Source organism: Myxococcus qinghaiensis, from assembly GCF_024198215.1.
In the GTDB taxonomy this organism is placed as follows: Bacteria; Myxococcota; Myxococcia; order Myxococcales; family Myxococcaceae; genus Myxococcus; species Myxococcus qinghaiensis.
The window spans coordinates 1-57,244 of the sequence record NZ_JAKCFA010000030.1 but is presented as its reverse complement, the minus strand read 5'-3'; the positions used below and the strand labels follow the sequence as shown (position 1 = coordinate 57,244).

Here is a 57,244-nt window from a genome sequence, read left to right as displayed (position 1 = left end):
GACGACGCTCAGCCGCGCAGCAGGGAGGTGTGGTTGTCCTGCAGCCAGCGTTGGGCGGTGTCTCGCAGCGGAAAGGTGTCTTCACGCTCCAGGAACGCGGGCGAGTGGCCCGGGGCGCAGCGCCCCTCGCCATCGAGGCCGGAGCCGCCCTCTTCGTGGAGGTCGGCGTGCAGCATGGAGTGGAAGACGAGGTAGTCCACGACGAAGGCGGGGACGTGGGGGCGGTCCAGCGCGGGGTGGATGCGAATCTCCCGCAGTCGCGCGTCGTAGCCGCCCAGGTGGATGGAGCGCCGCCGTCCCTTGGTGGGCCGCCGCGCCCAGCCGATGTCCACGCCCACGCGGCCGTCGAACCATTCCGCGTTGAGGCGCGACTGCACGGCGCGCAGGTCGAAGCAGCGGCCCCGGGTGCGCAGGGCCTTGCCGGGCCGGCGCTCGCGGCGCACGAGGCCCTGGTGCTCGTGAGCGTAGGCTTCGAGCAGGGTGCCGGCGCTCGCGTCGGACCGGACGGCATAGCGGGCGATGGCGCGCACGATGTCGTCAGGGGCTTCGAGGAAGAGGTGGTGCACGCGCAGCCGCAGGCCCTGGGCGACGCGGCGGAAGCTGACCAGGGTGGCGCGGTTGTCCGTGAGCCGCAGGTGGACGGGGGCGCCGAGCTCCACGGCCAGACGGCGGGCGAGGCTCGCGGCCTGGAGCAGCGCTTCTTCACGCTCGGGCAGACGGCGCTCGGAGGCGGGCTCGTCGTGCGCGGAGAGGCGCGGCTCGGTGGTCGTCGCGTCATCCTCGGCGAAGCGAGGCGCGGGAGCGTACTCGGCGAAGTGGGGCTCGGAAGCGGGTTCCGGCGCGCGCTCGGACTGGGACGTCGACGCGGGCCGTTCGGTCCGCACCGTGTCGAACAGCCCGAGCTGTGAGGGAGGAACGCCCATTGCCCCCGGAAGGTATGTCTTCGGAGGGGGCGGTTTCCAGGGGAACGCTCGCGAGCCCGGTCACCATTCGACAGGCGGGCGCCGAAAGCACGGGTGGAGCCGCCCCTATTCGGGCAAACGGCTGTGGACGCCACGCGCGCCAAACGCCACCTCGGAGCCGTGGTGCTGCCCGGCGGGTGGTGGCCGCGACCAAGGCCATCGTTACCAGTGCGCGGCGTGACATAACCTGGTCGGCGCTCTAGCTGAGAACCCCCACGGCCTTGACCCCGCAGCACCTTGCTTGCTTGAAAGGACGTGGCCATGTGTTCCCGAACTTCCTGCGCACTCGTGCTCCTGCTTCTGCTCTCGGCCTGTGCAACGGCAGAGTCGAGCCGCGGAGTGTTGGAGGCTCCGAATCCGCGATTCGCCAATCTTCAGCGGGCGGCGCAGTACCCCTGGACGGATGACGGACATTGTGTGGTGCGGGAGGCGTCCAACGAATGGCCTGTCCTGGCGGAGCGGTGCTTTCACGCTCTCGAACACGACAGGGTCCGGTTTCGCGATGTCACCGGAAGATGCGCTGTTGCCTATGCGGGTGCGGCTACCTTGGGCGTGGGGCTCTGCATCTTTTTAGCACCGGAGCTCGTTGTCGGTGCCGTGGTTGTTGTTGGCACGGTGATGGTTGCCGCCGCGATCCAAGAGGGGATTGATGCCTATCAACGGAACGCCTCCCGCGAGCGCGCGAAGCCCAAGATTCAAACGCAGCCGGCGAAGGAGCCGTTAGCGAACCAGGCGCCCATGGCAAAGGGGTCGAGCACCGGAGACATCTTCCCCCCCACTGCCAGAAACCAGGCCGCGCCGTCCGTCGTGCGAGCCCATCCCGGTGCGTCACGCGGGCGAAGATGTCCCGCATAACGAGTGCGCCGATAGGTTTCCGCCCAACCGTTACCCCGGCATGGACGTCTTCGTGGGCGGTGAGCGCTTCGATGCTCTGCAAGTCGGCGCGCGCGTGCTCTGGGAGATCAAGACCCATCGATTTGACACATATCCTGACTTCATCCGGAGGCGGGAAGTTGAGAGGGAATTGGAGCAAATACAAGGGGAGCGAACTGCCGCGGCGGCATGTGGATATGACTTCGTCATTGGGGTGAGCACCCAAGCGCACAAAGACGCGCTGATCGAAGCGGATTTCACACTGAATGTCGTCGTCACGGGGTGCAAGCGATGACCAAACGTAAGGCCCTCACCCTCATTGTCTACGCGCCTGCGCTCGCAGCCAATGATGGCCGCACGCTCGCTGTCGTCCATGGGATGGAAAAGGCGCTCTCCGGCCTGCGTCTGGAGTGGGAAGTAGGCAAAGGAGGGCGCCCCATCGCATTGCCGCGGCGCGATGCGTGGCTCATGGAAAGGACACAGGACGGAAGATTCCCTCTTCTGTGCAACGGGGACGAGCGTTACCCCGTGACGGTCAACGGGAGAGGAAGACCTGGACTCCTCAGCCCAGGCGGCCAGTCCCTGTCTGAAGTGCATGCAGAACTGCCACTGGACGAGCCCGTGAGCGCGGCAGCGGCTGCCTTGCTTGAGGGCGTGGCGGAGGGGGCGCGCTCGTTCTGGGGGCATGCGTCGCCGTATGGTTACGGCTCGGAAGTCGCGCAGCAGTTTCGCCGATCGCCTCATGGGCCCGAGTGTTCACCCCGTGGACTCGCCATGCTCAACCTGCCAGAAAAAATCCCCGCGCCTGAGATTCCCTGGTTCCTCGGGTGGCTGAACTATTGGTCTGCCGCTGCCGCACGGGCCATCGGGTTCCCGGACCCGGCCCGGGATGCGGAGCTGCTTTCACGGGCGCGGCGCACGGCATCGGGCGGATGGGTCGTGCAGCTCACGGATGCGCCACTCGACCTGGACAACCCCGCCCACCTGGACGCGCTCCTGTGGGCCTATGAGCGGTTCCCGGAGATTGGCGGACGTGCAGCGCCTTGACGTGTTGATGGTTTCGACGAAGCGCTGATGCCTGGTTGCGAACCGTCCCTAGCCGCGCCGGGTGCGGAAGGGGCCCTTCACTTCGTACGTGACGCCTCGCCTGTCGGAGCCGCGCTGGGAGCTGAAGTAGAGCCGCTTGCCATCCGGGCTGAACGCCGCGCCCGCCAGCTCCGAGCCCGCGTGCCCCATCACCTGGAGGAACGGCGTCACCTTCTTGTCCTGCGTCAGCAGGCACAGCTGCAGGTCATCCCCGTCCTCGCAGATGAACAGCTCACGTGCCTGCGACACGGTGACGTTGTCCACGCCGCGCAGGGGCGCGTTCGGATACGTGGCCGCGTCGTAGAGCACCTCCAGCCGGCCCGTCAGCGGCGTGAGCGCCCACACGCGGTTGTCGTGCTTCGTGGTGAAGTACACCACGCCGCCGTCGTACCAGCAGCCCTCGCCCCCGGGGAACGCGGTGGTCTCCCGCCCCGCCGCCTGCATCGCGGCCGGAGCCTGCGGCGACACCGGCACCCACTGCACCTTCACGCCCGTGCGAGGGTCCCCCGTCACCCGAGCCGCCTCCAGCGTGCCCTCCTCGAGCGAGGGCCACTTCGCCGAAGTGAAGCGATAGAAGCGGCCCGTGGGCGTGTCCTCCGTGAGGTACAGCCGCCGGCCCGTCGGGTCCACGGCCACCGCCTCGTGCGTGAACGCTCCCAGCGCGGGCCGCGCGACGCCCTGTCCCGGCCGCGACGGCTCACACTCCCAGACGAGCCCCCGCGGATGCTCCTCGCAGGACAGCCACGTCCCCCACGGCGTGGGGCCTCCCGCGCAGTTGACGTGCGTGCCGGAGAGGATGCGCCACGCGCCGGTGATGTTCCCCTTCGCGTCGAAGCGCACCGAGGACACGCCACCGTCCGGTGTCGTCTCGCTGTTGCACGCGTAAATCCAACCGCCGTCCGGCTGCGCGAAACAGGCGCCACCATCCGGGGCCATGTGCCACGCGTAATCCGTCCCCGGCACCACGTCACCGCTACGAGCGATGACGCGGGACGTGAAGCCTCGCGGCAGCCGGAGCCCCTGCGCATCCGGACTGTCCGCCAGCGGTCCGTAGGGCCCGGCGACCGAGCCCGGCGTGGCCGGCGCGGCGTACACGTTGCGCCAGAAGCCGAGGCTCCCCAGGGCCAGCGTGCTGCCCCCCAGGGCGGAGAATCGCAGGAAGTGACGGCGGTGCATGACCCGCTTTGTCTCGCAGGTCCCGCTCCAGGGGAAGTGCTTCGGAGTCGCGAGTCGATGGACTCCGCCCCGGCCTCCCTCCACGCCGAGCAGCCGGGCTCAGCGGCCCGACCGCAGGTAGCTCACGCGGAAGGACTCCTCCACGGCGCCCCCGGTGACATGGGCCTCCACCAGCTCGTAGCCCATCAACGCGAAGACGCGCTCCCGGTAGAAGATGGGGCGAGCGTTGCCGTACCAGTCCGTGCACGACTTGCTGCACGCGTCGTCACCCGTCTCCACCGAAGCGCCCAGCGAGCCCAGCGTCGTCAGCTCCAGCTCCGGGCCCACCCGCACGAAGGACACCTCCGCGGAGCCGTAGCGCAACTGGCTCCACGTCCCACCCTGGTACCGCAGCGGGAGCCCCATCACCCCGCCCCCCGTGCCGTCCGGCTTGAAGAAGAACCCATGGCTGCGCGACTCGCCCTGCGTCGCGCCCTCGCGCAGCAGCGTGCCCTTCAGCTCCGGGCCTCCCTCTCCGAGCGCCACCGAGGTGAGCCGAAGACCCGCCCTGTTCTCGCCCACCACCAGCGCGCCGCCCGTGCCCAGTGGCTCCAGGCGCGTCACCGTGTGGCCCAGGGACAAGCGGTGGACATCCAGGGGCGCGCGCACGTCCGTCACCCAGACGGCGCGCTCGCCGCGAGTGGTGCTGTCGTCGAACGCCTCGCCCGAGCCCCACAGCACATGGTGGCCCACGAAGCGGTTCTGGAGCGTGCCCTCGAGGGGGCCAGGGAGCGTGGTGAAGTCCTCGGCGCGAAGGCCCGTCAGCTCGGGGGAGAAGGCGTCCAGTGGCGCGCGCAGCAGCGCGACGCGACCGTCGCTTCGGGCGAACTCGGGGCCCCACATCGAGTCGCCCTGGCCCGGCGCCACGAGCAGCGCATCCAGATGTCCATCCTCGTTCTGCCGGAAGGAGAACGGGTCCACCGGGCCACCGCGCGCGCGCAGGGCTCCGGGCTCGCCGCCGTCCAATGGCAGCCGGTACACCACGGAGTCACGCGGCGTCTTCGAGTCGGTCCGCTCGCCCTCCACCGTCCAAGACTCGTAGTCGGGGTTGACCCAGAGATACACCGCGTCGCGCGACACGTAGAAGGTCCGCGTGCGCGGCGCCATCAACGCGGTCGCGGCGCAGGTGAACTCCGGGGCATCCAAATCACAGCGCACCAACGTGTGGAGCACGGGCCACAGCGTCGTCTGCACGGGCTTGAAGACCTCGGTCCGTGAGAGGATGGGCCGCCAGGGCGTCGTCTCGTTGTAGCTCAGCCAGCGCTCCGTGGACGGCATCGTCGTCTTTCCGGCCCACACCTGCACCGAGCTCGGCAGGTAGAGGATGAGGTCGCCGCCCACCAGCCGGCTCGCGTAGTTGCGGCTGGAGTAGTAGTCGCCGGAGCCCATGAAGTACGTGCCCTCGTGGGTGATGACCCCCGCGTCATCCATGCGGAACAGCCCCAGCTCCGTGGCCCGCATGGTGTCGTTGTAGCCCACGACCACGATGCGACGGCCATACACGAGCATCTCGTCGTACCAGGAGGCGACGGTGAAGCCCGGTGCATAGGAGTCCACCTGCCCCACCGGCTCCATGGCGCCCTCCGTCTGTCGCACGGTGAAGAGCCGGCCCCGGCGCAGCACCACGAACCAGTCACCCACGGCCTTGATGATGTCGCCCTCGTCGACGCCGGCCTCCTGGTTGTGGGTGATGGAGGGCTCCTCCTCGGGCGCCGGCGCGGGGGCGTCCAAGCCGCTGTCACCACCACACCCGACGACGGGGCCGCCGCCCGTCGACAGGCTGTTTTGAATGTCCTCGACCAGCGCCATGTGGTTGTCGAAGGCCTGGTCCGATTCGAAGCGCTCCAGCCGCGTGAAGGTGATGGCGGCGACCTCCTCGCGAGTCATCGGTCGGCGCTTCGCGGGGCACGCCGAGACGACGAGGGCGAGCAAGAGACCCGTGAGGAGGTGGCGCGGCTGGAGGCGGGGGAGGCGCATGGGGTGCACCCTGAGAGCAAGGCCCATACCAGGGGTGTGGGCCCCGGCTCCCGAGGGAAGGCGGCCGCACGCGAGCCGGGACACCCGCGCGAGCGCGACGCGCGTGTCAGAGGTGGGGGAGGCTCACGACTCGCGGCACAGCCGGTCCACGCGGCCCAGCAGGGTGGGCAGGCGGGAGGGGCCGTGCATGCGCTGGACGTGCTCGGCGGCGGTGGTGGTGGCGAGGCCCACGGCGCTGACGAAGAGGGGACGCTGGCTCTGGCCACGCAGCACGGGGAGGGCGACGTCGCTGGAGTGGAAGGACGTCTTCGCCACGCCGATGACGGGCACCGCGCGCCCGAGCGCCTCGTACAGGTGCGCGCCCAGGCCGGGCTTGTCCTGGCCCAGCCACACGTAGCCGTCGACGACGATGGCCTCCAGCGGCTCGGGCACCAGGGCGAGCACGCGCAGCAGGTGCGGCAGCTCGCGGCGGTAGAACTGGCCGGGCTCATAGGCCGCCGCGGGAGGTCCCCGGTCCACGTGGTGCGCGGTCTCCGAGGCCTCGGCCCAATCGCGAAACAGGACGCACGCGGCCACGGTGACGTCATCGCGGTAGTCCACGTCCACGCAGGCGAGCATCGTCATCTCCTCGGGAGAACGGCCCCCGGCTGACGCGGAGGCGTTTGGTCGGCTGACGTCGCGCAAGGGCCTCAGTCGCCCGTGTACGCCGCCAGGTCCACCTGCGCGGCGCGCAGCTCGTTGAGCACCGCGTTCGAAGGCCACGCGATGGTGCGGTAGCGCGGCGGCCACTGCTCCGGCATGAGCACGAGGTATCTGGAGGCGATCCGCTTCACGTCGGGGAAGGTCACCATGAAGAAGTCCTCTTCGCCCGCCTGGATGGCCACGACTTCCGTCTCCGGCAGCATCGTGTCCACGTCCTTGCTCCAGCTAGACCAACTGATGGGCCGATCGTCCTGCTCGCGGACCAGGACGCCGAAGCTGGCGACGAACATGTCCACGTCTTCCGCGGCGTGCTGGGCCTCCAGCAACTGCTTCTGGGTGGCGTACTCGCCCATCGCGAGGCGCAGGTGGCCTCGGCGCACCAACTGCGCGAGCTTGTTGTTGCCGGCGATCCGGTAGGGCACCACGCGCCCGGCGTCGTCCACGGTGTAGAGCGCGGGAGAGATGTCGCGAGTGCTGGCTTCGTGCTCGCGCTCGGCGAGCGTGCACAGTCGCTTGAGCAGGGCCGGGTCCCCGTCACCTGCGATGACGAGCGTGGAGCGCGTGGGGATGATGGCGATGGGGCGGCCATTCACGCGGTGGGTGAAGGACGCGAGGAAGCCCGGGTGCAGCAGGCGAGAGGCCTCATAGGTGTCGTTGGAGTCCACGGACCACAGGGGGCTCGGCGTCTCTTCTTGGAGCTCCACGCCGGACGCGTGGATGCGGTCCAGGTTGGCGAAGGCCGACTTGAAGGCCTTCGCCTCGGAGACGCCCCACTCCTTCAGGTGGTCGTGCTGCACGTACATGGTGGCGTCGGGCAGGTCCAACACCAGCAGCTCGCGCAGGAAGGGGATGGTGCGGCGCCACACCATGGGGCGTGGGCGGGACTCTCCCGGTGGCGCCATCAGGCCGAACGTCGCCGAGCGCACCACGGGCAGGAGCCTCTTCCGCGCCTCCTTCCACGAGAGCTTGTCCCTGGTCTCCCCGGCGAAGGCCGCCAGGAAGCGGCCGATTTGCTGGGCGCGCTGGTCGGGAGACACCTCGCGCGTCTCCGCGAAGAGGTTGTCCAGGTACATCTGGACGACCTCCCCGTTTTTCAAGAACCGCAGTCCGTAGTCATCCGGTAGCCGCGTGATTTCCGTCACCGTGGGGACGGTCTTCAGAGCAGCCTCCATCTCTCGCTGCAGGTACTCGCGAGGGCTGTCTGACTCAAGCGGGCTCGCGGATGACTCCGAGCCCGCCTTCTCCAGACCGAGAAGCTTCTTCCAGAAACCCATATGCGGGCTTCCTTACTACAGCCCCAGGTACGTGAGCAGCGCTCCCATGTCCGCGTTTGAGAGGGATTCCAGGCTGTACGCGGGCATGTTGCCGCCGATGTGGAAGAACTGGCCGTGTCTCACCTTCTCGATGACGACGAGCGAGTGGGGAATCCCTGGAAACAACTCATCGTAGTCCTGAGTCACCTCCGGGAGGATGGAGGCCATCTCCGTCAGCCGTCCCTCACCGGTGTGAAGCGCGCCGTGGCACTCCTGACACGCGGCTTGATACACCACCTGTCCTCGCTCCATGCTTCCGCGAGGCACTTCCTGGATGTCCTTCACCACCGTGTACGGCAGCGCTGGGGCCGTGGCATCCGGGCTGATGCTCACCAGGTACTCATACAGCGCGCGACTCTGGGGCGAGTCCTCCGGCAGCTTCTGCACGCCGCGCATGAAGCTGACGTAGCAGAAGTTCACCGCGTCCAGCAGGTTCGTCTCGTAGCCTCCCCACCAGCTGGGACGCGAGGCCACGTTGTGGAGCGTGTAGCCGGAGTCCATCCGCCCGTTGAGCGGCGTGGGGGTCGTCGCGTGGCACGTCGCGCAGGAGAAGTCGTTGAACTGGCTCTCCGAGAAGCGCGCGTCACGAAACAGCAGCTCGCCATACTCCGCCGCGCTCACCGGCTTCGCGTCGTCACCACAGGCCGACGCGACGGTGACGAGCGCCACGAAGGGCAGCACCTTCCAGGCAGCGTGGCTCATGGCTGCCCCCGGAGGATGCTCACCGAGTCGGGGAAGATGCCGACCCGCACCGTGTTCACCACCGTGCCCTGGGCGACGTTCACCGAGTGCAGCGTTCCGGGTCGCACGTGGTCTCCCTCGCAGACCACGAGCACGTGGCTCTCGTCCGGAGTCAGCCTGGCCTGGTGCGCGTTGAGACAGCCTGAAGGCGCCAGGTCCACCTCGCGCCGGATGAAGCCCGTGGCCGCGTCGATGATGGCCAGCGCCTCCACGCCTTGATACGGCATGTACAACGTCGTCCCGTCCGCGCCGATATCACCGAACATCGGTGAGCCCGCGAGGCGAATCCTCCGCACCGCGTTCATGGTGTGCGTGCGCGCCTCCAGCACCTGCACCTCGCGGCTCGCCATCGAGCTGACGAAGACATCCCCCGTGGTGGGCGACATCGTCAGCGCGTAGGGCTGGTGCCGGGGCGCCGTGGCGGTGCCGGGGTTGGCGGCCACCTTCACCAGCGCCGCCTCCGTGCCAGGCGCCGAGAGGTCGACGATGGCCACCTCGTCGGACCAGCAGGCGATGTAGGCCGTGCGCTCGTCCGGAGACAGCCGGATGGCGTGCGGCGCGGGGCACACTTCCACCATGGCTTTGCGAGTCATCGTCTTCGCGTCGATGATGGCCAGCCGCGCGAACATCTCCCGTTCGGTGCCGCCGCGACGCGCCACCTCCGCGATTTTCAGCGTGTCGAAGTGCGTCTGGTACAGCGTGTTCCCGTCCTTGCTGACGATGACGTCGCCAGGGTTCGGGTCCACGCGCACCGAGCCCACCAGCCGGTTGTCGCGCGCATCCAGCTTCAGGCAGTAGCCATCATCGGCGCCGCTGCCGTGCGCGCCATGGGGCCCCGAGCCGCCGCCCGGCACGTAGTTGGAGATGCCGACGTAGTAGTGGCTCCCGTCCGGTGACACAGCGGTGTGGTGCGGCCCTTCCAGCTCCACCGGGTTGAGCCCCACCGGAACGCGCGCCAGCTCTCGCCAGTTCGCGCTCGTCGCGCCCTCCAGCTCCAGCAGGCTCAGCGTGTCGTCCAGGCTGTTGGTGATGAGGACGCGACCACCGGGCCCGGGAGGCGGCACGCTCGAGCCCACGCTCCACGGCTCCGGGTGCGCGTACTCCAGGTCCGCGGGTGGCTTCACACCGTCGAAGGGATTCGAGTCGTCACTGCAACCCGCGAAGACGAGCCCCAGCGCACAAACCCACGCGTGTCTCATGGTGCCCCCTGGATGCGGATGGTGACGGGCTGGGCCAGGGTGTAGGGCCCTTCGGTGATGCGGTTCTGGAGCAGGTACGCGCTCACCACCTGGACGGAGAGGTCCTGTCCGGCGCTCGCCTTGAGGGTGTCCCACGTCGCGGCGTCGAGCTGCCATTCCAGGTTCGAGGTGAGCATCTCCACCGGGCACTCGCGACCGGGCACCGTCACCTGCACCCAGTGGATGTCGCCGGTGAAGGGCGGCAGGTGCGCATGGGCCGTGGGCAGCACCCACTCACCCACGCGCGCGAGCATGGAGCGGGCCGTGTCGAAGGGGCTCACCGGCACGGGGCGCGGCAGCGCGCTCGCCAGGGTCGAGGCCCATGTCCACTTCGGCGGCGCGTCGTTGACGGAGTACGTGGTGCCCTGCGAGGGCAGCGCCAGCTGCGCGGCCTCCGTGCTGTCCGCGGGCCTGCCCTTCGCGTCGACGAGCGCGCGCCAGGCCTCGTCGGTGGCGTCACCGCCGTAGAGGGGCTCGCCGCACTTCGACTCCGGCTCCTTGTCGTCGCCACAGGCCGTGGTCGTCAGGGAGAGCAGGGCGACCAGTGAGGCGGTCCAGAGCGTCTTTCGCGAGAGGGGCTTCATGGGGCGACCTGTTCAGTTCTGGCGCCGCCGACCACGGCGCAGCAGGGTGAGGGTGGAGAGCAACAGCAGGACGGGCACCATGTTCCCACCCATGGCCCCACATCCGCCCGAGCCCTTGGGGGTAGGCAATGGTTGGGGAGTGGTGCCTGCGTCCTCGGCGGTACCGGCATCCTCGGGCGTCCCCGCGTCGGGAGTGCCCGCGTCCACGGGCGGCTCCTCGACGGGGCCGGCCGGGTAGAGCGGCGCGCCCAACTGCTCCGCGAGCTGCGGCCACTGGCCGGGGCAGAGCTCTCGCACGGGCGTGCCCCGGGGGCAGTGGTGCGCGCCCTGGATTTCGTAGAGGCCGAACAGGGGTTGCCAGGTGCTGCCCTCGTCGGTGCTGCGCGCCAGCGCCCAGTCATGCAGCCAGGTGGAGCCGCAGCCGTAGAGCGTCTGCCCGTCGCGCAGCACGCACGCGTTGCCCGTGGGCAGCGACAGCATCTCCAGCGGTCCGGTGGAGGGGCCCCGGAAGAAGTGGTTGAGCGTCCCCACCCACGCCTTCTTCCCGTCCGCGGACAGCTCCATGTTGATGAAGACGTCGTTGATGGTGGAGACGATGTTCAGCGTCTGGCCCGCGTCGTCGCTGCGCAGCAGGTACGTGGCGCCCTGGGAGGACACGCGCGCCCACACCACGTCCGCCGACACCGGGTCCGCCGTCTCCACGAGCAGGTCATACGGCAGCAGCAGCTCCGACAGCGGGTGCGCCACCTCGGTCCACGTCTCGCCCGCGTCGTCGCTGCGCAGCAGGAGCAGCCGGCTCTCTTCCCTGCCGCTCACGTAGAGGCGCTGGGGATTCGCCGGGGACACGCGCACCGCGTTGAGCACCAGGCCCTGGCGCAGGAGCGGCGAGGGGGCCCACGTCTCTCCGCCGTCCAGGGAGCGATAGACGCCATTGGGTTTGCCGTGCCGGGAGGTGACGACGTAGAGGATGCGGTCGTCGGTGGGGTGCGCGGCCAGCCCCGACACCCAGGTGTCCTTGAAGTAGGGGTGGGTGTTCCAGGAGCAGCCGCCGTCAGGCGAGCGCAGCAGCGCGCTGCCGGTGGCCGCGACAAGGTCTCCCGCCTCACGCCACAGGTAGGCGTTGGGGTTCCAGCCGCCGTAGCCCATGGCCGTCGGGCATATCCACCGGAACGTCTTCCCGCTGTCGCGCGAAATCACCGCGCCGAACGTCGCGCCCAGGAAGTAATCCTCAGGGTGGCCCCGGCGCAGGGTGACGTTGGAGGTCTCCGGCAGGCCCGCGTGCGCTCGCGCCGTCCCTCCGACACCCAAGGCCCACAGGGTGACGACCAGGCTCCAGCGGCGCATGTGGCGAGTCGTCATGATTCGGGCTCCAGGGGGAGGTGGGGGGCCGGCCCATCCCGGACGATAACGCCTGGACCGCCGACATATAGCGGCGAGCGTGGAAGCACGGGTGCGTCGCTTCGCCACATCGCGTGCGTGGAGGGTCATGCACCCATCACTTCCGTGTCGGCGGGAGACGGCGCGCGCGGGGGGCTCGCCTCCTGGCGGCCGGTCTGCTACGGACGTGGGAGACATTGCCGCAGGGGGGAGCACGACATGGCGGGGGCCGCGAAGGTGTCCGACCTCATTCTGGACGAGGGCGCCAAGGGGTGGGGTGTGTCCGTGGGAGCTCCCGGCCGCGCGGTGTGGGAGGCACTGATGCAGGGTGCGGTGGACGTGGCGGTGCGGTCCTACGAGGACCTGTCGCCGGTGCAACGCGAGCGGGTGCTGGAAGAGTCCGGCAATGTGCCCGCGCAGGCGCGCTCGGCGCTGGTGGACGTGCTGCGGCGCGCGCGGGACTTCGCGGGCGCGGCCCGGCTCCTGGAAGCGCAGGGCGCGGACTCGGAAGCCGCGGCGCTGCATGAGCAGGCAGGCGCGCCGATGCTGGCGGCCGAGGCGTGGCTGCGCGCCGGAGAGCGGGCCCGCGCGGCGGCGGCCTTCGAGAGCGCGGGCGCGCTGGAGCGGGCCCTGGAGCTGTACCGCGCGCTGGATGCGCGTGAGTCCATGGCCCAGTGCCTCACGCGTTCGCAGCGCCCGCTGGAGGCCGCGGAGCTGTACCACGCGCTGGGCTACGCGCACGCGGAGCTGGAGGCGCTGCGCGGCGTGCCGCCCGAGCACCCCCGGCGGCGCGAGGTGGTGCTGCGCATGTGCGCGCTGCTCGACGAGCAGGGAGAGTCCTGGCGCGCGCTGGTGCTGCTGGCGGATGCGCGGCAGGAGTCGGCGGCGGCGCGCGAGGACGAGGTGCTCCAGGCCGAGCACCTGCGCCTGTTGCGCCACCTGGGCCTGGGTGACGGCGCGTCCGTGTCCCAGGAGCCCGCGCCCATGGCGGAGCGGCCGAGCGCCGTGCCGGACGGGTACGAGTACCTCAAGGCCATCCCCATCTTCGGCGAGCTGGCGCTGGAGGATTTGAAGGACTTGTTCCGCATGGCACAGCAGGTGGCCATCCCCGAGGACACCACCGTGCTGGAGAAGGGCGCGCGGGGCACGGGCCTGCTGGTGCTGCTGGAGGGCACGGTGGACGTGTCCACGGGCCCGGGCCTGGACGCGCGCCGGCTCAACACGCTGGGGCCCGGCGCCTGGCTGGGTGAAATCTCCCTCATCCTGGATGGACCCACGTCCGCGCACGTGCGCTCACGCTCGGCCGTCCGCGCGCTGAGGGTGACGCGCGCGGATTTCCAGCACTACCTGGCCACGCACGAGGCCGCGGCCCTGCGCATCTACAGGCTGTTCACCCACAACCTCGCGGAGCGGGTGCGCGCGTTGAGCGCGTAGGACCCCAGGTGGCGGTAGGATGGCGGCATGGCGGACATGCACGTCGTGGGGAAGGAGCGGGCGGTGGCGCTCGCGAGCCAGGGGAAATTGGAGGAGGCGCTGGCCGAGTACCAGGGCCTCTCCAGGTCCACCCCGGACGACGCGGACGTGCACCAGCGGGTGGCGGAGCTGCTGGAGTGGCTGGGCAGGAAGGCCGACGCCGCGGCGGCCCACGAGACGGCGGCGCTGGCGTGGGCGAAGGTGGACGAGCCCCTGCGCGCGGTGGCCGCGTGTGTCGCCCTGGCCCGGTTGGGCGCCACCGACGCCATGAAGCTGCGCTGCGCACGGGTGCTGGCCGAGCGCTTCGCCCTGTGTCCGGGCGTCGTCGCGGAGCGCCCCGTGCCGCTGTTCTCCCGGTTGAGCCGCGAGGACTTCGTGGCGCTGGTGGGGGTGCTGGAGGTGCGTGCCTTCTTCCCGGGACAGGCGGTGGTGGAGGAGGGCGCGGCGGGCGCGTCCATGTTCGCGCTGGTGGAGGGCCGCGCGGAGGTGGTGCGCGCGCTGGAGGACGGCTCACGCGGCGTGGTGGGCACCGTGGTGCCCGGAGACTTCTTCGGCGAGCTGGCGCTGGTGTCGGAAGGGCCCAGGCTGGCCAGCGTGGTGGCCAGCGAGCGCGCCGTGCTGCTGGAGCTGACGCGCGCGAGCCTGACGGCGGTGGCGGTGCGTCACCCCGGCGTGGGCGAGGTGCTGGAGGACTTCTACCGGCGCCGGCTGGTGGACAACCTGCTCCGCAGCAATCCGCTGCTCAGTCGGCTGTCTGCGGAGCAGAAGGCGGCGCTCTCCCTCGACTTCCGGCTGCGCGCCGTGGCGCCCGACGAGGTGCTGCTGGCTCAAGGGCAGCCGGGGGATGCCTTCTACGTGTTGCTGCGAGGCAAATGCACGCCGTGGCTGGAGCAGCCGGGTGGCAGACGCATGCCGCTGGCGGAGCTGCGCGAGGGGGACGTCTTCGGCGAAATCTCCCTGCTGTTGGACAAGCCGGTGTCCGCCACGGTGCGCGCCGACGTGAAGGGCGTGGTGCTGCAGCTGCCGCGCGCCGCCTTCGAGAAGCACCTGCTCAGCCAGCCCGGCACGAAGGGCCTGCTCATGCGCATGGGCACGGAGCGGCTGCAGAACTCCGCGCGCGTGCTGGCCTCCGGCCGCGTGCTGCATGACGGAGACTTGCGCGTCTGAGCCGTCCTGCCTGAAACGACGACGCCCGGGCCCCCTTGAGGGAGACCCGGGCGAAGAGGACGTCCGACCCGCATGAATGCGGGCCGGTCGTTTCAGCGGATTACATCGAGTAGCCGAGCGTCAGGCCGAACACGTGCGCGGAGCCGTTGTACGTGCCGGAGATGCCCGGCGCGGAGCTCTCGTTGTCGGCCAGGCTGACGAACTGGTAGCCGAAGTCAGCGCGCACCGAGCTCCAGCGGTAGCCCGCGCCCACGGAGACGCCGAAGCGGTCCGCGTCCGGGAGGTCCGGGGTCAGCGTGCCACCAGGACCCGGAGCCGGGTCCAGGATGAGGCCGGCGCGGACCTGGAGGGCAGACGTCACGCCGTACTCGGCGCCCAGGTGGTAGTTCCACTTCGCGCGCCAGCGCTTGGGCAGCGGGTTGTTGATGGCCGGGTTCTCCGGGAACTCGATGGCGAGCTCCTGGAACGAGGACCAGTCCACCCAGTTGGCGTCGAAGGCGATCTTCAGGTTGTCCAGCGGGGTGACGGCGATACCCCACGCCACCGTCGCGGGCAGCGTGACGTCGCCTTCCACCGGGCCGTCCGGCAGCCGCGTCTGGAACTCCACGGGCACGTTCTGGAAGTCCGCGTTGCCCTTGAAGGTCAGGTCCGCGGAGCTGCGGTAGTGCAGGCCCATGGTGACGTACTTGGGCAGCAGCACCGCCTGCACGCCAATGTTGTAGCCCACGCCCCACGACGCGCCGCCCAGGTGCACCTGGCCTTCGCTTTCGACGAAGCCCAGCGCGCGCTTGAGCTCCAGCGTGCCGCGGTAGATGTTCAGACCCGCGCCGACGCGGAACCGCTCGTGGAGCTGGTACGCGGCGGTGGGGTTGATGTTGTAGACGGCCATGGACGACTCCTGGGCCTTGAAGCGGCCCACGAAGTCATCCACCCAGCGGCTGTTCGCGCCGAACGGCGTGTACACGCCCACGCCCACCGCGAAGCGGTCGAAGGGCTTGTACACGGCGAACAGGTGCGGAGGAGGCGACAGCGTCGTCTTCTGGCCCTGCTCGGTGCCGTTCACCGGAGTGAACTTGATGCCGGGGAGGATGCCGGTGTCGCCAATCTGCACGTCCAGCTTGTTCACGCCCAGGATGTTCGCGGCGTTGGAGTAGATGGCCGACGAGTCGTCCAGCCACGCGGCCGCCGCGTTGCCCATGCCCGTGGAGCGGGCGCTCTGGGTGTTGATTTGGAAGCCGGCGGCCTGGGAGGAACCCGCGGCCAGCAGCGCTACGAGGGACAGTGTCTTCTTCATGTGAGTCATTCCCCTGAGTCCTGTCCGTTACGGAGTGGCCGCGTCGCCCGTGTTGAGGAAGTTGACGACCTGGGCCTGGGCCGTGTCGCGCACGGACTTCAGGAACGGGTTGCCCGGGTCGGACGGGTCGGCGATGAGCAGGAACACGTGCCGCGTCGACGTGGGCAGCAGGTCGACCTCGGCCATGTAGCTCTGCACCGTGCGGGTGCTGTCGCGGTTGGCCGCGTCGATGAGCCCCTGCGTCACGGGGTTCGGAATCACCTCGTCACCCTTGATGTACTGGATGAACGCCTCGCGCTCGGCGGGAGCACCCTCCAGGTTCTCCAGCTTCCAGGCGTAGTTGCGAGGAGCGGCCGGGTCCAGGATGGTGCGAGCCAGGACGAGGAACTCGTCGAACGCCGGGGTGCCGGGGACGCGGCCCACGGAGCCCAGGAAGTTCAGGAAGCCCTCGCGGCGGGCGATGAACGTCGGGTTGGCGGACGTCAGGAGCACGTCGACCAAATCACCGCCCGGGACGTTGAGGACGGTGCGGCGCACGCGCGTGTTGACGGACGCGGACAGGGCGCCCTGGAAACCACCGAGGCTCTGGCCCACGTAGTCCACCGTGGCCGCGTTGAGCGTGGCGCCGGCGACGACGTTGTTGAGCTGCGTGCGCAGGCCGTCGCTGGCCAGCACGCGGGTGAACTGCGAGAAGTCCACCACGTGGTGGCGGAAGTTGTCGCGCGTGGCGAACAGGTTGGTGAGGTTGAGGAAGTTCCAGCTGGAGACGACCGGCGGGGAGTTCGCGTTGGCGCGCAGGAAGTCGCCGCCCTCGCACTTGGCCGTCGTCACGCTGCACACGCCCTGGCCCGCCTGCTGGCACGCCAGGTCGCCACCCGCCCCAGGATTGCAGGCGTTGGCCGTCGCCGGAGCGACACAGCGGCCGTAGGTGGGGCTGTTGACCGTCACGTCACAGGTGGAGCCGGCGGCGCACGCCTGGTCCGGGGTGGTGATGCCACCCAGGCCCGACGCGGCGGTGATGCCCGCGCAGCTGGTGCGCTCGCCGTGGAGCACGGTGTCCATGGCGGCCACCGCGTAGCCGGCCTCGTTGAGCCGGTTGACGATGGGGAGCACGGAGGTGCGGTTGCTGCCCAGGCCGTGGCCGAAGACGACGACCTTGTAGCCGCCGGCCGGAGGCGCCGAGGCGGGCACGAACAGCCAGAACGGGACGTGGTCCAGGCGGGTGGGACGCGCGGGGTTGAGCGCGCCGTTGGTGTCATCCAGGAGGTTGGGCGACAGGAACGCGCCGACGAGGGCCTTGCCCACGTGCGTGTGCTCCAGGCCATTGGCCGTCATGGCGCCGGTGAGCTGCGGCGTCTGGTCCACCAGGTACAGCGGCGTGGTGGGCACCGGGGTGGGCGCCTGGTTCAGCGCGGCCAGCACGGTGTGGGTGCTCTGCGTGGTGAAGACCCACGCCAGCAGCACGTCCTTGCGCGCGATTTTCTGCGCCGCGAGCGAGTCGAACAGGGGCTTCATGCCCGCGCGGATGGGCTCCAGCGCGGCGGCGTTGGCGTCCGGGACAGCGGCGACCTGGCTCTTGCCGTCGACGGCCAGCGGCGCGGCCAGACGAATCAGGGCCTGGGCACCGGTGGGGGCCACGAAGTTGCCCTTCTCATCCTTGGCGCCGCGCAGCAGCACCACCGCGTACTGGCTGGCGGGGTCGAGCGGAACCTCGGGGATGATCTGCAGCTGCTGGGGCGCGGGGTCCGCCGGGGTGCCGTCGCGCTTGATGCTGGAGGCGCAGTTGAGGCACACCTTGACCTTGGGCGTGGTGCCGCCCGGGGTCAGCTTGACGAACAGCAGCTCGCGGCCCAGCCGGACGGTGTTCATGTCCAGCTTCGCGTCATTGTCGATGACGCCGCGGGTGGCGCTGTTCTCGGAGATGATGGGCGCCGTCGTGGACCAGCCATCCAGGGTGTTCAGGCCCTTGATGAGGTCCACCACCGTGCCGGTGCCGGGGGGCACGGGCAGGTTCAGGCGCGCGGGCGTCGTGCCCGTCGCGGCCACGCGCAGCAGGTCATTGGGGAAGGGGATGGTGCTGGTGGCCGGGTCGAACGTCGCCTCCGGCTGGCCCATGATGGTGAAGGTCCACGCCAGGACGATGTCGTCGCGGTTGATGGAGAACTTCGCCGACGCCAGGTCGAGGACGTCCTTGTAGCCCAGGCGCAGCTGCTCCAGACGCCTGGCGCTGTTGAGCTGGTCGGCCAGACGCTCGGCCGGGTCCGACTTCACGGAAGGCAGCAGCTCCGTGTTGAGGCGGCAGTCAGGCGACGCCAGGTCCTGGCCAGGACAGGTGACGAGCGGCTGACGGGAGCTGGCGAAGGACCACGTGGCGGAGCCGATGACCGGCTTGCCCGCCGTCGTCTTCACGCCGTTTTCGCCACCGACGATGACCACCGCGTAGCGGCCGCCCTTGGGCCAGCCCTGCGGCTGCGGCGGGATGACGGTGATTTGATTGGTGCCCTCGCGATAGCCGATGGTCGGCGTCACGGGCTTCGCCAGCGGAGTGCCTTCGTACAGGTCGATGAACTTGACCGTGTTCGCGTTGACCGTCTCCGCGTTCAGGCCCTTCACCAGCGTCGTCGCGATGGCGGACGTCGGGAAGCCGTTGAGCGTATTGAGATAGTCCCGAGTGAACTCCTGCTCGGCGGCAGGCGAATTCGGGTTGATGGGCGCCGCGACGATGTTCGAGCCATCCGGCAACTTGGCGATGGCCAAATCATTCGGAGACGGCACGACAGCCGGGGACGCCGAGGGGTCGAACTCAGCCACGACGACGTCCGAAGCATCCGGCGGGTCGTGCTGCGCGATGTCTGGATCACACGCTACCGTGCCCAGGGCCAGAGCCCCGAGGAACAACGCCTTTTTCATGGGTACAACCCCTCCGAGTCCAAGTTTGGACTTCAGGACTAGGTGACAGTCGCGTGGCGTACCACGTCCGTGGGTTGGCCGGAAGCGACCGAACTTGACGCGTTGTGTCACTCATGCATCGGCGTATGCGCGAGTGGCACCGGCTGTCTTTGACACACTGCGCTGGAGCCAATCACCGGTACGCTGAGCGGATGAACCGACTGCTGGGTGTACTGGTGATGTGCATGGCGATGGCGGCGTCCGCGGAGGAGGCCGGAGGACTTGCGTGGACGGCGCCCGCGGAGTGGGTGGCGCAAGGTGAGCGGCCGATGCGCGCGGCGACGTACAAGCTGCCGGCGGCGAAGGGGGACACGGAGGGCGGGGAGCTGGCGGTCTTCTACTTCGGGAAGGGGCAGGGCGGCGCGGTGGACGCCAACGTGAAGCGGTGGCTGGGCCAGTTCCAGACGGCGGACGGCAAGCCGGTGGACAAGGTCGCCAAGACGAAGACGGAGAAGCTCAACGACATGCCGGTGACGACGGTGGACGTGAAGGGCACGTACATGGGCGGAGGCCCCATGATGGGCCCCTCCACGCCGAAGCCCGGCTTCCGCCTGCTGGGGGCGATTGTGGAGGGCCCCGAGGGCGCCCTCTTCTTCAAGCTGACGGGCCCGGAGAAGACGGTGGCGGCCTCGGAGAAGTCCTTCCGCAAGCTGCTGGAGTCGGTGAAGAAGAAGTAGCTAGCGCGTGTCGCGGGCCGTCTTGAGGGCGGCCTTCTTCGCGGGCAGCTCCGGAATCAGCAGCACCTCGATGCGCCGGTTTCGCGCGCGACCCTGAGGGGTGGCGTTGGCGGACACCGGCCGCGTCTCTCCGTAGCCGGCGGCGATCATCCTGCGAGAGCGCACGCCGCCCTGTTCCTCCAGGAAGCGCACCACGTTGACGGCGCGCGCCACGGACAGCTCCCAGTTGGTGGGGAAGGTGGCCTGCAGCTTCTGCGACGGCGGCGAGTCATCCGTGTGGCCCGACACCTGGATGGCCTTGTCGTCGACCTTCGCGAGCACGCCGCCCAGCCGCTTGAGGACCTCCTGGCCGCGCTTGCTGATGCTCGCGTCGCCGGAGTCGAAGAGCACCTTGTCCACCAGGTCCACCTGGATGCGGCCCTTGGCTTGAGACAGCTTGATGGCGCCTTCCGCGATCTCAGCCTTCATCTTGTCCTGCAGGTCGTCGTAGGTGTCCTTGAGCTTGGCCAGCTCCGCCTCCTGCTCCTGCACCGTCTGGGAGAGCTGCTCCTTCTCCGTGCTGAGCTGCTCCTTCTCCGAGGACAGCTTCGCGTGCTCCGTCTCCAGCGCGGTGTACTTCTCCTCCAACTGCTTGCGCGCGGCCTCCGCGTCGCGAGCGCGCGCCGTGGCCTCGTCCGCCGCCTTGCGTGCCTCCTCCGCCTGGGCCTGCGCCTGCGTCGAGCCCCGGTGCGCCAGGTACAGCACGCCGCCCGCGAGCAGCACCACCAGCACCGTCACCAGCCAGGGCACCCAGGCCCGCCCTCGCTCCGCTTGCATCAAGACCTCCCAGGGGGATGTATGCGAGCCACCGTAACGACGACACCCGGGTGCGCCTCAAGGCGCCCCGGGTGCGTGAAGGTGTCTGGAGGTTCAACCTTGCAGCAGGGGCGCAAGCCCCACACCGTGTGTCAGAAAGGGAACCAGGAAGGACGCACGCTGCGCACGTCGCTCAGCGTGTGAGACAGCTGGGCGCCGAAGTCGTTGAACGCCTGGCCATCCAGCCAGATGGACTCAATCTGTTTCTGGCCGAGCTTCACTTCGTGACGTTTGCCATTGGCGGCGGTGGCGACGACGGTGTCTCCGCCGTTGTAGGTGACCTGGAACTTCTCGCCCCAGATTTCGACGGGCTCGCTGAACTTCAGGTCCTTGGGGACCTGCGTCACCATGTTGGTGCCGCGCGAGCCGGGGACCTTCATGTCGTCCATGAACTCGCGGAGGAAGTCGCGCGTCACCTCGCGCGTCTGGCCGTCCAGGATGGGGTCCACCTTGTTGTCGTAGCCGAAGCCCAGCACGCTGTTGCCCTGCTTGGGGTTGTCCAGGTTCCACGTGGGGACGCTGAGCATGAACTGGTTGGCGCCCGGCTTCGCCTTGTCGCGCCAGTCCTGGGCCTCGGTGGCGTTGTCCTTGAGGAGGGCCAGGCCGTTGAAGCCGTTCCACACCACGTCGTCCGTGTCGAGCTGGCCGGTGGGCAGGGGCTTCGGCTGGGCGGTGCCGTTGGACGGGTGCGTGCCGCCGCGCGGCTGGAGCGACGCGCCAATCTGCGGCAGGTCGTTCTTGTTGTAGCCCATGGGCAGGTTGTCCAGCGTGCCGCCGTCCACCAGGTGCATCTGCCGGCCGGTGACGGGGTCCACCACCTGCACCGGCTCGAAGACGCCGGGGATGGCCATGGAGGCGCGCATGGCCAGCGCCACGGGCGTGTCAGGCGTCGTCTCCTGGCTGAAGACGAAGATGCGGTCCTGCGCGCTCTTGAAGCCGCCGTTCGGCACCGCGCTGTCGTAGGCCTTGGCGGCGACGAGCTGGAGGGGAATCTTGAGGTCGGCGAACGTCACGGGCCGGTCGGTGATTCCGGTCAGCTCGCGCAGCTTCTGGTCGAAGAGGTCATACGCGGCCTGGCCATCCAGCAGGCCACCGTCGTTCATGTCCAAATCAATGTCATACAGCTTGCCCAGGCGCGGGTCCTTGGCCACGTCCTCCACCTGCTTCGGCGTGGCGCCCGTGGCGGCGAACGCGGCGGCGATGGAGCCGGCGGACGTGCCCGTGAGGCTCACCGGCACCACGCCCATCTCGCGCATCTCCGTCAGCATGGCCGCGTAGCGCTTGCCCTTGCCGCCGCCGCCCTCCAGGCTCAGGTGCACACCCATGGGCTCGCCGCCCTGCACCGGCATGCCCGCCTCGGCGCGGTTCTGGGCGACGGAGGCGGTGTACTCGGCGGCCTTCTTCGCGTCGCCCCCGGCGACGATGTCCAGCGCCGCGGGCGGCTTCGTCACCGGCGTGCCCGTGGGGAAGCGGCTGGCGTGGACCTGGCCATTGGGCAGCTCCTTCGCCAGGAACTGGGGGTCCAACCAGAGCGAGCCCGGGCGCGGCGCGGTGGCCTTCGTGTAGCCCGTCTGCTGCGTCAGCGCCCCTTCCGCCTTCTCCAGCGCCGCCTTCACCTGGGCGTAGCGCGGATGCGTGGAGGGGATCATGTCCAGCTGCGCCGACAGTGAGCGCACTTGACCCAGTGCGTCACGGAACTCCTGGGTCTGTTCGACGAGCTGCTTGCCCTGCTTGTCGTCAATCTTGGGGGGCAGGACGCGCTCGAGGACCTTGCGAAGGTCGCCCAGGTCCACGTCCAGCAGCTTGTTGAGCGGAATCTGGAGCGGCTTGCCGGTGAGGGTGATGCCCTCCCAGGGCTTGCCGCCGGTGCCGGCGAGCTGGGGCAGGCCCAGCTTGGAGAGGTCCGGCAGCTTCGCCTCGAAGCGGTCCACGACCTGGTTGGCCGCGCGGGCGACGTTCTGCAGGCCCTGGCCCATCCGCTCAATCAGGTTGGGCTTGGGGGCCTCCACCTTCTGCGGCTGCACGGGCTCCGGGGCTCGACGCGGTGCGGCGGACGGTGTGGAGGAAGGCGGGGTCTTGATGCTCATCGCGGAGGCTCCACGGGGGACGCGTCGAGGGGGTAGCGGTCTGCCTGGGGATTATCGCCCGGGAGGCCTCCCGGGTTGTGTGTCGCCTTTCGGAAGTCTCATTGGCCCGGCAAGGCCCTTGCTTAGGGATGGATCAGAGGCGCCTGACGCCTGCTTTTCTGGAGGCCTTCCGTGACGATGTGCCGCAGCCCTGAGTTCGAGATGCTCGTTGCCCATGCCGTGACGCTCTTCCCCGAGGACACCGTCCTCTCGGCGCTTCAGGTGATGCACCGTCACGGGGTGCACGCGCTCCCCGTGGTGGATGGCCAGAACGGAGCGTGGTTGGGCGAGGTGTCCCAGCACGAGCTGCAGCGGCTGTCCGCCTTCGCGCCGCTGGCGCGGCTGGCTGAAATTCTGACCGCCAAGGCGCTGGCGAGCACGGAAGAAAAGACCGCCGTGGCCACGCCGACCTCGGCGCTGCTGCTCCACGCGCCCTCGCAGCGGTGGCTGCATTGAGCCGCGCGCGGGCAGGTGTCCGGGGGACACAGGAGGCAAGCCTCCGGGGTGGTACGAACGAGCAGGCGGCCCGTGCTCCTTCCGGCACCGCTCGCGCGCCCTCGCGCTCCTCTGACAAGGCTCGCGAAGTGACTGGGGACCGGCTGACGGCTAGCACCGGGGGGTGGGCTCAAAAACCACCGAGGAGACCACAGCCTGTTCCCGGTGGCCCCGGGCCAGCTGGCACTCGATTCCCCGGGGGACGGAGGAGGCTTGGTATGAAGGCAGTGGCGATCATCCTCGCAGCGGGCGAGGCCCGGCGGATGGCCCACCCCAAGGCGCTCATCCTGCACGAAGGCGACAAGAGCTTCCTTCAGTCGCTGGCGTCGACCTTTGGCAAGGCGGGATGCAGTGTGCTGGGTGTGGTGGGGAAGGATGCTGAGGCCGTGCGCGAGCAGCATCCGGGGCTGGACCTGGTGGAGTCCGAGCAGTGGAAGGACAGCCAGATGGCCTCGGTGAAGGTGGGGTTGGACGCGGCGATGGAGGCCGGAGCGGACGTCGTGCTCCTGCATCCGGTGGACATGCCGGCGATTCGCGCCACCTCGGTGAAGTCCTTGCTCAAGTTGATGGGAGAAGCGGAGGAGGCGCTGCGTCCGGAGTTCGAAGGGGCACCTGGCTGGCCGGTGCTGCTGTCGCGGGCGGCGGCGGAGCGGCTTCGCGCGGAGTCGGGCGAGCAGCTCGAAGCGGTGCTGAAGAACATGAAGGTGCGCCGGGTGCCGCTGAAGGACCCGGGCGTGGTCGTGAACATCAACACGCGGGAGACGTACGAGCGGCTGTTCGAGTCGGAGCCGAAGCTGGCGCCGCCTCCCAAGCGCCGGGGCACCGGCAAGCGGCCGTCCTCGGGGCTCACCACGGTGGCGGACATTGGCGGAGGGGGCGGCTCGGCCCCCATGGCCGCATCGCCGGACGAATAAGGGTTGAAGGGCCGGGGCTCCCTGTTTCGGGTGGCTCCGGCCCGCCGTGTCTCTAGAAGGTCAGGCCCAGGCCGAAGTACGGCCCGCCGAAGCCTTCTTCATGTTCGACGCCGTCCACGTGTCCGGCGTCGTTGAGGTACAGCGCGCGCCAGCCGCCGCGCAGGTTGAAGGTGCCCAGGTGCAGGGCGAGGCCCGCCTGGGCGTCCACCTGGCGGTGAGGAAAGGGCGTGGCGTTCAGGCGCGCCTCCAGGTCAATCGGCGAGGCGCCGATGCAGGCCTCCACGGACGCGCCGAAGCTGGGGCCCACGAAGATGATGCCAGGTGCGTGGGCGCTCGTCAGGCCCGCCTCCACGCGCATGCGTCCCCGGGAGCTGGCCCACAGGGCCGCTGTCACCCGTGCGCTCAGGAGCGTGATTCGGTCCACCTTGTCGGAGCCGTCGTCCGCGTCGAGCGTCATGCCGGTGATGCGGGTGTCCAGGCCCATGCGCCGGCCCTCCATGGCCATGAAGACCCCCATGGCGCCGCCCTTCTTGAGCCAGTCCGTCTGCGCGCCCAGGCGCACCAGCAGCGGCACGGGCTCGTCGCGGCGGCGCTCCGCGCGGGTGGTGGCGTTCAACCGGGACGAGGGGGCTGCCCCCGCGACGCCCACGCCGATGACCGTCGTGCTCACGGGCACGCGGGCCCGTCGCCGCCTCCGGGGCGCGTCGTCTTGCTGGGCGTCACGCTCCTTGCCGATGGCCGTCGCGGGGTGCTCGCGCGACGCGTGCCCGGCGTTGGAGCCCTGGGCGGCGGGCGAGGCGGGGTGCTCCCGGGGGCCTGCGTCCGGGCGGCTCGCGTCGCGCTCCGGTCGCGAGGGTCCACCGCTGGAGGACGTAGGGGTGGAGCGCTTGCCGAAGCGGGCCTCGGCGGGGGCGGAGCCCAGCAGGAGGGTGGCGGTGAGCGCGGAGCCGAGCACGGCCTTCGATGAGGGCAAGGTCCACTCCTCTTCCTGGCGGGGGACGACGGGGGAGCGACATTCAAGGGCCGCCGGCCCCGCGCGGCCATGGCCCCCGGGGGTGGGCGGGCGTTGGCCAATCGCGCTTGTATGACTTCGGGCAGCAGGGCGCGCGTTGATTGAGCACGGCCCGACACGTGGGAGGAATTGCCTTTCACCGGCGGACGCTCGCCGTGCATCCCCGCGCCGGGCGCCACATCTCCCTCTTCATGGGGGACCGGGCCTATGTGCCTGTCCGGGGCGGGCGGATGCTCACGGTTCGACAGTGAGCGGAAGCCCGGCGGCGTGACGCGTGTCAGCGAGCGACGGAGGCACTAGGGTGGCACTCGTGACCCATGCGGTGATGCAGCCAACCGTGCTCCTGGTGGAGGACGACCCGGACCTGCGGGGGGCGATGGCGGAAGCGCTCCAGGACGTAGGCTACGAGGTGGCCATGGCCATCAACAGCCGTGAGGCCCTGCGCGTGCTCGTGTCGCTGGAGGTGCCGTGTCTGGTGTTGGTGGACCTGGAGACGCCGCGCGTGCAGGGGCTGGGCTTGCTGGAGACGCTGGGGAAGGACTCGCGCTTCGCGCAGTCGCGCGTGGTGGTCATGTGCGCGGAGCCGAAGCCCTGTCCGGAGGGCGTGGTGGCGCTGTTGCGCAAGCCGGTGCGGCTCAAGGACCTGCTGGCCGCGGTCCAGGCGCACTGCCCGGGGCCACGGCCGGAGGTGTCCCGGCGGGTCAGTAGGTGAGGCCCAGGCCGAAGTACGGGCCGTGGAAGCTGTCGCGGTGGGCGACGCCGTCCACGTGTCCCGCGTCATCCAGCACCATGCCCCGGTAGCCGCCGCGCAGCACCAGCGCGCCCAGGTGCAGCGCCAGCGCGGCGCTCGCGTCCACCTGGCGGTAGGGGAAGGGCGTCACCTGCGTGCGCGCCTCGAAGTCCAGCGGGCCGGCCAGGCACGCCTCGAACGACATGCCCAGGCTGGGGCCCACGAAGGAGATGTCCGGCGCGTTCGCGGTGCTCACACCGGCTTCCGCGCGCAGGCGGACGCGCTCCAGGGAGACGAGCGCCCAGGTGAGGTGCGCCTCGAACAGCGTGATGCTGTCCGAATCAGAGGTGCCGTCGTCGGCGTCCACGCTGATGCCGGTGACGCGCGCGTCCACGCCGAAGCGCCGGCCCTCCAGGCCGATGAAGAGGTCGCCCGCGCCGCCGCTGTTGACGGGCCCGGCCTGGAAGCCGACGCGGAAGGACAGGGGCGCCGCGTGACGCTCCTGTCGCACCTCACCGCGGTGCCGGGGCTCGTCCACCACCATCAGCCGGTGGTTGCCGCCGGTGAGCACGAAGGCGAGGAAGCCGATGCCGTCCACGACATCCGACGCGACATGCCGGCTGTTGTTGTTGCGCCGCCGCCGGGGACGGTCGTCATCGTCGTCGGAGTCCGACCGGCCGCCCACCGGCGTGGCCTCGTGCGTGTCGTCCTTCTTGTCGTCGTCCTTCTTCGAGTCGCTCTGCGAAGGACGGGAACGCTTGCCGAAGCGCGCCTCGGCGGACGTCGAGCCCAGCATCAATCCCAGGGCAAGCACGGCGCTCAGGACGGAACGGAAAGGGAACACGGTGGACTCCTCGGCGGGGTGGCCGGAACGGGGCAGCGCGAGTCAGGACGGCCGACTGTCTGCTTTATTCATACACCCCGGGTGTACGGGATGCGCACCGCCCCCCTGGCCGGACACCTGCCGCGGAAGCCTCGGCCCCCAAGCACCCGGGAGGTTGAAACCGCCCCCCCGGGCCTGGAGCCTGAAGCCCGTAGCCGGGCTCCTACTTCTTGCCGCAGAGCTTGGGGTTCTTCACGCAGGCCACGGCCAGGCACTCGCTGGCGGAGCGCTGGGCACAGCCCTTCTTGCACTTGGGGGACGGGCTGCTGAAGTCGCAGAGCGGGTCATCGCACGTGTTGCGCTCGGCCACGGTCAGCGCGTCGCAGGGGCTGTTCAGGTAGGTGGTGATGGGCTCGGGGTGGGACGCGCCGTCCTCGTCGGTGCAGACCTCGAAGTCGCCGTCGCCCTGGACCCTGGGGCCGTCGCCCACGTCGCAGCGGGGGACCTGGGGACTGGTGCTGCCGAACTCGCAGGGCCCCACGGTGCGGGCCAGGCAGCCATAGGCGCTCACCCCGCTGACGCTGGCGTTGGCGCAGATGCGCGAGGCCAGGTGCACGTCTCCGGCAATCCAGTCCTTGGCGAAGCAGGCGTGGACGTCCTGGTACGGGTAGCCGGAGAAGTTCGGCTTGGTGAGCTGGGGCAGGAAGGTGTCCATGTTGATGAAGACCTCCACGGCCAGGTACTTCACGTTGAAGATGTTTCCGAAGAAGGCGCCCTCGCGGAAGGTGAAGGCGCCGAAGGACGCGGCGGGGTAGCGGCCCTTCGTCGCGGCGGGCCTCACCCACGAGCCCGGCGCGTCCATGCGGTTGTAGGCCGCGGACATGACGCTGTACCTGCCGCCCCGGGGGCACATGAACGTGGCGCTGGGGGCGTCACCGCCGCAGTCGTTCTTCTCGGCGGCGGCCAGGGCATTGCCGGCCTCGCAGCCGAAGGGCTCCTTGCACACGCGCAGCACGCGGTGGCCGGAGCTGGAGCCGAGCACCCCGGTGCAGGTGTCCGGCAGCGGCGCGCCGGCGGCCACCGTCACCTCCGTGCCCGCGCTGCAGGCACCCACGCCCTCGCCCACCCAGCCGCACTCGTCATTCAGCCCGGAGCCGCCCCTGTCACAGGGCAGGAACATGGGGTGCCACTGCTTGGTGTCACCGGTGGGGTTGAAGGTCCGGTCGTCCCGGGGGTCCTCTCCGCGCAGCGAGATTTCCACCGTGTGGCCATAGGCGTTGTTGCGCGACAGCAGGCACGCGCTCACGTAGCCCAGGCACTCCTTGCTGGGGGCCTGGTACTCCCACTCCGAGCACAGCCCCACGCCTCCGGTGAAGGTGTACAGGTTGCCCTTGCGGTCCTTCCACTCCACCGTGGACGTCGGAGGCAGCGCGCACTCGACCAGGTAGTGCATGACATTGCGCGCGGCCGGGTCCTCCAACTGGTACCGGAGGCGCGCGTCAGCGGCGAAGGAGTGCGAGGTCAGCGTCTCCGAGGTGAGCGCCTCGATGGAGCGCGCGTTGGTGGTGAGCGCGTTGAAGGCCAGGTCCGCGGTGGAGAGCGAGTTGAGGATGCGGATGCCCGGCTCGGCCTCGGCGCGGGACACCGGCAGCAGCGCGGCCAGGCACACGAAGGCGGTCAGCAGGAGCCTGAAGGGGGCTTGGGGGATGAAGGGCGACATGCGGAAAGGACCTCGCGCGGAAAGAAGACTCGGGGACGCGAGGTAGCACACGGCGGGCCGACGCCCGTGCCGCAGTGTTTCCGTGGGGTTGCTCGTGTGGGGCCCCGCGCGCTGTTGCTCCCAGGTCCACAGGGGCCGGGACAGGTGTGGACGTGGAGTCCACGTGCCCGGGTCAGCGGCGCGCGCTCTTCTTGCCCTTGGCCGAGCCCGCGCGTCGCGGCTCCGAGCGCCCCTGTTTCTGGGGGGCCTCGGCGGGGGGCAGGGAGCAGGCCGCGGCGGCTGTCGTCGCCTCCGCGCGGGCGCTCTGGTGTTGCTGCTCCAGCACGCGCAGCCGCCGGGCCATGGCCTCGCGCAGGGCCTGCAGCTCCGCCACGCGGGCCTCGGACTCGGCCGCCTCGCGCTCCAACTGGGCGCCGCGCTCGGCCAGCGCGGACACCGAGCGGGTACTGGCCCAGGCCGCCGTTCCACCCAGCAGGCACACGCCCGCGAGCAGACCCCAGGGCAGCCACGCCCGGCGCCACAGCGCCGCCTCGTTTCGCCGCGTCGCTTCCATGCCCGCCCAAGGCTAGCGAGCCACCCGCTGTAGGACTCAAGGCGACCGCCCTGCCACTCGGGGATTTACAGGGCGGCCTCAAGTTTACAGGGCCGAAATGAAGTCACGGGCTTGATTCGGAAGCCGGGCCGGGGCGTCATCCGGCCCCTTTCCTCCAACTTCGGGAGTCGGTGGGCTGATGGCGATTGCTTGCGTGGTGCTGGACTTCGACGGGACCTTCACGGACGTGGCGACGGAGAGCGCGCCCTTCTTGAAACACTTTCGTGACGGACTGGTCCGCGCACTGGGGCAGGGGGTGGAGCAGGCCTGGGAGGAGGAGGTCGCCGCGTTGCGCGCGGGAGCCGACCTCCTGGGGTGGAACCTGGGGGGCAAGGTGGTGGCCCCCGCGACGGCGGACCCGTACCTGACGGCCACGACGGCGGCGCACCGCATCTTCCAGCGCCTCTCCGTGGGCACCGACGAGGTGACGCGCTCGGAGGCCGTGCAGACGATGTATCGCGAGTCCTACGTGCACTCGGCCACGGCCTTCAAGCCGGAGGCGAAGGAGGTGCTGGAGGCGCTGCTCGCCACGGGCCTTCCCGTCACCGTCGTGACGAACGCGCACACGGAGCTGGTGGAGAAGAAGCTGGACACCCTGGCGCCCAAGGGCCGGGAGCGGCTGAAGGTCTCCGGCGACGCGCGCAAGTTCCTGTTGGACCCGCCGGACGTGTCGGACGCGCGCTTCGACGCGCTGCCGGAGACGCAGGTGCTGGAGGGCGTGCTGCGCCGGCCCGTCTACCTGCGCCGGGGCCGCTACTTCGAGGCCCTCAAGCGCATCTGGGACGCCACCGGCACGCGGCCCGAGGACACGCTGGTGGCCGGCGACATCTACGAGCTGGACCTGGCGCTGCCGGCCGCGCTGGGCGCGCACGTGCAACTCGTCGCCCGCGACAACGTGTTGCCGTACGAGCTGAAGGCCATCGAGGCGCTGGGCGCTCGCGGTGGCGTGGACAAGAGCCTGCTCGCGCTCCTGCCGCGCCTGCGCTGAAGCGGCCCTGGGCGATATGCTCCCGAGCGGCGCGGCGTTGACGAGTCTGTCGTCCGCCGCGCCCTTGTCGTTGGGGCCTGAGAGCCTGGGAGCCCGCCATGTCCGTCCGCCGCTCGCTGTCGTCGTGCCTCCTGGCCGCGTGCGTATCCGCCTGCGCGACGTCTCGACCGGTGGCGCCGGAGGTGACCCCCGTGCCCGTCCAGAGACTGGCGAGGGAGCCCGGCTGCGCGTTCGAGGTCTTCGAGGAGCGTGAGCCCCCGCGTCCCTATGCGGAGCTCGGCACCCTGGCGGTGACGGGCAACGAGTACCTGGGCAAGGAGGGCCGCAAGGAGCTGCTCCAGGAGACCGCCTGTCTGATGGGCGCGGACGCCGTGCTGCTGCCGCGCCCCGCGGAGCGGAAGGTGGCCGGCGGCCAGCGCGTGCGCGAGTACGAGGCCCGCTTCGTGGCCTGGACGGACGTGCCCGCCCGCGTGGCCACGAGCGAGGAGCCGCCACCCCTCCAGCAGCGCGCCCCACCCACGGCGGAGGACGGCTACCTCGTCATCCCCGTGGACCCGGAGTGGACCGGCGAGTCCATTGGCACCGCGGTGCACGAGGTGAAGCCCGCCGACGCCGCGAAGCAGTAGCCGAAGCGCCAGGAGCCCGGGCACCCGCTGGAAACACGAAGCCCCGCGTCCCAGGGAAGGGAGCGCGGGGCTCGGTGCGACGGGCCTTGGGGGCCGGAGAGTCTTAGACCTTCGCGCCCGGGGTGGGCTGGAAGACGTCGTTGAACTCCACGATGGCCTTGTTCAGCGAGGCCTTGATGTCGTTGGTGAGCTCGCGCTTGGAGGCGATGTCCTTCGAGATGTTCGGGTACTTGCCGTCCGTGAAGTCCAGGAACTCACGCATCCAGCGCACCACGTCCGCGACGGGAATCTCGCGAATCCAGCCGCGCTTCTTGGGGTCGTCGCGGTTGGTGGCGGCGTAGATCTGCATGACCTGACGCTCGACGGGCAGCGGCTCGTACTGGCCCTGCTTGAGCAGCTCCACCATGCGGGCGCCGCGGGCCAGCGTCTCCTGCGTGGCCTTGTCCAGGTCCGAGCCGAACTGGGAGAAGGCGGCCAGCTCGCGGTACTGCGCGAGCTCCAGCTTCATGGTGCCGGCGACCTGCTTCATCGCCTTGATCTGCGCGGCGGAACCGACGCGGGACACCGACAGACCGACGTTGATGGCCGGGCGGACGCCGGCGAAGAACAGGTCCGTCTCGAGGAAAATCTGGCCGTCGGTGATGGAGATGACGTTCGTCGGGATGTAGGCGGACACGTCGCCGGCCTGCGTCTCGATGATGGGGAGCGCCGTGAGCGAGCCCGCGCCCTCTTCGTCGGACAGCTTGGCGGCGCGCTCCAGCAGGCGGCTGTGCACGTAGAACACGTCGCCGGGGTACGCCTCACGACCCGGCGGGCGGCGCAGCAGCAGCGACAGCTGGCGGTACGCCACGGCCTGCTTGGACAGGTCGTCGTAGATGATGAGGGCGTGCATCTTGTTGTCGCGGAAGTACTCGCCAATGGCCACGCCCGCGTACGGCGCGAAGAACTGCATCGGGGCCGGGTCGGAGGCGTTCGCCGCGACGACCGTGGTGAACTCCATGGCGCCGAAGCGGTTCAGCTTCTCGACCACCTGCGCGACCGTCGACTGCTTCTGGCCGATGGCCACGTAGATGCAGTAAACGTTCAGGCCCTTCTGGTTGATGATGGTGTCGATGGCGACGGCCGTCTTGCCCGTCTGGCGGTCACCGATGATGAGCTCGCGCTGACCACGACCCACCGGCACCAGCGCGTCCAGCGCCTTGATGCCCGTCTGCAGCGGCTCGTGCACGCTCTTGCGCTTCACGATGCCGGGCGCCTTCACTTCCAGGCGGCGCGTCTCGGTGGCCTCGATGGGGCCCTTGCCGTCCAGGGGCAGACCGAGCGGGTCCACCACGCGGCCCAGCAGGCCCTTGCCCACCGGCACGGAGGCGATCTGCTGGGTGCGCTTGACGGTGTCGCCCTCGCGGATGGCCTGGAAGTCGCCCATGATGGCGACGCCGACGTTGTCCTCCTCGAGGTTCAGCACGAGGCCCTTCACGCCGTTGGTGAACTCCACCAGCTCACCGGCCTGCACGCCCTCGAGGCCGTAGATGCGCGCGATACCGTCGCCCACGGACAGCACGGTGCCCGTCTCCGCGACGGTGACCTTCTTGCCGTAGTCCTTGATCTGCTCCCGGATGATTCTGCTGATCTCGTCGGCGCGGATTTCCATGGGCGTTTTGCGTCCTCGAACAGGGGGCGGGCCGGGTCGGTTCGGGTCCGCCGAAAGCTAGAAGTCGGGGCCCCTTACCATGCACCCCTACCCACTGCAATGCGCACGAGATTCGGGGCTGTCGGCGTCAGCGGCCGGGGGGCTCGCGGGGCAGCCAGACGACGAAGCGGGTGCCACCCTGGGAGGACTCCACCGTGAGGCGTCCCCCGTGGGCCACGGCCACCTGCCGGGCGATGTACAGCCCCAGGCCCAGGCCCTCCGCGCTGGCGGGGCGGCCCCGCCGGAAGGGCTCGAACAGGGTGGCGTGGTCCTCCACAGGCACCGTCAGTGAGTCATTGCGGATGGAGAGCGTCACGCCCCCCACCGCGCCCACCAGCTTCAGGAGCACGGGCGTGGTGTCCGCGCTGTGCTGCAGGACGCTGCCCAGGAGCGTGTCCGCCAGCTGCGTCAGCCGCGTCTCGTCCCAGTGGCCGCGCAGGTCTCCCTGCGTCTCCATCAGCAGCGTGCGGCCGGGGTGGGCCTGGCGTCGCTCCTCCAGCACCCGCTCCACCAGCCGGTCCAGCATCAGCGACTCCGGCCGCACCGGCAGTCCGCCGGCCAGCCGGGCCCGGGTGAAGTCCAGCAGCTCGTGGATCATCCGCTCCATCCGCCGGGCCGCCTGGGCCATGTGCCCCACCAGCCGCTGCTGGGGCTCCTCCATCCCGCCCAGCCGCTGCAGGGCGCCGGTGCCCATCTGGATGGTCTGCAGGGGCGTGCGCAAGTCGTTGCCCACCACACCCAGCAGCTGCTCCCGGAAGTGCTCGGTGCGCTCGGCGCGCTCCTCCGCCGCCTTGCGCCCGCTGATGTCCCAGATGGCGGCCAGCCGCACCTGCCGGCCCTCCCACTGCACGTACTTGCCCAGCACCTCCAGCGGAATCCGCTGGCCGTCCCGTCGCACGCACATCACCTCGTAGGGCGTCTCCACCCCCCGGGCGACGGCGGACATGACGGCGGGGCGGTACTCCGGGGCCACCCACTCCACCATGTGGCGGCCGATCAGCTCCCGGGGCGAGTCATGGCCCAACAGGTGCGCCAGGGCGCGGTTGGCGTCCAGGATGACGCCGTTCTCATGCAGGAAGTGCCCGTCGCAGGCCACGTCCGCCAGGCTGCGCATGTGCGACTCGCGCTCCTGCAGCCGCGTCTCCTCGCGCACGCGCTCCGTGTCGTCGCGCAGCCACAGCACCACGCCCGCGAGCACTCCGGCCTGGTGCGCCGGAGACAGGCCCACGCGCAGGTGGAGCTCTCCGCTCGCCGGGGACAGCACGCCCGTCAGCGGCGCCTCCACCACATTCTCTCCGGAGAGAGCGCGCGACAGCAGCGGGGCCAGGGACACCGCCACCTTGGGCCACACGTCGACGAGGGGACGTCCCAGGTGCGCCCGTACCTCCATGCCGGACAGCGCCGCCAACGCGCCATTCACCCACACGGGCCGCAGCTCCCTGTCCAGCAGGGCGATGCCACAACCTGTCGCGTTCAGCACCGCGCCAAGGAAGGGCCAGGCCTCTTCGGGGGCGACCGCGAACAGCGGACCACCGGGAAGGGGGTGAAACAGGGACTGCGGCATGTTGAGGTCGTCCAGAAAACCCGGGGTTACCCCGCGTTCCCCTGAGTATACCTCTGTCCCAGGGCTACGGGAAATGCCGGTTTGCCCCGGACTGCGGGGTGCAGGGACGACCTGCGGAGTGGGCCGCCAGGCGGCGGCCCGTACTCCGGGTGCTGCTAGTGCCGCTTCAACTCGCGGCGCATCTCCTCCAACTGGGTGCGGAGGCTGCCGTCGTAGAGGATGCTGCCCACCTGGGCGGACACGCCACCGAGGAGGCTGGGGTCCACGCGCGTCTCCAGGATGACGTCGCGCTGGGTGAGCTGCTGGAGCGACTGGCGGAGCTCGGCCAGGGCGTCGGCGGGCAGCGCGGCGGCGGTGGTGACGTTGCCGCGCACGCGTCCGGCCCGGGCGTCGGCCATGTCGCGGAAGACGCGGGCGATATCGGCCACGTAGGGCAGGCGGTTGCGGTCCACCAGGAGCCGCAGGGTGTTGGCCAGCACGGGCTCCAGGTTGGGGACCATCTTCATGACCCCCTCCAGCACCTGGCCACGCTGGGCGCGCGAGTAGACGGGGTTGTGGAGCACGTCCGTCATCTCCGCGTTCTTCGCGAAGATATCCGCGAAGGAGGAGAGCTGCTCGGCGACGGCGTCGATGCGGCCCACCTCCGACGAGACGTCGAGGAGGGCACGGGCGTAGCGGCGGGCAATGGACACGTTCACCATGGCGGTCGCGCCCTTAGCATGGTGACCCAGGGCCGTCCACCTCCGCCGCCAACGTACTCGGACGGACAGGGAAGCGACGTACGGAGGGCAGGTCTGACGAGAGGGGGCTTGGCGAGGAGGCGGCAAGACCCGTACCGTGGGGTCCCGACCGCCCCCATGCACGACCCCGTCATCGGCATCGACCTGGGTACCACCAACAGCGCCGTCGCCACCGTGGAGGACGGCCGACCGCGCCTGATCCCCTCACGCGCGGGAGGCCGCCTCACGCCTTCCGTGCTCGGTGTGACGAAGGCCGGCGAGCGCGTCGTGGGGCAGCAAGCCCAAGCGCTCGCGGAGGAGCATCCCGACTCCGTTGTCTGGGCCACGAAGCGCTTCCTTGGCCGGCGCTACACGCCGGAGCTGGTGCAACAAGCCAAGGCGCTGGTTCCCTATCCACTGGTCGCCGGCCCCTCGGGCGACGTGCGTGTGAAGCTGGCCGGGCGTGTGCTGCCTGTCACCCAGGTCTCCGCGATGATTCTGGGGGAGCTGGCGCTCGACGCGCAGGCGCACTTCGGCCGCACCGTCACCAAGTGCGTCATCACCGTCCCCGCCAACTTCGACGACAACCAGCGTCAGGCCACGCGTGAAGCGGCCACCATCGCCGGACTGGACGTCGTGCGACTGGTGAACGAGCCGACCGCGGCGGCGCTCGCGTATGGCCTGTCGCGAGGCTTCGAGGGCAGCGCGCTGGTGTTCGATTTGGGCGGCGGCACGTTCGATGTCTCCATCCTCGACGTGAAGTCCGGCGTCTTCGAGGTGCGCGCCACCGGCGGTGACCCGCGCCTGGGTGGAGAGGACTTCGACCAGCGCATCGTCCAGTGGCTGCTGGCGCAGGTGGATGATGAACTCCGCCATGTCGTGTCCCAGGATGCGCAGAGCCTGCGGCGCCTGAAGGTCGCGGCGGAGGCGGCCAAGCGCGAGCTGACGGAGCACGAGGAGGCCACCGTCACGGTGTCGGGGCTGGGCGACCATGCCTCGGGTGGGCGGCGCACGGAGCTGGAGACGGTGCTGACGCGCTCCTTCTTCGAGACGCTGTCGGAGCCGCTGTCGCGCCGCTGCCTGGAGGTGTGCCAGGGCGTGATGCGCGAGGCGAAGATGGACCCGCGCTCGGTGGACGTGGTGCTGCTGGTGGGCGGCATGACGCGCGTGCCGCTGGTGCGCCGGCTGGTGGCGGACTTCTTCGGCCGCGCGCCTTCCACGGACGTGCACCCGGACGAGGCCGTGGCGCTGGGCGCGGCGGTGCAGGCGGACGAGCTGTTGCGCCAGTCCGGCCAGGCGCTGCTCTTGGACGTGGCCAGCCAGAGCCTGGGCGTGGGCGTACTGGGCGGACGCGTGAAGCGGCTCATCGCGAAGAACACGGGCGTGCCCGTCGTCGCGCGCGACATCTTCTTCCCCGGGACGTCCGGCCAGGCCGAGGCGCGCATCCCCGTGTACCAGGGCGAGAGCGAGTTCCAGGACGAGAACCACAAGCTGGGCGAAGTCGTGCTCAAGCACCTGCACGTGGCCGCGCGCGGTGACGTGCCGCTGGAGGTCGTCTTCGAGCTGTCCGGCGAGGCGATTCTCTCCGTGAAGGCCACGGACCTGACCACGGGCAACATGGAGACGGTGCGCCTGGAGGCGCGCGCGGGCCTGCCGCACGGCGAGGCGGAGAAGCTGGGCGCGGAGCAGGCGAACTACGCGAAGTCGCAGGGCGTGGTGGACGCGAAGCGCGCGGAGGAGCTGTTCCGCAAGCTCTTGGAGCGCGGTGAGAAGCTGGCGCGGATGCTCCAGAAGAGCGCGCAGGAGAACCCCAGTCCGGAGGCCGAGGCCGCGGTGGGCACGGTGCAGCGGCTGCTCGACGGCGGGCGCACCGCGCTGGACGGCAAGGACGCGGCGAAGTGCGCCGCCATCGCCCGTCAGCTCACGCAGTTGTTGTCCGGCAAGCAGGAGCCGCGCGCCTGACCATGAATGTCCCCACCTCCACCACGCGCGAGGCCGTGTTCGTGGTGGATGACTCGCGCACCGCGCGCGAGGTGGTGAGACTGCATCTGGCCAGACTGGGCTGCGAGCCGGTGACGCTGGACGGCGGCGAGGCGTGTCTGTCGGAGCTGGCGCGCCGCGCGCCCATGCTCATCCTGATGGACCTGCGCATGGAGCGCATGCAGGGCGACGAGGTGTGCCGCGCGGTGAAGGCGCACCCGGCCGGCCGCAACGTGCCGGTCATCATGTTCACCTCCGCCGGCGAGCCGCACGAGGTCATGCACTGCTGGCGCGCGGGCGCCGACGACTTCCTGCCCAAGCCCGTGGCGCTGGAGGCGCTCCAGGCGAAGCTGGTGGCCGTGCGCGGCGCGAAGGAGCGCGCGAAGGAAGGCCCTCCGAAGGGGCGCCGCATGCTGCTCGTCGAAGGCGGGCGCTTCCTCCACACCTTCCTGGGCGGCGCGCTGGAGCAGGAGGGCCTGCACGTCCTCTACGCGCGTGACGCGGTGGACGCGGAGAAGCTCGCGAACGAGCACACCGCCCAGCTCGACGGCTTCCTCGTGGATGTGTCGCGCGCGCCGCGCGAGACGCTGGCCCTGGCCGCGAGGCTGCGCGACGCGAACCCGAAGAAGCCGCTGGTGCTGCTGTCTCGCGCGGAGGAGTCCGCGGACGTGCTCGCCCGTGCGCAGGCGCTCGCCGGGGCGCCGCTGCTGGAGAAGCGGCACCTGGGCGCGGATGAGCTGTTGGGGCGCGTGCTGTCGCGGCTCGTCCCGGAGCGCGTGCCCCTGCGCGCCGCGGAGCGCGTGCCCTTCTTCACCGTGGTGGAGTTCGCCCCGGTGGGCGGTGGCGCGACGTTGACGGGCTTCAGCCACGACGCCAGCCCCGACGCCCTCTTTGTGCGCACCCTCACCCCCGCGCGCGAGGGGACGAAGCTGACGCTGAAGGTGCTGCTCGCCGGGCAGCGCACGCCCTGTTCGGCCGAGGCCACCGTCGTCTGGTCCAACCCGCCGCGCACCCCAGGCCCCTTCCGTGCTCCCGCGGGCATGGGCCTGCGACTGGAGCGCATGGACCCGGCGCTGACGCAGCAGTTCGTCCGCTTCGTGCCCAGGACCCACGGTTTTTCCCCCTCGGGGACTCCTCGCTCCTCAGGTTTCTGAGAGGCTTCGTCCCCCGCAACCCCCTGGAAATCCCGGAGTCCGCTGTCTGCCGGGTGCTGGCATGACGGTGGCAAGAGCGCGCCCGGACCGCGAAGCCATCCGGACGTGGCGGGCTGGACGAGCCAGCTCGCGCACCGGATGGGGCCAAGACGCGACAAGGGAGGAGCCTCATGCGGCAATGGAAGCGCTACGGGTGGGTGGGACTGGCGGCGGTGGCGGCGGTGGGCTGCGGGGATGAACGCGAATACCCGAAGGTCGAGAACGAGCCGGTGCAGCAGCAGGCCCGGCTGGAGTCCTTCGAGGAGTGTGCTCCGCTGGAGCAGTACATCGAGGACACGGCGACCCGGCGGATGCGCGCGTCGCTGGAGCAGGCCCGGCCTCGAAGTGGCGGCGGCTGGATTTTCGGTGACGGCTCGATGCCTCCCACGGTGGGCATGCCCACGGAGGGAGACGCCAACTCGGGAGGCGACGCGCCGCGCGGGCCGAATGACCACACAGGCACCAACAACCAGGTGGCGGGCGTGCACGAGGCGGACTTCGTGCAGAACGACGGCACCCGCATCTTCGTGTTGTCCGGGCCCCGGCTGTACCTGCACCGCTCCTGGCCCGCGGAGCAGCTCACCCTGGCCTCGTCGATGGAAATCGCCGGCTGGCCCCGGGAGATGCTCTACGACAAGGAGCGCCAGCGGCTGGTCATCACCTCGCAGGTGGATGGTGACCGTCCGGGACGTCCCACCGTGTGGGGCGACAGCTGGATGATGGGCGGCGCGCCCATCGCTGACTGCGCGGGTGCGGGCTTCCGGTGTGGCTACATGGGGGGCGACACGCTGAAGGTCACCGTGGTGGACGTGTCAGACCTGTCCTCGCCCCAGGTGAAGCAGCAGGTGTTCCTGCCGGGCTCGTACCTCAGCGCCCGTCGCGTGGACGGCGCGGTGCGGCTGGTGCTGTCGGACGACTTCCGCTGGCCGTCGGACGTGCGCTTCTACCCGGAGTACTCGCCGTCGCTGAACCGCAGCCAGAAGAAGATGAACGAGGCCATCGACGCGCTCATCGCCAGGAATGAGCAGCTCATCCGGGCGCAGACGCTGGCGGACTGGGTGGCTCCGGGCAAGCACGTGGCCGAGGACGGAACCGTCACGCCGCTCCCTGTGTCGTGCGGGGACTTCTACCGCTCCAACGCGCCCACCGGGCTGGGCTTCGTGACGGTGCTGTCGTTGGACCTGGACGCCGCCGAGGGCGCGGCTCCGCTGGGCCGCACCAGCATCGTGTCCGCGCCTGGCACGGTGTACGCGTCGCCGGACGCGCTCTACCTGGCGGCGTCCCACTGGTGGTGGTGGCCGGAGGCGAACCAGTCCGACCACACGTACCTGCACAAGTTCGACCTCAGCGAGCCGAGCCGCGCGAAGTACGCGGGCAGCGGCACGCTGGAGGGCAGCCTGGTGAACCAGTTCGCCATGGACGAGCACGAGGGCGTGCTTCGCGTGGCGACGACGGTGAGCACCTGGCGCGTCGACCCCACCAACAGTGGCAATGACGGCGTGTCGGTTCCCAACACGATGGAGACCCACAGCCGCGTCGTCACCTTCAGCGCGACGGGCGGGAATCTCCAGGAGCTGGGCCGCAGCGAGGACCTGGCACCGGGCGAGCGCATCTTCAGCGCGCGCTTCGTGGGCAAGAAGGGCTACGTCGTCACCTTCCGCCAGACGGACCCGCTCTTCACCTTCGACCTGAGCGACGCGGCGCACCCGCGCAAGGTGGGCGAGCTGAAGATTCCGGGCTTCTCCACGTACATCCACCCGCTGGGTGACACGCACCTGCTCACCTTCGGCGAGGACCGCGCCGAGGACGGCAGCTGGACGAGCCGCGCGCTGAAGCTGTCGCTCTTCGACGTGAGTGATTTGGCCCGCCCGAAGGAGGCCTTCACGCACCGGATGGGCGGGATGAACAGCTACAGCGACGCGCAGGGCGACCACAAGGCGTTCAACTTCTTCCCCGCCAAGGGCCTGCTGGCGCTCCCCTTCACGGACTGGGACTACAGCGGCTACGACTACTGGACGGGCTTCAAGAGCGAGCTGCGAGTGTTCCGCGTGGACACGGCCACGGGCTTCACGCCGGTGGGCGCGCTGTCGATGAAGGACGTGTACCAGAGCTTCAACGAGCCGCAGTGGAACTGGTACTGGTCGCCCTCCGTGCGCCGCAGCGTCATGGCGGACGACTACGTGTACGCCATCACCGACGCGGGCATCCGCGTGTCGAAGGCGGACTCGCTCCAGACGCCGGTGGCCACCACGCGCTTCCAGCCGCCCGTGCGCTGAAGTCGCACCCGCGTCGACATGACGCGACGGTGACGTGACGGGTCGGGGCCCTCGGGACAGTGGATGTCCGGGGGCCCCTCTCTTTTGGGGCGGACCGTGGCGGGTCAGGTGGGCGGGCGGCGAGGCGTCCCTCGCGATTGGCGCATTCCATGCCGGAAGGCGCTATAGGCCGGGCCGTCATGTCCACCGCCGTCGTTCCGCCCCAAACCGACGTCCGTACCCCCCTTCGCACCGAGTTCCGGGCGCTGACGAAGCTGGCCGTCCCCATCGCCATCGCCCAGGGCGGGCAGGCGCTCATGGGGTTGGTGGACACGCTGGTGATGGGCCATGCGGGCACGTCCGCGCTGGCCTCCGCGGGCCTGGGCAACGGCCTCTTCTTCGCCGTCAGCAGCTTCGGCATGGGGCTGATGATGGGGTTGGACCCCCTGCTGTCCCAGGCCATTGGCGCGCGCAACGAGTCCCGAGCGCGGGCGCTGTTATGGCAGGGCGGCTGGCTGGCGCTGGCCGCGGGCATGGTGCTGTGGCTGCTGCTGCTGACGACGCCGGGTGTGCTCCCCTGGGCGGGAATCGTCGAGCCGGAGCTGCAGCAGACGAAGGACTACCTCGTGTGGCGCGCGCCCTGCCTGCCGCTGATGCTGGCCTTCATGACGGTGCGCACGTACCTGACGTCCACCGCGAACATCCGCCCGCTGGTGGTGGCGACGTTGGCGGCCAACGTGGTGAACCTCCTGGCGGACCTGCTGCTCGTCTTCGGCGGCGCGGGGCTGCCCGAGTGGACGGGCCCGCTGCGGCTGGTGCCGGCGCTGGGCGTGGTGGGCGCGGCGGTGGACTCGGTGCTGTGCACGGCGCTGCAGCTGGGCATCGTCCTCTGGGCGGTGCGCCGCATGCCCGCGCCGGCGACGAAGCCCACGCGCAAGCCGGTGTGGGCGGACCTGGTGCAGGCGGCGCGCATCGGCACGCCCGCGGGGCTGCACATCGCCGCGGAGGTGGGCGTCTTCGCGCTGGCGGGGGTGCTGGCCGCGGGCCTGGGGCCGGCGAGCATGGGCGCGCATCAAATCGCCATCTCCTTCGCCAGCCTCACCTTCACGGTGGCGGTGGGCATTGGCAACGCGGGCAGCGTGCGCGTGGGCTGGGCGGTGGGCGCGAGAGACACGCCGCAGGCACGGCTCAGCGGCTTCATGGCCTTCGCGAGCGGCGCGGGCTTCATGGCCCTGGGCGGGCTCATCTTCGCCATCTTCCCGTTGCCGCTGGCGAAGCTGGCCGGCGCGCCGGATGACGTGATTCCGCTGGTGGTTCCGCTGCTGATGGTGAGCGCCGTCTTCCAGGTGTTCGACGGCGTGCAGGGCGTGGGGGCGGGCGTGCTGCGCGGTGCCGGAGACACGCGCTTCACCTTCTTGGCCAACATGGTGGGGCACTACGCCATCGGCCTGCCGCTCACGCTGGTGCTCGGCTTCAAGCTGGGGATGGGCGTGGTGGGCATCTGGTGGGGCCTGTGCGCGGGGCTCATCGCGGTGGCCCTGGCGCTGCTCTGGCGCTTCCACCGCGTGAGTGCCGGCACCCTGCGTCCGCTCGAGGCGTGAGCGGGCTCGGGCCTTCCGGGCTCGGGCCCGGTGCCTACCAGGGCAGGTACTGCTGAATCATCTCCCGCCACACGGGCCAGTCGTGATTGCCGCCCTGCCAGATGGCGAGCTGGTGGGCCAGGTCCTTCTTCCACAGCAGGCTGGAGAGGTGCTCGTTGGAGCCTCGGCAGAAGTCGTGCTCGCCCACCGCGAGCACCATCTCCACGCGCTGGAGCGCGGCGAGCTGGTGGCCGTCGGTGACGTTGGGCAGCCACTGCGTGGCGGAGTGGTAGTAGACGTCCGCGTCCTGGTGGCCGTCGAGGAACTCGTCCGTCTCGAACTTGCCGCCCATGGAGATGAGCCGGCGGAAGACGTCCGGGTGGCGCAGGCCCACGTTGTACGTGTGGAAGCCGCCGAAGCTGCACCCGGCCAGGGTGAGCCGGCCTCCCGTGCTCCGACTCATGAGCAGCGGCACCACCTCGTGCAGCAGGTAGGCCTCCCACTCCTGGTGGCGGGCGACGCGGTCATGCGGATGGATGGACTTGTTGAACCATGACTCCTCGTCCACCGAGTCCGGACACACGACGACGTAGCGGCCGGACTGGATGCGGTCGGCGATGGCGCCGATGAGGCCGAAGTCCTCGGCCTGGTAGAAGCGCCCCCGGCTGGTGGGGAGCAGCAACACCGGCTCCCCGGAGTGGCCGAAGACCAGCAACTCCATGTCCCGATGCAGGCGCTCGCTGTGCCAGCGGAGGTATTCGCGGTTCATGGGCGGCAACTTAACCGCGCCGCGTCAACGACTGGCAATGACATGCGGGCTTCGCGTCCGCACTACGTACGAGTGAACACCTCGCGCCCCCAGGGTCCGCCATGTCCCACCCCTGACCATGGGGGCGCGTCGTGCTCAGTCCGGCCAGTTGCCTTCGAGGGGATGGGGCCCGTCGGTGAAGGCGCGCACCAGGTGCGTGCCGCCGACGAAGCAGCCGGCCCAGGAGCCGCCCTTGCCGCCGAAGGACTCCTCGCGGTCTCCGCGGGAGCGCAGCTTGTTGATGCCGACCTTGAAGGCGTGGAGCCGCGCGGCGATGCGCTCGGCGAGGTCGGGGTCGTCCGTGGCCACGGAGGCCACGAGCGCGCCGTTGGAGACGTTGGCCTCTTTCACGAGCTCCTCCTCGGAGTCGACGGATATCAACACGTCGATGGGTCCGAAGGGCTCGCGCAGGTACAGCTCGCTGTCGCGCTGGACGCCGAAGAGCAGGGTGGGCGGGATGTATGCGCCGCGCTCCTGGTGCGCGGTGAAGGCGTCCTCCGCGAGCTCTCCCTGGTACAGCACCGCGGTGCCTTGCTCTTTCGCCTCGGTGATGAGGCCGCGCAGCTCCTCGCCCTTGCTGGAGGAGATGAGCGGCCCGAAGTCCACGGGCGCGCCGAGGAGCGGATTGCCGACGCGCAACGTCGACACGGCGTCCACGTACGTCCGCACGAACTTGGGGACGAGGGACTGCTCGACGACCCAGCGCGTGTAGGCGGTGCAGCGCTGCTTGCCGAAGTCGAAGCCCGCGCGAATCTGCTTTCCGAGCGCGTCCCAGTCCGAGAAGGAGGTGATGGCGTAGGCATTCACGCCTTCCATCTCGAGGGCGTAGCGCTTGTCGGTGGCGCGCAGGCGGCGGTGGACCTCGGCGCCGTTGGCTCGGCCGCCGATGAAGGCGACGCCCGCGATGCGCGGGTGGGCGACGAGTGACTCGGAGAGGTCCCTGCCGCGTCCGCCCGCGAGCGAGACAGGCAGCTTCGCGCGGCGCAGCAGGGCGAAGGCGATGGTGAGCGAGACGCCGCCACCCTGGGTGGGAATCTTCGCGATGACCGAGTTGCCCGCGAGCGTCTGGACGAGCACGTTGAGCAGCAGCACGGAGAAGGGATAGTTCCAGGAGGCGATGTTCGACACGAGGCCGAGCGGTTGCCGGCTCTCGAGCATCGGGCCTATCTGCTCCAGGTACCACTCGATGCCCGCGAGGCACCGGTCCACGTCGTTGTAGGCCGTGGGCAGGGTCTTGCCGATATCCCACGCGAGGATTCGCACGAGCAGGTCGCGGTGCTCCTTGAGCAGGTCCACGGCCGCGATGACGGCGCGGCTGCGGTCCTCGAGGGAGCGGGCCGCCCAGGGGATGAACTCGGAGGCGGCCTTCTCGACGCCCGTGGCGACCTGGGCGGCATCGAGCAGCGGCAGCTCGGCGAAGACCTTGCCGTCGATGGGAGAGATGGCCTCGAACCAGGCGGGCGGCTTGAGCCAGGCTCCCGCGATGGGCGAGAGCAGCCGGCCTTGAGAGTCGAAAGCCTCGGGGACAACACGTCTGGCTTCGGCGAGCAGACGGCGGCTTTCGAGGTGAAGAAGGGGCTCGCCAACGAGTTCGGTATCCAGCACGGTGCACCTCCTCGTGCGTCGGGATTCGCTCTGAATCCGCTCAAACCGAGGCCCATGACGAGCCGCGGCGTGGGCGGAATATCGTCACGCGCATCCGGTCTGTCTGGGCAGGCAGGCAAGGGCCCGGCGGGACGGTGCAGACTGGGAAGCAGGGCAGACAAGGGAGCGGACGCGATGATTCGGCTGAGTGCTCAACAGAAGGTCCAGCGGCTGCTTCGAGTCTTCACGCGAGGAGGCGGGCCGGGTGAGCGGACCCGCTCGTTCGAGGACTTCCCCGTGGAGGTGCAGGGACAGCTCCTGGAGCTGGCGAGGCTGCGCGAGGGTGAGCTTCCGGTGCTCGCGTGCGTGCTCGAGGAGGCGCGGTGGGTACTGCTCACCACGAGCCGGGTGGTGATTCGGCGAGCCGAGGGTGTTCAAGAGGTCGACTGGGGCGAGCTCAAGAACGCGACGACGGATGATTTGCACGTGAATGCGGCGCTGGCCTCGGGGACGCGCGGGAAGCTGGCGCTGAACCGGCTGAAGCTGGTGCGGCATGAGGGCGAGGCCGTCGAGCTGGAGTTGGAAGCGGGACCTCCGTTCTTCGGCATGTGGAACGCGCTGAAGGCCGTGGCGTCTCCGGACTCTCCGAACTGGATGCAGTGACGTCGCGGGTGCCGTCCATACCCCTCGAGGAGTAGAGACGCCCCGAGCAGGCGATGTCATACCTCCGCGTGTTGTGAGGAATTGACCGCTCCGCGCGCCGCGCGGTGACGACCACCCATGCGTGCGCTGTACGGTGATTGAGATGACCTGGGCGGTTCAGCCAGGTCATGGGGGATTGCGATGGCAGAGGATGAGGCGCCGCGTGTCTTGACGGTGGAGCCCCTCGCTCATGTCACGGAGACGATGCGCCCGCATCTGCTCCGTGAGCATCTGGAGGCTGTCGGGAGTCTCGCGGAGGAGTTCGCGCCGCGCGAGGAGATGAAGGTGCCAGCGCTCGCGGCGGGACGCTGGCATGACCTGGGAAAATATAGACCTCCCTTCCAGTTCCGCATCCGGAAGGAGAATGGCTTCGAGGCACACCTCGAAGGCGATGCCTTGGCGGATCGCGACCATGCGACCGCCGGGGCGCTGTGGGCGCTGGGCATGGACCCCAGGCTCCTGTCCGTGGCGATGGCCATCGCGGGTCACCATGGTGGCCTGTCGGACCTGGAGAAGTTCAAGGAGCGTGTCGGGCGACCGGAGAAGAAGGCACTCCTCCAGGAAGCCCTGGCCTCGGGCATCCCCGAGGACCTCCGCGCGTCTCCGGCGGGGCTATCCGGCGAGCCCCTGCTGAAGCTCTCACGGCACAGGCTCGAGTTCTGGACGCGGATGCTCTTCTCGTCGCTCGTTGACGCTGACTTCCTCGACACCGAGGCGTTCTTCGACGCCACCCGTGGCACGGAGCGACGGGGCGGCGTGACGCTGGAGCAGCTCACCGCCGCGCTGGGTGCCTTCATGGACAGGAAGCAGGGTGGCGCAAAGGACACGGAGGTGAACCGTGTGCGCAGGGAGGTGCTCTCCGCGGTGTTCGCGGCGGCGCCGAGTCCTCCGGGGGTCTTCAGTCTCACCGTGCCCACGGGTGGTGGGAAGACGCTCGCATCCATGGCCTTCGCGCTGGAGCATGCCCGTGCTCGGGGACTCCGGCGCGTCATCGTCGCCATCCCCTACACGTCCATCATCGAGCAGAGCGCCGCCGTGTACCGGGAGGCGTTCGGTGTGCACGGAAGCGCGGTCATCGAGCACCACTCCGCGGTGGACCCCCGACGCGAGACGGCGCGCAACCGGGTGGCCAGTGAGAACTGGGATGCGCCGGTTGTCGTCACGACCACCGTGCAGCTCCTGGAGAGCCTCTTCGCGAACCGTCCATCGGCGTGTCGCAAGCTGCACAACATCGCTCACAGCGTCATCGTGCTCGACGAGGCGCAGACGCTTCCACCAGTGCTCCTGACAACCATCCTGGATGGACTGGGCACGCTGGTGGAGGACTACGGCTGCTCGGTGGTCATCTGCACGGCGACGCAGCCCGCGCTGGGACGGCGGCCGGATTTTCCGATGGGGTTCCCGGCTGTTCGGGAGCTGGTGCCGCCGGAGGTGCGCGCGTTCGAACGCCTGCGCCGAGTGAAGGTCCAGTGGCCGAAGGGACGGGAGAAGACCTCCTACGCCGAGCTGGCCGAGGCCGTGGCGCACGAGCAGGACGTGCTCGTGGTGGTCCACAAGCGTGACGACGCGCGCGTGCTCTATGAGCAGGTGGAGGCGCTGCTGGGGAATCCCGGGACGACGCTGCACCTGTCCGCGCTGATGTGTCCCGAGCACCGCTCTTCGGTGCTGCGGGAAATCAAGGCGCGCAAGCAGCGTGGGGAGCCCGTGCGTCTGGTGGCGACCCAGTTGGTGGAGGCGGGAGTGGACCTCGACTTTCGCGTCGTCTACCGGTGCATGGCGGGGTTCGAGGCGCTCGCGCAGGCCGCGGGGCGGTGCAACCGCGAAGGCCTGTTGGATGGGCTCGGGGAGCTGCGCGTCTTCGAGGCGGAGACCGAGCCTCCTCCCGGAGTCCTCCAGACAGCGCTGGGCGTCGCCAGGACGATGCTGGCGCAGCGGCCCGACCTGGACCTGTTCGCGCCCGAGACTTTCAATCGCTACTTCGAGCGGCTCTATGCCACGGCGGTCAGCGACGGCAAGGGCATCCAGGACATGCGCAAGGCGCTGCGCTTCGAGGCGGTCTCCGAGCACTTCAAGCTCGTGGAGGACAAATGGAGCGCGCCTGTCGTCGTGCCCTACGCGGGCTGCGAGCCGTTGCTGGAGGAGCTGCGGTTGCTGGGGCCCTCGCGAGACCGCTTGCGAGCCTTGCAGCGCTTCACGGTGACGGTGCCGCGCAAGGTGCGTGAGGCGTGGGTGTCGCGCGAGCTGGCGCGGTTCATCGCGGACACGGTGGTGTTCCTCGGGCCGGAGCACGTGCCCGCGTACGACAAGAGGTTCGGCCTGGTGCCGACCCGGGTCGGGATGCTCGACCCGGGAGTGCTCATCCCCGGTTGATGGACTTCTGGAGGTGTGGATGAAGACAGCAGCGAGCAGACGGTTCCGCGTGCGTGCCAGCGGCCCCGTGGCGTGCTTCACGAGGCCGGAGATGAAGGCCGAGCGGGTCAGCTACGAGGTCATGACTCCCTCGGCGGCGAGGGGCGTGCTGGAGGCCATCCTGTGGAAGCCGGCGATTCGCTGGCACCTCCACGAAATCGCCGTCCTGAAGCCGGTGAAGTGGACGAGCTTCCGCCGCAACGAGGTGAACAGCCGCGCGGTGGTGGGGAAGTTCGACTACGCGGCGGATGAGGACCGCGCACAGCGCAACACGGTGGCGCTGCGTGACGTGGACTACGTCCTCACCGCGTCCTTCACCCTGGTGCCCGGAAAGGCGGGCGCCGAGGACAACGTCCGCAAGTTCGAGGAGATGTTCGAGCGGAGGTTGGAGAAGGGACAGTTCTTCCACGCGCCGTACCTGGGGTGCCGCGAGTTCGACGCCCGCGTGGAGCCCGCCGGTGAGGACTTGAGTCCCTCGGAGGTGGGGCTGGGGCGCAGACCGCTGGGGCTCATGTTCTACGACTTCGCCTTCGGTGACGCGGGCGCGGCGACGCGGCCCCTGTTCTTCGACGCGTACCTGGACCACGGCGTGCTCCAGGTGCCGACGTGGGAGCAGGTGCTGGAGCGCAATGGAGGTCCGTCATGATGCTCGCGGCGCTCAACGACTTCGCGCGGGAGCGGGGGCTCCTGGATGACCCGCTCTATGAGACGAAGGCCGTGGACTTCCAGATTCGGTTGAGTCCGGAGGGGAAGTTCCTGGGCCTGGTGCCTACGCAGGATGAGCGCGGGAAGGGATTGCCCGTGTTGATTCCGCGCATTCCCCAGCGCTCGGTGAACATCGCCGCGGGCTTCGTGGTGGACAACTCGAAGTACGTGCTCGGACATGAAAAGGAGGAGCCCCCCACGCGCGCGGGAAAGGCGGGGAAGGGTGCGGTGCGCTTCGCGGCCTTCTTGACGCTGCTGCGAGAGGCCGTGGCCCAGACGGATGTGCCCGAGCTGCGCGCGGTGGAGGCGTTCCTCGCGAACGAGAAGGCGCGCGCGAAGGCGCTCGCGGAGCGGCCCGAAGACGAGTGGACAGGGTCGGAGATGCTCGCCTTCGTCGTCGGGGACTCCGTCACGCCCGTGCACCAACTGCCGGAGGTCCGCGCGTGGTGGGAAAGGCGAGGCGAACAGGCGGCGGCGCTGGGACGCACGGGGCTGTGCCTGGTGAGTGGCAGAAACGCGGTGCTGGCGGAGACCCATCCCAAGCTCAAGAACGTGCCCCAGGCGCAGAGCTCGGGCGCTTCGCTGGTGTCCTTCAACGCGAATGCATTTGCATCCCATGGGCTCGAACAGGGAGAGAACGCTCCCGTCTCCCAACAGGCGGCGTTGGGCTACACGCTCGCGCTGAACGACCTGCTCCGGAAGTCGGAGGAGCGCCGTTACCGACAGGGCATCCAGCTCGGCGAAGACTCGGTGCTGGTGTTCTGGACGAACAGTACCGCGGAGCAGGAGAGCCTGTTGCTCAACTGGGCGGACCCCACGGAGGAGACCCTCCGCCGCTTCCTCGAGGCGCCTTTTCGCGGACTGGAGCCGGGGGAGCTGGACGAGCGGAGCTTCTACTCAGTGACGCTCGCGGGCAACTCCGGCCGAGTCGCCGTGCGCGACTGGTTCCAGACGAGCGTCGGCGATGTGAAGCGGAACCTCCGGCGCTACTTCGATGACCTGCGCCTGGGCGAGGCGAAGACGGACCAGCCCATCCCCGTGTGGCGGCTGCTCAAGGCGGTGGAGGCGCCTTCGGGCAAGGGACTTTCACCTGACCTCGCCACGCGGATGATGGGCGCCGCGCTCCGGGGACATCCGTTCCCACGCCAGCTCCTCTCCGCATCCCTGGACCGACTCCGGCTTCCTCCCGCCGACGGGAAGCTGGAGCGCGAGCAGCTCCGTCTTCGTGTCGCGCTCATCAAGGCCACCCTCATTCGCAGCCATGCCTTTTCTCAGGAGGTCACCGTGTCATTGGACAAGAACAACCGGCTCCAGCCGTACGTCCTGGGCCGTCTCTTCGCCGTGTTGGAGCGCTTGCAGGCCGTGGCGCTGGGGAGCGACCTCAACTCCACCATCCGCGACCGCTACTTCGCCTCGGCGTCGCGCACGCCCGCGCTGGCCTTCTCCCGGCTGCTGCCGCTCTCCGTCCACCACGCCGCCAAGGCTGGTGACGAGGGCAAGTGGCTGGAGCGGACCAAGTCCGAGGTGATGGCCCTGGTGGAGCCCGACTTCCTGCCCAGCGTCTTCGACCTCAACGCGCAGGGCCTCTTCGCCGTGGGCTACTACCACCAGCGCGAGGCGTTCTTCTCCAAGCGCACGCCCTCCGAGCCCAAGTCTCCGAAGGGCGAGCCCTCCGACTCCGCCGACTGACCCTGCTTCCGCTTCCACCCATTCCAGAGAGAACGCCATGACCGAACTCAAGAACCGCCACGACTTCGTCCTGCTGTTCGATGTCCAGGACGGCAATCCCAATGGTGACCCCGACGCGGGCAACCTGCCGCGAATCGACCCGGAGACGGGCCACGGGCTGGTGACCGACGTGAGCCTCAAGCGCAAGGTGCGCAACTTCATCCAGCTCACCCAGGAGAAGAAGCCGGGGTTCGACATCTTCGTGAAGGAGAAGGCCATCCTGAACGTGTCCATCAACGACGCGTACAAGGACCTGGGCATCGACCTGAACGAGAAGCCCAAGGTGGAGAAGGACGGCAAGAAGCGCGACACCAAGGGGAAGGCCCAGGGCTCCGAGGTCGAGAAGGGGCGCGACTGGATGTGCAAGACGTTCTTCGACGTCCGCACCTTCGGCGCCGTCATGTCCACGGGCCCCAACGCGGGGCAGGTGCGTGGACCCGTGCAGCTCACCTTCGCCCGCTCCGTGAGCCCCATCGTCTCGCAGGAGCACTCCATCACCCGCATGGCCGTGGCCACGGAGGCGGAGGCCGAGAAGCAGGGCGGCGACAACCGCACCATGGGACGCAAGAACACCGTGCCCTACGGGCTGTACCGCGCGCACGGCTTCATCTCGCCGCACCTCGCGAAGCAGACGAAGTTCAACCAGGTGGACCTGGAGTTGCTGTTCAAGGCCTTCGCGAACATGTTCGAGCTGGACCGCAGCGCCGCGCGCGGACTGATGTCCATGCGCAAGGTCATCGTCTTCAAGCACGGCTCCGAGCTGGGCAATGCGCCCGCGCATGCGCTGTTCGACCGCGTCCATGTCGAGCCCGTGCAGCCGGAGAAGCCCGCTCGGGCGTTCAAGGACTACACGGTGAAGGTGGACACGGCGAAGCTGCCCGAGGGCATCGAGGTGATGGACCTGGCGGGATGAGCGACGCTCGCGAGACCTGGGTGGCGCTGTCCGCCTTGCAGCACCTGCTGTTCTGCGAACGGCAGGCCGCGCTCATCCATGTCGAGCAACTGTGGCGGGAGGATGTGAACACCGCCCTGGGCCGGCTGCTCCATGAACGGGTGGACCTTCCGGGGCATGACGCCCGGCCGGGCCGCCGCGTGGAGCGCGCGGTTCGGCTGGGGTGCTCGCGGCTGCGTGTCTCAGGCCGCGCGGACCTGGTCGAGTACCACCCGGACCCCGCCAGTGCCACCGGCTGGCGGCCGTACCCGGTGGAGGTGAAGCGCGGGCGGCGGAAGTCGCACGACGCGGACGCCGTGCAGCTCTGTGCCCAGGCGCTGTGTCTGGAGGAGATGCACGGCGTCGATGTCCCCGAGGGCGCGCTCTTTCACGGCGCGGAGCATCGGCGACAGGCGGTGCTCTTTGATGCGCGACTCCGGGCTCGGACGGAGGAGGCCATCGCGAGGATGCATGAGCTGCTGGCGCGACGGTGCGTGCCTGTCGTGCCGAGGGCGCCGAAGTGCGCGACGTGCTCGCTGGAGCCGATGTGTCTGCCCCAGGTCACCGCGGGCCAGCGGAGCGTCTCCGAACATCTGCGGCGGATGGTGGAGCCCGTGGACCCCTGAAGCGCGGGCCCTGAAGTGGCACTGGAGGAGGACTGGCATGACGACCGCGCTCAATACGCTGTTCATCACCGTGGATGGCACGCGCCTGAACAAGGAGGGCGAGCGCGTGGTGGTGACGATTCAGGACGAGAAGAAAGCGGAGGTGCCGCTGCGGCACCTGCGCTCGGTGGTGTGTCTTGCCCGTGCATGGATGACGCCGGAGTTGCTGGAGAGCTGTGTGGAGGCGGGGATTCACGTGTCGTTCTTCGGGATGACAGGGCGGTTCCTGGCACGAGTCGAGGGCTTGCCGGGGGGCAACGTTCTGCTGCGGCGTACGCAGTTCCGCGCGGCCGATGATGGGGCTCGCACGCTGGCCATCGCTCGGGCGATGGTGGTGGGGAAGCTGGGGAATGCTCGCCAGTTCCTCTTGCATGCGCGCCGGGATGCGGCGGAGGAGCGGAAGGGGGCGCTGGAGGAGGCGGCTCGGCGACTGTCTGGCCATCTTCGCGCAGTGGAGCGGGCGGAGGACCTGGAGCAGGTGCGGGGGCTGGAAGGCATCGCGGCGCGGGACTACTTCGAGGCGTTCCCGGACTTGCTGAAGGGGGATGCCCGGCGGTTCGTATTCGATGGGCGGAACCGGCGACCACCGAGGGACCCGCTGAATGCGCTGCTGTCCTTCGGGTATGCCTTGCTGGCGCAAGACTGCGCGGGAGCGCTGGCGGGCGTGGGGTTGGACCCGGCGGTGGGGTTTCTTCACGAGGACCGGCCTGGGCGGCTGTCACTTGCGCTGGACCTGATGGAGGAGCTTCGTGCTCCCGTGGTGGACCGGCTGGTCTTCTCACTGGTGAACCGGGGACAGCTCAAGCCGGAGGACTTCAAGACGGAGGCTGCGGGAGCGGTGATGCTCAAGGACGATGCGCGCAAGACGTTCCTCGTGGCGTACCAGGGCGCGAAGCAGGTGGAGGTCCAGCATGTGTTCCTGGGGCAGCAGACGAGCTGGGGTTTGGTGCCCCATCTGCAGGCGTTGCTGCTGGCTCGGGCGCTCCGGGGCGAGCTGGATGGCTATCCGCCCTTCGCGGTGCGCTGATGCGAAAGGTCACCGTGCTCGTGTGTTACGACGTCCGGGTCTCGGATGCGGATGGGCCACGCCGGCTCCGGCGAATTGCGCGGGCGTGCAAGGACCATGGGGTCCGGGTTCAGTATTCGGTCTTCGAGTGCGTACTGGAGCCGAAGGACTGGGTAGTTCTGCGCGCTCGGCTGCTCGCGGAGCTGGATGATGCGAGCGATAGCTTGCGGTTCTATTTCCTGAGCGAGGATGTGGCTCGGAAGACGGAGCATCATGGGGCCCGGGTGCCATTGGACGTGGAGGGACCGCTCATCTTGTGAGGGGCTCGCGTGCCCCGGTTGGGGCGCGCGGACCTGTGCGGGTGTGGGCTTCGTCGAAGGTTCGCGCTCTTTGAAATCCCCAATAGTCTTGAGAGGTTGCGCGGGGCGTTCGGTGAGCGCCGGAGGCGGGGGGGCTCGTGGGGCGCCGGGTTCGCGCGAAGCGGCTGGATTCCCTTGGAGTTCTGGTAGCTTGGACGGGCAGTGTCGCTCCTCGTGACCGCGAGGAGCGTGGGTTGAAACCCCTGGCCCCCGCCGGCACGCCCCGCGTACGAGTCCGTCGCTCCTCGTGACCGCGAGGAGCGTGGGTTGAAACCGACTCTCCAGGGACGGCGGCTCGTAGCCGTCTGTCGCTCCTCGTGACCGCGAGGAGCGTGGGTTGAAACTCCCGGTACGCGGCGAGGACGGCGGCGCTCCCTCGGTCGCTCCTCGTGACCGCGAGGAGCGTGGGTTGAAACCGAACGGGGCTGAATGTGCCCTTCGCGCACCTCCGCGTCGCTCCTCGTGACCGCGAGGAGCGTGGGTTGAAACAGCAACCGCTCCCTCACCGCCGCGAGCTCGGCGGTCGCTCCTCGTGACCGCGAGGAGCGTGGGTTGAAACAAGTTCCCGCGCACGGAGATCCCGAAGGTCGCCGGTCGCTCCTCGTGACCGCGAGGAGCGTGGGTTGAAACTGAGCCGGGCTGCCTGCTTACGGCTGGGGAATGAGTCGCTCCTCGTGACCGCGAGGAGCGTGGGTTGAAACCACACCCCATGCCGCCACGCCATGCCGTCCGGGCGTCGCTCCTCGTGACCGCGAGGAGCGTGGGTTGAAACAACCCCGTCCACTCGATGTCAACCACCTCGTTGGGTCGCTCCTCGTGACCGCGAGGAGCGTGGGTTGAAACAGCCAGCACCCGGCCTGACGGTGCTCGCTTGGGCCAGTCGCTCCTCGTGACCGCGAGGAGCGTGGGTTGAAACCTCGGCTCGCCAGCGCCGTGCATGAGCAGCGCGGTCGCTCCTCGTGACCGCGAGGAGCGTGGGTTGAAACCGCATCATCGTGAGCGTCAGGAAGTCGGACGAGGTCGCTCCTCGTGACCGCGAGGAGCGTGGGTTGAAACCGAAGAATGGGATAGAGCTGACGCGCGTAGTCCGCGTCGCTCCTCGTGACCGCGAGGAGCGTGGGTTGAAACATGCCCACCGACTACCAAGCCTTGCGAGACCGAGTCGCTCCTCGTGACCGCGAGGAGCGTGGGTTGAAACGCTGCGTGCAGGTAGAGGGCCGCGCGCCAGATGTCGCTCCTCGTGACCGCGAGGAGCGTGGGTTGAAACTGGCGGAGCCAGGTGCTGGACATGCCGGCGCAGGTCGCTCCTCGTGACCGCGAGGAGCGTGGGTTGAAACGATTTTGGAACGGCGCTCGACCACCTTCGTGACGGTCGCTCCTCGTGACCGCGAGGAGCGTGGGTTGAAACCAGTACACCATCCCGTCCAGCGCCTCCTGGTAGGTCGCTCCTCGTGACCGCGAGGAGCGTGGGTTGAAACATGGCCGCCTCGACGTAGAGGCTGATGACGTCGCGTCGCTCCTCGTGACCGCGAGGAGCGTGGGTTGAAACCGAGACTTTGGCTAACCGCTTTTCCGGGGCGTTGGTCGCTCCTCGTGACCGCGAGGAGCGTGGGTTGAAACATGTCGACCGAACTCGGCCACCGTCCTGCCGGTGTCGCTCCTCGTGACCGCGAGGAGCGTGGGTTGAAACGCGTGTTTCGACTTGGAGGCCCGGAGCTGGGACCGTCGCTCCTCGTGACCGCGAGGAGCGTGGGTTGAAACTACTTCGACGGTGAGACGCGGCGAATCCTCGAGCTGTCGCTCCTCGTGACCGCGAGGAGCGTGGGTTGAAACGACCAGGTGGGGCCGCTGAATTGGTGAGGACTGGTCGCTCCTCGTGACCGCGAGGAGCGTGGGTTGAAACTTCGCCCACGCGGCGGTTGCAGCGGCGGTTTCGGTCGCTCCTCGTGACCGCGAGGAGCGTGGGTTGAAACATGTTGAGCCCATGCCTTTTGCGCCCTGATGAGGTCGCTCCTCGTGACCGCGAGGAGCGTGGGTTGAAACTTCGGCAATGCCGGGTACATGTCGGGCGTGGAGTCGCTCCTCGTGACCGCGAGGAGCGTGGGTTGAAACATGGCCTCGAGCCACTTGATGGCCACCTCGTTCGTCGCTCCTCGTGACCGCGAGGAGCGTGGGTTGAAACTCCGGCATGGCTCGCTGCTCGGCACGAGCAGTCGGTCGCTCCTCGTGACCGCGAGGAGCGTGGGTTGAAACCCCTCGGGGGAGCCGTCATGGAAGATTGGCAGCCGGTCGCTCCTCGTGACCGCGAGGAGCGTGGGTTGAAACCACGACGGCACCGCAGCCACGGCACGGGCGCTTGGTCGCTCCTCGTGACCGCGAGGAGCGTGGGTTGAAACCCGAGAGTTCGTGCGTGATGCTGTACGGCGCGACGTCGCTCCTCGTGACCGCGAGGAGCGTGGGTTGAAACCAGCCGTGCCTTTGCCGAGCGACGCGTCGGTGTGTCGCTCCTCGTGACCGCGAGGAGCGTGGGTTGAAACGCTGTGAGACTGCTGGTGTAGAGCCCGTCCGAAGTCGCTCCTCGTGACCGCGAGGAGCGTGGGTTGAAACCACTGCTTCCACCTGTGCCGCCCTACGTGTCCGTCGCTCCTCGTGACCGCGAGGAGCGTGGGTTGAAACACCTCGGGAGCCCAAGCCATGAGCCCCAATCCTCGTCGCTCCTCGTGACCGCGAGGAGCGTGGGTTGAAACTACAGCGAGCGCGGCTCGGTGTACTTTGGCAAGTCGCTCCTCGTGACCGCGAGGAGCGTGGGTTGAAACAGCTCGTCTGCAATCTTCTCAACCGCGTCCGCCGTCGCTCCTCGTGACCGCGAGGAACGTGGGTTGAAACAACACCCACCACTGCAAGAAGGCAAATCACAGTCGCTCCTCGTGACCGCGAGGAGCGTGGGTTGAAACACGCTTCGACGCCATGCCCAGAGAAGTGCTGCGTCGCTCCTCGTGACCGCGAGGAGCGTGGGTTGAAACGGTGTACGGGGGGTAAATACGATGAGCGACGGATTGTCGCTCCTCGTGACCGCGAGGAGCGTGGGTTGAAACAGAAAGACGCCGCGCGCAAACGGCCGGCTCTGGGTCGCTCCTCGTGACCGCGAGGAGCGTGGGTTGAAACAGAGACGACTACGCCGGAGATGGCGCGGTCGGAGTCGCTCCTCGTGACCGCGAGGAGCGTGGGTTGAAACGACGAGCTCACCCAGTTCACCCAGGACATGTACGGTCGCTCCTCGTGACCGCGAGGAGCGTGGGTTGAAACATCCTCGTGGACGTCGCCTCCATGAGGCACGCGGATGTCGCTCCTCGTGACCGCGAGGAGCGTGGGTTGAAACTGGCCGGTGGTGCCGTTGAAGAGGACATGCACGTCGCTCCTCGTGACCGCGAGGAGCGTGGGTTGAAACCGGAGCGTGTGGAACGTCACGCCGGCCGGCAACTGTCGCTCCTCGTGACCGCGAGGAGCGTGGGTTGAAACACCATGGCCCAGTGCGGCTCCATCGCCTTGTAGGTCGCTCCTCGTGACCGCGAGGGGCGTGGGTTGAAACCCGTTGGAATGGCTGGAGCGCGTGGTGGTTGAGGCGTCGCTCCTCGTGACCGCGAGGGGCGTGGGTTGAAACATCGCCAGCGGCGCCACCTGCATGGCCGTCCCGAGGTCGCTCCTCGTGACCGCGAGGGGCGTGGGTTGAAACCAGAGGTTGATGCCCTGGTTGTAGCGAACGCAGTAGTCGCTCTTCGTGACCGCGAGGGCCGTGGGTTGAAACCTCCGCCTTCCGTTTCGTCGGCCAGCCCAGTCGTCGCTCCTCGTGACCGCGAGGGGCGTGGGTTGAAACTTCACCGGGCGGAGTTCTGGGGCACGGTCGGAGTCGCTCCTCGTGACCGCGAGGAGCGTGGGTTGAAACAAGCCCGGCACGGTGCTGAAGAACCTGCTCGGGTCGCTCCTCGTGACCGCGAGGAGCGTGGGTTGAAACTCTTCATGGACGACGGCACTTCGCCGCCGCCCACAGTCGCTCCTCGTGATCGCGAGGAGCGTGGGTTGAAACATGTAGCCGCCGGGCCCTTGGCCCGTGGCCTCCGTTCCTCCTCGTGACCGCGAGGAGCGTGGGTTGAAACAGCGAGGCCACCACGTCCACGAGGAAAACAAGCGGTTGCTCCTCGTGACCGCGAGGAGCGTGGGTTGAAACAGCCCGAGCACATGACAGCCATGGAGCGGGTGGTCGCTCCTCGTGACCGCGAGGAGCGTGGGTTGAAATAGTTGTGACGTTGGCCTTATGCGTTCGGGCCAGTCGGTCGCTCCTCGTGACCGCGAGGAGCGTGGGTTGAAACCTCGAAGGTGAAGCCGCCGACCGAACCGGGGCCCTCGTCGCTCCTCGTGACCGCGAGGAGCGTGGGTTGAAACAAGGCGAACAAGCGTGTGTGGAACGCGGCCAAGAAGTCGCTCCTCGTGACCGCGAGGAGCGTGGGTTGAAACTCAGTGTCCCGGCGGGTGGTGGAGTGGGGTTGCGCTGTCGCTCCTCGTGACCGCGAGGAGCGTGGGTTGAAACCTTCCGTGATGACCGGCCTGCAGGAGGCGTGCGAGTCGCTCCTCGTGACCGCGAGGAGCGTGGGTTGAAACCGCTACATGCGAGAATTCCCGCACAAGAAGCCTGTGTCGCTCCTCGTGACCGCGAGGAGCGTGGGTTGAAATTACGTAACCGTTCAGGGGTGGTGTTGAGGCCGTCGTCGCGGTGTGCAACCCGTGGCGGATGCAAACGAAACCCACTGCGACGCTGGAATCGAAGATTGAACGACTGGTCCACGAGCACCTGGTGGAGCA

44 protein-coding genes and 1 CRISPR repeat array are annotated in these 57,244 nt (G+C 69.3%); of the genes, 22 read left to right on the top strand and 22 right to left on the bottom strand.

Translation table 11 applies throughout. From position 1 onward, the window contains the following. Positions 1-8 precede the first annotated feature (8 nt). Positions 9-923, bottom strand: coding sequence for a hypothetical protein (locus LZ199_RS39635; RefSeq protein WP_253999002.1), 915 nt, complete (start codon positions 921-923; stop codon positions 9-11). 862 nt (positions 924-1,785) lie between these two features. On the opposite strand from LZ199_RS39635, the gene LZ199_RS46850 reads away from it, so the two are divergent. Beyond that, entirely contained in the window at positions 1,786-2,130 is a 345-nt protein-coding gene (locus LZ199_RS46850; protein WP_323390230.1) for a DUF6310 domain-containing protein, read from the top strand. After that, positions 2,127-2,882 carry a DUF5953 family protein gene (locus tag LZ199_RS39625; RefSeq protein WP_253999001.1) on the top strand — a complete coding sequence of 252 codons (756 nt, stop codon included), beginning with the start codon at positions 2,127-2,129 and terminating at the stop codon, positions 2,880-2,882. Before LZ199_RS46850 ends, LZ199_RS39625 begins: the two co-directional genes overlap by 4 nt. A gap of 48 nt (positions 2,883-2,930) precedes the next feature. Here the strand turns inward: LZ199_RS39625 and LZ199_RS39620 are convergent, their stop codons facing one another. The 8 genes from LZ199_RS39620 to LZ199_RS39585 form a co-directional block, all read right to left on the bottom strand. Beyond that, positions 2,931-4,097: an alkaline phosphatase PhoX gene (locus tag LZ199_RS39620; RefSeq protein WP_253999000.1), complete on the bottom strand. Its 1,167-nt coding sequence runs from the start codon at positions 4,095-4,097 to the stop codon at positions 2,931-2,933. A gap of 99 nt (positions 4,098-4,196) precedes the next feature. Then, positions 4,197-6,113, bottom strand: coding sequence for a beta-propeller domain-containing protein (locus tag LZ199_RS39615; RefSeq protein ID WP_253998999.1), 1,917 nt, complete (start codon positions 6,111-6,113; stop codon positions 4,197-4,199). Positions 6,114-6,236: 123 nt separating this feature from the next. After that, the gene (locus tag LZ199_RS39610) at positions 6,237-6,737 is read right to left on the bottom strand and encodes an endonuclease V (RefSeq protein ID WP_256569782.1); all 501 of its coding nucleotides are present in this window, start codon (positions 6,735-6,737) and stop codon (positions 6,237-6,239) included. A 65-nt stretch (positions 6,738-6,802) separates the two neighbouring features. Beyond that, positions 6,803-8,089: a DUF1444 family protein gene (locus LZ199_RS39605; RefSeq protein WP_253998997.1), complete on the bottom strand. Its 1,287-nt coding sequence runs from the start codon at positions 8,087-8,089 to the stop codon at positions 6,803-6,805. Between the two features lie 15 nt (positions 8,090-8,104). Next, a complete protein-coding gene (locus LZ199_RS39600; protein WP_253998996.1) occupies positions 8,105-8,830 on the bottom strand; it encodes a c-type cytochrome in 726 nt (241 codons plus the stop codon). Beyond that, complete coding sequence (locus LZ199_RS39595; protein WP_253998995.1) at positions 8,827-10,068, bottom strand: YncE family protein; 1,242 nt, start codon at positions 10,066-10,068, stop codon at positions 8,827-8,829. The genes LZ199_RS39600 and LZ199_RS39595 overlap by 4 nt, the downstream gene beginning before the upstream one ends. Then, complete coding sequence (locus LZ199_RS39590) at positions 10,065-10,691, bottom strand: hypothetical protein (RefSeq protein ID WP_253998994.1); 627 nt, start codon at positions 10,689-10,691, stop codon at positions 10,065-10,067. Before LZ199_RS39590 ends, LZ199_RS39595 begins: the two co-directional genes overlap by 4 nt. Positions 10,692-10,703: 12 nt before the next feature. Further along, positions 10,704-12,050 (bottom strand): hypothetical protein, encoded by a 1,347-nt coding sequence (locus LZ199_RS39585; protein WP_253998993.1) that lies wholly within the window; start codon positions 12,048-12,050, stop codon positions 10,704-10,706. A gap of 237 nt (positions 12,051-12,287) precedes the next feature. On the opposite strand from LZ199_RS39585, the gene LZ199_RS39580 reads away from it, so the two are divergent. Both LZ199_RS39580 and LZ199_RS46380 read left to right on the top strand, forming a co-directional pair. Next, positions 12,288-13,502, top strand: a complete 1,215-nt coding sequence (locus LZ199_RS39580) for a cyclic nucleotide-binding domain-containing protein (RefSeq protein ID WP_253998992.1) — start codon at positions 12,288-12,290, stop codon at positions 13,500-13,502. Between the two features lie 27 nt (positions 13,503-13,529). Beyond that, positions 13,530-14,708 carry a cyclic nucleotide-binding domain-containing protein gene (locus LZ199_RS46380; protein ID WP_256569781.1) on the top strand — a complete coding sequence of 393 codons (1,179 nt, stop codon included), beginning with the start codon at positions 13,530-13,532 and terminating at the stop codon, positions 14,706-14,708. Between the two features lie 100 nt (positions 14,709-14,808). Here the strand turns inward: LZ199_RS46380 and LZ199_RS39570 are convergent, their stop codons facing one another. Together LZ199_RS39570 and LZ199_RS39565 are read right to left on the bottom strand one after the other, a co-directional pair. Continuing rightward, a complete protein-coding gene (locus LZ199_RS39570) occupies positions 14,809-16,002 on the bottom strand; it encodes an OmpP1/FadL family transporter (protein ID WP_253998991.1) in 1,194 nt (397 codons plus the stop codon). 27 nt (positions 16,003-16,029) lie between these two features. Beyond that, positions 16,030-18,912 (bottom strand): hypothetical protein, encoded by a 2,883-nt coding sequence (locus LZ199_RS39565; protein WP_253998990.1) that lies wholly within the window; start codon positions 18,910-18,912, stop codon positions 16,030-16,032. A gap of 191 nt (positions 18,913-19,103) precedes the next feature. Between LZ199_RS39565 and LZ199_RS39560 the strand changes: the two genes are divergently transcribed. Beyond that, positions 19,104-19,628, top strand: coding sequence for a hypothetical protein (locus LZ199_RS39560; protein ID WP_253998989.1), 525 nt, complete (start codon positions 19,104-19,106; stop codon positions 19,626-19,628). On the opposite strand, the gene LZ199_RS39555 is transcribed toward LZ199_RS39560, so the two are convergent. Next, positions 19,629-20,444, bottom strand: a complete 816-nt coding sequence (locus tag LZ199_RS39555; RefSeq protein WP_253998988.1) for an OmpA family protein — start codon at positions 20,442-20,444, stop codon at positions 19,629-19,631. It abuts the gene before it with no gap. 131 nt (positions 20,445-20,575) lie between these two features. Beyond that, positions 20,576-22,570, bottom strand: a complete 1,995-nt coding sequence (locus LZ199_RS39550; RefSeq protein ID WP_253998987.1) for a patatin-like phospholipase family protein — start codon at positions 22,568-22,570, stop codon at positions 20,576-20,578. Between the two features lie 177 nt (positions 22,571-22,747). On the opposite strand from LZ199_RS39550, the gene LZ199_RS39545 reads away from it, so the two are divergent. Together LZ199_RS39545 and LZ199_RS39540 are read left to right on the top strand one after the other, a co-directional pair. Next, positions 22,748-23,065 carry a CBS domain-containing protein gene (locus tag LZ199_RS39545; protein ID WP_253999046.1) on the top strand — a complete coding sequence of 106 codons (318 nt, stop codon included), beginning with the start codon at positions 22,748-22,750 and terminating at the stop codon, positions 23,063-23,065. A 257-nt stretch (positions 23,066-23,322) separates the two neighbouring features. Then, on the top strand, positions 23,323-24,018 hold the full coding sequence (locus LZ199_RS39540; protein WP_253998986.1) for a nucleotidyltransferase family protein: 696 nt from the start codon (positions 23,323-23,325) through the stop codon (positions 24,016-24,018). A gap of 52 nt (positions 24,019-24,070) precedes the next feature. Here the strand turns inward: LZ199_RS39540 and LZ199_RS39535 are convergent, their stop codons facing one another. Next, positions 24,071-24,991 carry a hypothetical protein gene (locus LZ199_RS39535; protein ID WP_253998985.1) on the bottom strand — a complete coding sequence of 307 codons (921 nt, stop codon included), beginning with the start codon at positions 24,989-24,991 and terminating at the stop codon, positions 24,071-24,073. Between the two features lie 340 nt (positions 24,992-25,331). Between LZ199_RS39535 and LZ199_RS39530 the strand changes: the two genes are divergently transcribed. After that, a complete protein-coding gene (locus LZ199_RS39530; protein WP_253998984.1) occupies positions 25,332-25,742 on the top strand; it encodes a response regulator in 411 nt (136 codons plus the stop codon). Here the strand turns inward: LZ199_RS39530 and LZ199_RS39525 are convergent. The 3 genes from LZ199_RS39525 to LZ199_RS39515 all read right to left on the bottom strand — a co-directional run bounded on the left by LZ199_RS39525 (position 25,732) and on the right by LZ199_RS39515 (position 28,856). Beyond that, a complete protein-coding gene (locus tag LZ199_RS39525) occupies positions 25,732-26,604 on the bottom strand; it encodes a hypothetical protein (RefSeq protein WP_253998983.1) in 873 nt (290 codons plus the stop codon). The genes LZ199_RS39530 and LZ199_RS39525 overlap by 11 nt on opposite strands. Before the next feature lie 202 nt (positions 26,605-26,806). Then, the gene (locus LZ199_RS39520) at positions 26,807-28,303 is read right to left on the bottom strand and encodes a hypothetical protein (RefSeq protein ID WP_253998982.1); all 1,497 of its coding nucleotides are present in this window, start codon (positions 28,301-28,303) and stop codon (positions 26,807-26,809) included. A 172-nt stretch (positions 28,304-28,475) separates the two neighbouring features. Beyond that, positions 28,476-28,856, bottom strand: coding sequence for a hypothetical protein (locus LZ199_RS39515; RefSeq protein WP_253998981.1), 381 nt, complete (start codon positions 28,854-28,856; stop codon positions 28,476-28,478). Between the two features lie 178 nt (positions 28,857-29,034). On the opposite strand from LZ199_RS39515, the gene LZ199_RS39510 reads away from it, so the two are divergent. Continuing rightward, complete coding sequence (locus LZ199_RS39510; protein WP_253998980.1) at positions 29,035-29,883, top strand: HAD family hydrolase; 849 nt, start codon at positions 29,035-29,037, stop codon at positions 29,881-29,883. A 191-nt stretch (positions 29,884-30,074) separates the two neighbouring features. Beyond that, the gene (locus LZ199_RS39505; RefSeq protein ID WP_253998979.1) at positions 30,075-30,509 is read left to right on the top strand and encodes a hypothetical protein; all 435 of its coding nucleotides are present in this window, start codon (positions 30,075-30,077) and stop codon (positions 30,507-30,509) included. 103 nt (positions 30,510-30,612) lie between these two features. Here LZ199_RS39505 and atpA read toward each other — a convergent pair whose 3' ends face one another. The 3 genes from atpA to atpH form a co-directional block, all read right to left on the bottom strand. Then, positions 30,613-32,160, bottom strand: a complete 1,548-nt coding sequence (gene atpA / locus LZ199_RS39500) for a F0F1 ATP synthase subunit alpha (protein ID WP_253998978.1) — start codon at positions 32,158-32,160, stop codon at positions 30,613-30,615. 127 nt (positions 32,161-32,287) lie between these two features. Continuing rightward, positions 32,288-33,763 carry a PAS domain-containing sensor histidine kinase gene (locus LZ199_RS39495; protein WP_253998977.1) on the bottom strand — a complete coding sequence of 492 codons (1,476 nt, stop codon included), beginning with the start codon at positions 33,761-33,763 and terminating at the stop codon, positions 32,288-32,290. Positions 33,764-33,918: 155 nt separating this feature from the next. Next, a complete protein-coding gene (atpH, locus tag LZ199_RS39490) occupies positions 33,919-34,464 on the bottom strand; it encodes an ATP synthase F1 subunit delta (protein ID WP_253998976.1) in 546 nt (181 codons plus the stop codon). A gap of 156 nt (positions 34,465-34,620) precedes the next feature. On the opposite strand from atpH, the gene LZ199_RS39485 reads away from it, so the two are divergent. The 4 genes from LZ199_RS39485 (at position 34,621) to LZ199_RS39470 (ending at position 41,511) form a co-directional block, all read left to right on the top strand. Next, positions 34,621-36,444, top strand: a complete 1,824-nt coding sequence (locus LZ199_RS39485) for an Hsp70 family protein (RefSeq protein ID WP_253998975.1) — start codon at positions 34,621-34,623, stop codon at positions 36,442-36,444. Between the two features lie 2 nt (positions 36,445-36,446). Beyond that, positions 36,447-37,616, top strand: coding sequence for a TIGR02266 family protein (locus LZ199_RS39480; RefSeq protein WP_253998974.1), 1,170 nt, complete (start codon positions 36,447-36,449; stop codon positions 37,614-37,616). A 170-nt stretch (positions 37,617-37,786) separates the two neighbouring features. After that, positions 37,787-39,931: a beta-propeller domain-containing protein gene (locus LZ199_RS39475; protein WP_253998973.1), complete on the top strand. Its 2,145-nt coding sequence runs from the start codon at positions 37,787-37,789 to the stop codon at positions 39,929-39,931. 179 nt (positions 39,932-40,110) lie between these two features. After that, positions 40,111-41,511, top strand: coding sequence for an MATE family efflux transporter (locus LZ199_RS39470; protein ID WP_253998972.1), 1,401 nt, complete (start codon positions 40,111-40,113; stop codon positions 41,509-41,511). A 34-nt stretch (positions 41,512-41,545) separates the two neighbouring features. On the opposite strand, the gene LZ199_RS39465 is transcribed toward LZ199_RS39470, so the two are convergent. Both LZ199_RS39465 and LZ199_RS39460 read right to left on the bottom strand, forming a co-directional pair. After that, positions 41,546-42,259 carry an esterase family protein gene (locus LZ199_RS39465; protein WP_253998971.1) on the bottom strand — a complete coding sequence of 238 codons (714 nt, stop codon included), beginning with the start codon at positions 42,257-42,259 and terminating at the stop codon, positions 41,546-41,548. 135 nt (positions 42,260-42,394) lie between these two features. Next, the gene (locus LZ199_RS39460; RefSeq protein ID WP_253998970.1) at positions 42,395-43,903 is read right to left on the bottom strand and encodes an aldehyde dehydrogenase family protein; all 1,509 of its coding nucleotides are present in this window, start codon (positions 43,901-43,903) and stop codon (positions 42,395-42,397) included. Positions 43,904-44,077: 174 nt separating this feature from the next. On the opposite strand from LZ199_RS39460, the gene LZ199_RS39455 reads away from it, so the two are divergent. From LZ199_RS39455 to cas2, 8 genes are all read left to right on the top strand, one after another. Then, positions 44,078-44,545, top strand: a complete 468-nt coding sequence (locus LZ199_RS39455; protein ID WP_253998969.1) for a hypothetical protein — start codon at positions 44,078-44,080, stop codon at positions 44,543-44,545. A gap of 180 nt (positions 44,546-44,725) precedes the next feature. Further along, positions 44,726-46,954 carry a CRISPR-associated helicase Cas3' gene (gene cas3 / locus LZ199_RS39450; RefSeq protein WP_253998968.1) on the top strand — a complete coding sequence of 743 codons (2,229 nt, stop codon included), beginning with the start codon at positions 44,726-44,728 and terminating at the stop codon, positions 46,952-46,954. Between the two features lie 19 nt (positions 46,955-46,973). Continuing rightward, positions 46,974-47,639: a type I-C CRISPR-associated protein Cas5c gene (gene cas5c, locus LZ199_RS39445; RefSeq protein ID WP_253998967.1), complete on the top strand. Its 666-nt coding sequence runs from the start codon at positions 46,974-46,976 to the stop codon at positions 47,637-47,639. Then, entirely contained in the window at positions 47,636-49,387 is a 1,752-nt protein-coding gene (gene cas8c, locus LZ199_RS39440; protein WP_253998966.1) for a type I-C CRISPR-associated protein Cas8c/Csd1, read from the top strand. The genes cas5c and cas8c overlap by 4 nt, the downstream gene beginning before the upstream one ends. Before the next feature lie 37 nt (positions 49,388-49,424). Then, on the top strand, positions 49,425-50,339 hold the full coding sequence (gene cas7c / locus LZ199_RS39435) for a type I-C CRISPR-associated protein Cas7/Csd2 (protein WP_253998965.1): 915 nt from the start codon (positions 49,425-49,427) through the stop codon (positions 50,337-50,339). Continuing rightward, positions 50,336-50,983 carry a CRISPR-associated protein Cas4 gene (gene cas4 / locus LZ199_RS39430; protein WP_253998964.1) on the top strand — a complete coding sequence of 216 codons (648 nt, stop codon included), beginning with the start codon at positions 50,336-50,338 and terminating at the stop codon, positions 50,981-50,983. Before cas7c ends, cas4 begins: the two co-directional genes overlap by 4 nt. Before the next feature lie 37 nt (positions 50,984-51,020). Further along, positions 51,021-52,049: a type I-C CRISPR-associated endonuclease Cas1c gene (cas1c, locus tag LZ199_RS39425; RefSeq protein ID WP_253998963.1), complete on the top strand. Its 1,029-nt coding sequence runs from the start codon at positions 51,021-51,023 to the stop codon at positions 52,047-52,049. Next, complete coding sequence (gene cas2, locus LZ199_RS39420) at positions 52,049-52,348, top strand: CRISPR-associated endonuclease Cas2 (protein ID WP_163869947.1); 300 nt, start codon at positions 52,049-52,051, stop codon at positions 52,346-52,348. The genes cas1c and cas2 overlap by 1 nt, the downstream gene beginning before the upstream one ends. A 203-nt stretch (positions 52,349-52,551) precedes the next feature. Then, positions 52,552-57,115: a CRISPR direct-repeat array (repeat unit 37 nt; unit sequence GTCGCTCCTCGTGACCGCGAGGAGCGTGGGTTGAAAC). Positions 57,116-57,244 lie beyond the last annotated feature (129 nt).

What these genes read in the sequence shown, in the direction of transcription:
- LZ199_RS39485 (WP_253998975.1), top strand. Translation starts at nt 34,621, where the DNA reads ATGCACGACCCCGTCATCGGCATCGACCTGGGTACCACCAACAGCGCC.
- LZ199_RS39635 (WP_253999002.1), bottom strand. Translation starts at nt 923, where the DNA reads ATGGGCGTTCCTCCCTCACAGCTCGGGCTGTTCGACACGGTGCGGACC.
- cas3 (WP_253998968.1), top strand. Translation starts at nt 44,726, where the DNA reads ATGGCAGAGGATGAGGCGCCGCGTGTCTTGACGGTGGAGCCCCTCGCT.
- LZ199_RS39545 (WP_253999046.1), top strand. Translation starts at nt 22,748, where the DNA reads ATGTGCCGCAGCCCTGAGTTCGAGATGCTCGTTGCCCATGCCGTGACG.
- LZ199_RS39585 (WP_253998993.1), bottom strand. Translation starts at nt 12,050, where the DNA reads ATGACGACTCGCCACATGCGCCGCTGGAGCCTGGTCGTCACCCTGTGG.
- LZ199_RS39605 (WP_253998997.1), bottom strand. Translation starts at nt 8,089, where the DNA reads ATGGGTTTCTGGAAGAAGCTTCTCGGTCTGGAGAAGGCGGGCTCGGAG.
- LZ199_RS39465 (WP_253998971.1), bottom strand. Translation starts at nt 42,259, where the DNA reads ATGAACCGCGAATACCTCCGCTGGCACAGCGAGCGCCTGCATCGGGAC.
- LZ199_RS39615 (WP_253998999.1), bottom strand. Translation starts at nt 6,113, where the DNA reads ATGCGCCTCCCCCGCCTCCAGCCGCGCCACCTCCTCACGGGTCTCTTG.
- atpH (WP_253998976.1), bottom strand. Translation starts at nt 34,464, where the DNA reads ATGGTGAACGTGTCCATTGCCCGCCGCTACGCCCGTGCCCTCCTCGAC.
- LZ199_RS39495 (WP_253998977.1), bottom strand. Translation starts at nt 33,763, where the DNA reads ATGCCGCAGTCCCTGTTTCACCCCCTTCCCGGTGGTCCGCTGTTCGCG.
- LZ199_RS39455 (WP_253998969.1), top strand. Translation starts at nt 44,078, where the DNA reads ATGATTCGGCTGAGTGCTCAACAGAAGGTCCAGCGGCTGCTTCGAGTC.
- cas8c (WP_253998966.1), top strand. Translation starts at nt 47,636, where the DNA reads ATGATGCTCGCGGCGCTCAACGACTTCGCGCGGGAGCGGGGGCTCCTG.
- cas2 (WP_163869947.1), top strand. Translation starts at nt 52,049, where the DNA reads ATGCGAAAGGTCACCGTGCTCGTGTGTTACGACGTCCGGGTCTCGGAT.
- LZ199_RS39590 (WP_253998994.1), bottom strand. Translation starts at nt 10,691, where the DNA reads ATGAAGCCCCTCTCGCGAAAGACGCTCTGGACCGCCTCACTGGTCGCC.
- LZ199_RS39470 (WP_253998972.1), top strand. Translation starts at nt 40,111, where the DNA reads ATGTCCACCGCCGTCGTTCCGCCCCAAACCGACGTCCGTACCCCCCTT.
- LZ199_RS39515 (WP_253998981.1), bottom strand. Translation starts at nt 28,856, where the DNA reads ATGGAAGCGACGCGGCGAAACGAGGCGGCGCTGTGGCGCCGGGCGTGG.
- cas5c (WP_253998967.1), top strand. Translation starts at nt 46,974, where the DNA reads ATGAAGACAGCAGCGAGCAGACGGTTCCGCGTGCGTGCCAGCGGCCCC.
- LZ199_RS39595 (WP_253998995.1), bottom strand. Translation starts at nt 10,068, where the DNA reads ATGAGACACGCGTGGGTTTGTGCGCTGGGGCTCGTCTTCGCGGGTTGC.
- LZ199_RS39520 (WP_253998982.1), bottom strand. Translation starts at nt 28,303, where the DNA reads ATGTCGCCCTTCATCCCCCAAGCCCCCTTCAGGCTCCTGCTGACCGCC.
- LZ199_RS39620 (WP_253999000.1), bottom strand. Translation starts at nt 4,097, where the DNA reads ATGCACCGCCGTCACTTCCTGCGATTCTCCGCCCTGGGGGGCAGCACG.
- LZ199_RS39480 (WP_253998974.1), top strand. Translation starts at nt 36,447, where the DNA reads ATGAATGTCCCCACCTCCACCACGCGCGAGGCCGTGTTCGTGGTGGAT.
- LZ199_RS39510 (WP_253998980.1), top strand. Translation starts at nt 29,035, where the DNA reads ATGGCGATTGCTTGCGTGGTGCTGGACTTCGACGGGACCTTCACGGAC.
- LZ199_RS46380 (WP_256569781.1), top strand. Translation starts at nt 13,530, where the DNA reads ATGGCGGACATGCACGTCGTGGGGAAGGAGCGGGCGGTGGCGCTCGCG.
- LZ199_RS39475 (WP_253998973.1), top strand. Translation starts at nt 37,787, where the DNA reads ATGCGGCAATGGAAGCGCTACGGGTGGGTGGGACTGGCGGCGGTGGCG.
- LZ199_RS39570 (WP_253998991.1), bottom strand. Translation starts at nt 16,002, where the DNA reads ATGAAGAAGACACTGTCCCTCGTAGCGCTGCTGGCCGCGGGTTCCTCC.
- cas4 (WP_253998964.1), top strand. Translation starts at nt 50,336, where the DNA reads ATGAGCGACGCTCGCGAGACCTGGGTGGCGCTGTCCGCCTTGCAGCAC.
- LZ199_RS39625 (WP_253999001.1), top strand. Translation starts at nt 2,127, where the DNA reads ATGACCAAACGTAAGGCCCTCACCCTCATTGTCTACGCGCCTGCGCTC.
- LZ199_RS39600 (WP_253998996.1), bottom strand. Translation starts at nt 8,830, where the DNA reads ATGAGCCACGCTGCCTGGAAGGTGCTGCCCTTCGTGGCGCTCGTCACC.
- LZ199_RS39610 (WP_256569782.1), bottom strand. Translation starts at nt 6,737, where the DNA reads ATGACGATGCTCGCCTGCGTGGACGTGGACTACCGCGATGACGTCACC.
- LZ199_RS39550 (WP_253998987.1), bottom strand. Translation starts at nt 22,570, where the DNA reads ATGAGCATCAAGACCCCGCCTTCCTCCACACCGTCCGCCGCACCGCGT.
- atpA (WP_253998978.1), bottom strand. Translation starts at nt 32,160, where the DNA reads ATGGAAATCCGCGCCGACGAGATCAGCAGAATCATCCGGGAGCAGATC.
- LZ199_RS39555 (WP_253998988.1), bottom strand. Translation starts at nt 20,444, where the DNA reads ATGCAAGCGGAGCGAGGGCGGGCCTGGGTGCCCTGGCTGGTGACGGTG.
- LZ199_RS39540 (WP_253998986.1), top strand. Translation starts at nt 23,323, where the DNA reads ATGAAGGCAGTGGCGATCATCCTCGCAGCGGGCGAGGCCCGGCGGATG.
- LZ199_RS39560 (WP_253998989.1), top strand. Translation starts at nt 19,104, where the DNA reads ATGAACCGACTGCTGGGTGTACTGGTGATGTGCATGGCGATGGCGGCG.
- cas7c (WP_253998965.1), top strand. Translation starts at nt 49,425, where the DNA reads ATGACCGAACTCAAGAACCGCCACGACTTCGTCCTGCTGTTCGATGTC.
- LZ199_RS39565 (WP_253998990.1), bottom strand. Translation starts at nt 18,912, where the DNA reads ATGAAAAAGGCGTTGTTCCTCGGGGCTCTGGCCCTGGGCACGGTAGCG.
- cas1c (WP_253998963.1), top strand. Translation starts at nt 51,021, where the DNA reads ATGACGACCGCGCTCAATACGCTGTTCATCACCGTGGATGGCACGCGC.
- LZ199_RS39580 (WP_253998992.1), top strand. Translation starts at nt 12,288, where the DNA reads ATGGCGGGGGCCGCGAAGGTGTCCGACCTCATTCTGGACGAGGGCGCC.